The sequence below is a fragment of the Planomicrobium sp. CPCC 101110 genome (genome assembly GCF_007859395.1).
Lineage (GTDB): Bacteria > Bacillota > Bacilli > Bacillales_A > Planococcaceae > Planococcus.
This window is the reverse complement of record NZ_VOHD01000006.1, coordinates 572,755-630,425: the sequence shown is the minus strand read 5'-3', so window position 1 is coordinate 630,425 and position 57,671 is coordinate 572,755. Positions and strand designations below refer to the sequence as shown.

Genomic DNA, 57,671 nt, shown 5'->3' with positions numbered 1-57,671 from the left:
GTCGGTGAAGATGTGGAAAACATCTTGCTGAAATTGATCCAAGCAGCGGATTATGATGTGGAACGTGCGGAAAAAGGCATTATCTATATTGATGAAATCGATAAAGTTGCTCGCAAATCCGAGAACCCATCCATTACGCGCGATGTTTCTGGCGAAGGCGTACAGCAAGCCTTGCTGAAGATCTTGGAAGGGACCACTGCAAGCGTGCCGCCGCAAGGAGGACGCAAGCATCCTCACCAGGAATTTATCCAAATCGATACGACAAACGTTTTGTTCATCGTTGGCGGAGCTTTTGACGGCGTTGACCAAATCATCAAACGCCGTCTTGGCAACAAAGTGATCGGTTTTGGTTCAGATCCAAACAAAGAAGAGCTGGATGAAAAATCATTGCTAAGCCAGTTGATTCCTGAAGACTTGCTGAAATTCGGTTTGATTCCAGAATTTATCGGGCGTTTGCCGGTATTGGCGAGCCTTGAGCAATTGGATGAAAATGCGTTGGTTCAGATTTTGACTGAACCGAAAAATGCATTGATCAAACAATACCAAAAAATGATGGAATTGGATGATGTGGAACTGACGTTCGAAAACGATGCGCTTGTGGAAATTGCCAAATTGGCAATTGAACGCAAAACAGGTGCCCGTGGACTTCGTTCAATTATCGAAAACATCATGCTTGAGGTGATGTTCGACCTGCCTTCCCGTGAAGACATTGTCGAATGCGTCATCACAAAAGAAACCGTCACTGATAACGTGCAGCCGAGACTGATCTTAAATGATGGTTCGGAATACGTTGGCGGCAATAACGAAAAAACATCCGCTTAATGCACTGCCCGGCTAGGAGAAAGGGATTTCTCCTTTCTGCGGCATGAAATTCAAGCTTTCCAGACAGTGAATTGCTTGCTTTGCCGGTATAGTGGAGGCAAGAATTTTCTGCCCGTGCAAGCGGGGAAAAGGATGATACGGGCTGGCTTTGATCGTGCACATCCGCGCGTTCAAAAGTCAGCCTTTTTTTAAAGAAAAGTGTAGGCGCCTGTTCAGCTCCGACAAGCGCTGGAGGGCTTGGAAGTCATGGCGCTTTTTTCCATGGTAGCCAAGACCGAAGCGGCTCGAGGAGCTAGGCGCTAAAGACTGGACAGAAGAAAAGTGCAGGCGCCTATGTAAGACCCGAAAGGCATAAGACGGGCTGCAAAGAGGCTGTTGCCGCAGCAGCAGGACGGCTTATGACCCCGAGGGTCTAGGCGCCGAAACTGGACAATCGAAAAGCGTAAGCATTTGCTCAGCGACGATAATGGCTTATGCTGGTTCTTAACGTTATATGGAAGCAACTATGAAACTAATCCGGAGGTGGCCTTCAGCATGGCTAAGAGAAAAGTGACAAAACGTGTGCCGCTTCTGCCGCTGCGCGGACTTCTTGTGTTCCCTACAATGGTATTGCATATCGATGTAGGGCGCGAGCGTTCGGTAGCTGCATTGGAACATGCATTGCTTGAAGACAATATCGTTTTTTTTGGCAACACAAAAAGAAATGAGCATCGAAGAACCCGGCAAAGACGATTTGCAGAAAGTTGGAACGCTTGCTTACGTCAAGCAAATGCTCAAACTGCCGAACGGCACGATCCGGGTACTTGTAGAAGGCTTGGAGCGCGGCCAGTGGAAAAATTACGAGGAAGAAGAAAACTTTTCCCATGTTGAAGTGACTTCTTTCCCGGATGAAGACGAACGCGATGCAGAACAAGATGCGCTGATGCGCCTATTGCTTGAGCATTTTGAGAAATACTCGAAAGCGTCGAAAAAAGTGACAACTGAAACCTATAATACGGTAGCGGATATTGAAGAGCCGGGCCGCCTGGCAGATATGGTCGCTTCCCATTTGCCGCTGAAGCTGGCGGGCAAACAGGAGATTTTAGAAACATTTGATGTCAGCCAACGCCTGGAAATGCTCATTACCCGCTTGCACAATGAACAAGAAGTTATCGACTTGGAAAAACGCATCAATCAGCGTGTGAAAAAAGCGATGGAGCAGACGCAAAAAGAATTTTATTTGCGCGAGCAGATGAAAGCGATCCAAACGGAACTTGGCGACAAAGACGGCAAGTCAGGCGAAATCGTCGATCTGAAAAAACGGATCGAAGAAGCCGGCATGCCGGAATCAACCGAAAAAGCTGCTTTCAAAGAGCTGGACCGTTATGAAAAACTGCCTTCAGCTTCTGCGGAAAGCGGGATCATCCGTACGTATATCGAATGGCTTGTGACACTTCCGTGGTCGGAATCCACTGAAGACCGCTTGGATATCAAACATGCGGAAGAAGTGCTCAACCGCGACCATGATGGCTTGGAAAGCGTCAAAGAACGCGTCCTTGAATATTTGGCAGTCCAACAGATGACCCAATCGCTCAGAGGGCCGATCCTTTGTTTGGTTGGGCCTCCAGGCGTCGGGAAAACATCATTGGCGAAATCCATCGCGGAATCGCTCGACCGGAATTTTGTCCGGGTATCGCTTGGCGGCGTGCGGGATGAATCTGAGATCCGTGGGCACCGCCGGACCTATATCGGCGCTATGCCAGGCCGCATTATACAGGGCATGAAACGGGCAGGGACGATCAATCCGGTTTTCCTGCTTGATGAAATTGATAAAATGTCAAACGATTTCCGAGGGGACCCTTCCTCGGCGATGCTTGAAGTGCTCGATCCGGAACAGAATAATACATTCAGCGACCATTATATAGAAGAGCCTTATGATTTATCGAATGTGCTTTTCATTGCCACTGCGAACGATTTGAGCTCGATTCCCGGGCCGCTTCGCGACCGGATGGAAGTTATTACGATTGCTGGCTATACAGAGGCTGAAAAGCAAATGATCGCCAAAAATCATTTGGCGCCGAAGCAGCTGAAAGAACATGGCTTGACAGAAGAGCAGCTGCAGTTTGAAGATGACGCGCTGCTGACAGTTGTCCGCTACTACACAAGGGAAGCAGGTGTGCGCGGGCTGGAACGCCAGATTGCGTCGATTTGCCGAAAAGTAACAAAACAGATCGTATCTGGCGACAAAGAGCAAGTGGTTGTGACGGCGGATGCAGTGGAAGGATATTTGGGCAAACGCAAATTCCGCTACGGCATGGCGGAAACCGAAAACCAAGTCGGGGTAGCGACAGGCCTCGCTTACACAACGGTTGGAGGCGATACACTGCAAATCGAAGTATCGCTGTCATCGGGGTCAGGGAAATTGCAGCTGACCGGTAAACTTGGCGATGTCATGAAAGAGTCGGCGCAGACCGCATTGTCTTTCGTAAGAGCAAAAGCCGAATCGCTCGGAATTGATCCGAATTTCCATGAATCCCACGATATCCACATTCATGTTCCCGAAGGCGCTGTTCCTAAAGATGGCCCTTCAGCTGGCATTACGATTGCCACGGCCCTTGTATCGGCCTTGTCAAAACGGCCGATTCGCCGGGAAGTTGGCATGACGGGTGAAATCACTCTTCGTGGACGTGTGTTGCCGATCGGCGGAGTGAAAGAGAAGACGCTAAGCGCGCATCGCGCTGGCTTGACGACCATCATCCTGCCGATTGACAATGAACGGGATATTGAAGATATTCCGGAAACCGTCCGGGAAGAACTGACATTCAAACTTGTTTCTCAGGCGGACGAAGCATTAGAAATAGCACTTGAAGGAGAAACGAAATGATAGTCCATAATGTAGAACTTGTTATCAGCGCCGTTCGCCCGGATCAATATCCGGAAGACGGCTTGCCTGAATTTGCGCTGGCCGGCCGTTCCAATGTCGGAAAGTCGTCGTTCATCAATAAGATGATCGGCCGCAAAAGCATGGCGCGCATTTCCTCAAAGCCGGGGAAGACGCAGACCTTGAATTTCTATAAAATTGAAGAAAAATTGTTTTATGTCGACGTTCCCGGATACGGCTACGCAAAAGTGTCAAAGTCGGAACGGGAAGCATGGGGCAAGATGATCGAACGCTATATCACCGGCCGCGAGCAGCTGAAGGCGGTGATCCAGATTGTCGACTTGCGCCATCCGCCAAGCCGCGACGATATTAACATGTATGACTTCATGAAACATTATGGCATTCCATGCATCATCATCGCGACAAAAGCGGATAAAATCCCAAAAGGCAAATGGGACAAGCACAAGAAGATTGTCCGGGAAACATTGGACATGGAAAAGACCGATCCGTTGATCGTCTTCTCATCTGAAACAGGACTTGGAAAAGATGCCGCGTGGCAGGAAATCGAAAAAAGAATGTAAACGTGGAAAAAGCTGCAGGCCGACTCGATAAACACGAGAAGGCCTGCAGTTTTTTCTGTCTTCAAAAATAATAAAAAGCAGGGCGATAAAAAAAATTCCAATCGGATGAAACAAGGTGCATACAAGCGGCAAACAAGTCTAGAATAATAAAAGCCTCCCTTGCCTATAACAGTTATATAAGAGCGAAACCCTTTAGTTCTCTCACTATTTCGACTACGAGCAATATCCTTGTTGTTCCATAAATCCTTTGGTAAAATTACATTATAATAATTCTAAACAAGAGTATTTTCATTGCTTGTTCACATTTGAAAGGCTTATAAACCAACAAAAGTGGTATACTAATAGATATGAAATATGGAACGTGAAAGGTGTTTTGACCCATGCATACACTAGTAGTCGGGGTAAACTATCGCTCTGCACCCGTAGAGATTCGGGAAAAGCTTTCATTTATTGAAACCGAACTCCCGAATGCGATGCAAGCGCTAAAAGAACAAAAAAGCATACTGGAAAATGTCATCGTTTCGACGTGCAACCGCACGGAAATCTATGCGGTGGTCGACCAGCTTCACACTGGCCGTTATTATGTGAAGCAATTCTTGGCGAATTATTTTGATATTCCCCAGGAAGCATTTTCCCAGTATTTATTTGTGCACGAAAAAGATGAGGCGGTTGAGCATTTATTCCGTGTGACAGCCGGCATCGATTCGATGGTGCTTGGCGAGACCCAAATCCTTGGACAGGTGAGAAACAGTTTTCTTGCCGGCCAGGAAAACGGGACGACCGGTACAGTATTCAACCAACTCTTCAAGCAGGCGATCACGCTTGCCAAAAAAGCGCATTCGGAGACAGCGATCGGCGAAAATGCCGTATCGGTTTCGTATGCAGCGGTTGAACTTGGAAAGAAAATTTTCGGCACGCTGAAAAACAAGCATGTCGTTATTTTAGGCGCCGGCAAAATGGGCGAACTTGCGATCAAGAACTTGCAAGGAAGCGGAGCCGATCAAGTGACGGTCATCAACCGCACTTTTGAAAAAGCCGAAACGCTGGCCGATAAATTTGGTGGACAAGCCAAGTCGATGAAAGAATTGCAGTGCGCATTATTGGATGCGGACATTCTGATTTCTTCTACTGGCGCTACAGATTTTGTGATTGATTTCGAATTGATGCAGTATATCGAAAAAATCCGCAAAGGCAAGCCGTTGTTCATGGTGGACATCGCAGTGCCGCGCGATATCGACCCGCGCGTCGGCGATTTGGCAAATGTGTTTTTGTATGACATCGATGATATGCAGGGGATTGTTGAAGCGAACTTGGCAGAGCGTGAACGCGCAGCAAATGAAATTTCTTCAATGATCAATCAGGAAGCGGTCCAGTTCAATGACTGGCTGACTACATTAGGTGTGGTCCCTGTCATTTCCGCACTTCGCAAAAAAGCCTTGACCATCCAGGAAGAGACGATGGCAAGCATCGAAAACAAAATGCCGGATCTGACAGACCGCGAAAAGAAAATCTTGAACAAACACACAAAATCAATCATCAACCAGTTGCTGAAAGACCCGATCCTGCAAGCGAAGGAAATGGCCGGTGCGCCAAAATCCCGCGAGCAGCTGGAATTGTTCCAGCAAATCTTCGGTATTGAAGAGGAAGTCGAGGCAGAGTTTGAAAAACAAACAAAAGCTGTCCAGTTGAAGGCTGAAGCGGCTGCCGAAGAGAAAAAACAGTCTACACAAGAAACTCCCAGATATTCATTTTAAGCTTTCTAACAGAGGCGTTTTCGAATCTATATGTTAAAATGTAGAGACGGAACGCCTTTAACTATGGAAACGAAGGGGAATAGGATGGCTGACATAACAATGGCAAGGCTGCACGAAGCTATGGTTGTTCTATACGCAGTCAGCCTTGTTTTTTATTTTATCGATTATTTATATAAAGAGAAAAAGGCGAGCCGGATCGCCATGGTGCTGCTTGGCGTCGTTTGGATCATGCAGACGGTCTTCCTTGTGTTTTACATTATCGAAACGCAAAGGTTCCCGATTCTGACGCTGTTTGAAGGAATTTACTTTTATGCCTGGCTGTTGGTGACCTTGTCGATTGTCTTGCGCATTTTCTACAAATTTGATTTTGCGGTCTTTTTCATCAACATTATCGGTTTTATATTCATGACAATCCATACATTCGCACCTGTGCAGATCGAACGTTCGCCGATCGGAGAAACGCTGGTGTCGGAACTGCTGTTGATCCATATCACGTTCGCAATCCTGTCGTATGCAGCTTTGTCGTTGTCTTTCGTCTTTTCGGCGCTGCATATGATCCTCTATCGATTGCTGAAAAAGAAGAAATGGACAAAGCAGCTGAGCAATATGCCTTCGCTCGGGCAGACCGAACAAGGCATGACCATCTCCATCCTGGTCGGCATTTCGCTGTTGTTCGTTTCTCTCATCCTCGGCCTTCAATGGGCATATATCTCGCTGGCTGAATTCTCGCTGCTCGACTTTAAAATCATTGGTTCGTTCATCCTGCTGGTTGTCTATAGCTGGATATTGTTCCGCCATAGAGGCGGCGCGCTGAACGGGATGAATTACGCAAGGGTCCATATTTACGCATATTTATTGTTGCTGGTCAATTTCTTTCTAGGAAGCCGGCTATCTGATTTTCATTTTTGGTATTAGGGAAAGGTAGGATTTATTTTGAGAAAAATTATTGTAGGTTCAAGAAGAAGCAAATTGGCATTGACGCAAACCGGTCAATTTATCGACAAATTGAAGGCGGCCGGCGCTCCGTTTGAATTTGAGATCAAGGAAATCGTCACAAAAGGCGACCGCATAGTGGATGTGACTCTTTCAAAAGTCGGAGGAAAAGGGCTTTTCGTCAAAGAGATCGAACAAGCGCTATTCGACAACGAAATCGACTTTGCTGTCCACAGCATGAAAGATATGCCATCCGTTTTGCCGGAAGGCTTGGTTATCGGCTGTGTGCCGGAACGTGAAGATCCCCGCGATGCTTTCATTTCAAAAAACCATGTTAAATTTTTGGACCTTCCTGTAGGAGCGGTTGTCGGAACAAGCAGCTTGCGCCGCAGTTCTCAATTGCTTTTGCTGCGTCCTGACCTGGATATCCAATGGATCCGCGGAAATATCGACACCCGCTTGGAAAAGCTGAAGTCAGGCGATTACGATGCTATTATCTTGGCTGCAGCGGGTCTTAAGCGCATGGGCTGGAATGATGACATTGTGACGGAATTTTTGGAAGTGGACGAATGCCTGCCGGCGATCGGCCAAGGGGCGCTTGCCATTGAATGCCGCGAAGACGATGTGGAATTGCTTGCCGAACTGGCGAAAGTCAACGATGAAAACACATCGCTTGCCGTAACCGCTGAACGTAAATTTTTGCGCGATATGGACGGCAGCTGCCAGGTGCCGATTGCAGGCTATGCGACTGTAGCCGATGGCGACATATCATTTACTGGATTGATCTCTTCCCCTGATTCACTGGAAGTGTACAAAGAATCCATCGTTGGCCGTGACCCGATCGAAGCGGGCCGGGTTGTTGCGGAACGCATCAGCTCACAAGGCGGCTATGAATTGATCCAAAAAGTCAAAGCCGAGAACCATGTCTGACACGAAGTTGCCGCTGCGGGGGGAGACCGTTATTTTTACGGGCTCCAAGGAACCGGTGGAAGCAATGGAAAGGGTCGGTGAATTAGGCGGGGACGCGGTCTATTTGCCGTTGATAGAAACGGTGGTCCGCCAGTCGGAACTGCCGGATTTCGGCGCCTATGACTGGCTCATTTTCACAAGCCGCAACAGCGCGGAAGCGTTTTGTTTGCTCGATGTTCCAGTCAGGCGTAAAATTGCAGCCGTTGGGGAAAAGACAGCTGAAGTACTGAAAGAAAACGGCTATCGGGTCGACTTTGTCCCGAGTTCCTATAGTGCCGACCGGTTTGCGGAAGAGTTTCCGGAAGCGGCAGACAAAGGGCGATGCCTGTTTATCAAAGGATCGCTTGCCAAAAACACGATTGCTTCGATGCCGATGCCTGTTGATGAATGGGTTATTTACGAAACGGCTTTGAATATCGGCAATGCAAGAAAACTGGCAGCCATGAAAGGTGCCGCCGTCCTTTTTGCCAGTCCTTCTGCGGTCTCGGCATATCGGGAAGCGGGAGGCGACTGGCAGGGCATCAAAGTGGCCGCAATCGGGCATGTCACCCGGGACGCGATCCTTCAAAACGGAGGCCGCGTCGATTTTATTCCTGAAAAATATACAATACTAGATGCACTTAACGAAATTGTGAAGGGAAGTTGTCTTAATGAATGAATTGAATTTCAACCGCCACCGCCGTTTGCGTGGATCTGCGAATCTTCGCTCGATGGTCCGTGAAACGAGTTTGCACAAAGAGGATTTCATTTATCCGCTTTTTGTCGTAGAAGGCGAAAACGTGAAAGAAGAAATTTCTTCAATGCCAGGAGTTTTCCATTTTTCATTGGATCGCTTAGGGGAAGAATTGGATGAAGTCGTGTCGCTCGGCATTCCTTCGGTCATTTTCTTCGGCGTACCGAATGAAAAAGACGCAGTCGGAACGCAGGCCTACCACGATCACGGCATCACGCAAGAAGCGATCCGTTTTGCGAAAGCCCGCCACCCGGAGCTGGTTGTTATAGCGGACACTTGCCTTTGCCAATATACAGACCACGGCCACTGCGGCGTGATTGAGAACGGCGTGATCCTGAACGACGAATCGCTTGATCTTTTGGCCCGCACAGCAGTGTCCCAAGCAAAAGCGGGGGCGGATATCATCGCTCCATCAAACATGATGGACGGCTTTGTCGCAGCAATCCGCTTCGGCCTGGACCAGGCAGGATTTGAAAATGTGCCGATCATGTCATATGGCGTGAAATATGCATCCGCTTATTACGGCCCATTCCGCGAAGCAGCCCATTCAACTCCGCAGTTCGGCGACCGCAAAACTTACCAGATGGATCCGGCGAACCGCTTGGAAGCACTTCGTGAAGCAGCTTCCGATATCGAAGAAGGCGCTGACTTCATGATCGTCAAGCCGGCTCTTTCGTATTTGGACATCATCCGTGAAGTCCGAGACAACTACGATTTGCCGATTGTCGCTTACAACGTATCCGGCGAATACGCCATGGTCAAAGCGGCAGCGATCAACGGCTGGGTGGATGAGAAGAAAATGGTATTGGAAACGTTATTGAGCATGAAACGCGCAGGCGCCGACATCGTGATGACATACCACGCAAAAGATGCCGCACGCTGGTTGGAGGAGAAATAAATGGGCTACGAAAAATCGATTGCAGCATTCGCTGAAGCGAAAACATTGATGCCAGGCGGCGTGAACTCGCCGGTACGCGCATTCAAATCGGTCAATATGGACCCGATTTTCATGGCTTCCGGCAGCGGCGCCACCATTACCGACATTGACGGCAATACATATATCGATTATGTGTTGTCTTGGGGTCCGCTGATCCTTGGCCACTCGCACCCTGAAGTGGTCAAAGCGATCCAGGAAGTGGCTGTATCCGGAACTTCTTTCGGGGCGCCGACTTTGCTTGAAAACGAATTGGCGAAACTCGTGATGGAACGTGTGCCATCGATCGAAATGGTCCGAATGGTCTCTTCCGGCACGGAAGCGACCATGAGCGCGCTGCGTGTAGCCCGGGGCTTCACCGGCCGCAGCAAAATCCTGAAATTCGAAGGCTGCTACCATGGCCATGCGGACAGCTTGTTGATCAAAGCGGGATCGGGTGTTGCGACACTCGGCTTGCCGGATTCGCCGGGAGTTCCTGAGTCGGTGGCGAAAAACACCATAACGGTTCCCTATAATGACTTGGAAAGCGTGCGCTTGGCGTTCAAGGAATACGGGGAGGACCTGGCAGCTGTCATCGTTGAACCGGTTGCAGGCAATATGGGCGTTGTTCCGCCGCAGCCGGGCTTCCTGCAGGAGCTTCGCAACTTGACGGCTGAAAACGGCACAGTCTTGATCTTTGATGAAGTCATGACCGGATTCCGCGTCGGCTTCAACTGCGCCCAAGGCCATTTCGGCGTAACGCCGGATATGACGTGCCTTGGCAAAGTGATCGGCGGCGGGCTTCCGGTCGGTGCTTTCGGCGGCAGACGCGAAATCATGGAACACGTGGCACCGAGCGGTTCGATCTACCAGGCAGGCACTTTGTCCGGCAATCCGCTTGCCATGACGGCCGGCTTTGAAACCTTGTCCCGCCTGGATGAAAGTTCGTATGAAACATTCGTCGAGCGCGGCGATCAGCTGGAGAGAGGCTTCCGCGAGGCGGCTGAAAAATACAACATTCCGCACACCGTGAACCGCGCAGGCTCGATGATCGGCTTCTTCTTCACAAACGAAGAGGTCATCAATTTTGAAACCGCAAAAACATCCGATACGGCGCTGTTCGCCGATTACTACCGCTTGATGGCGGAAGAGGGCATTTTCTTGCCGCCTTCCCAGTTCGAGGGCATGTTCTTGTCGACAGCCCATACAGAAGAACACATCGCCAAAACCGTCGAAGCATTCCATACGGTCTTCGCGAAGTTGGCGCGATAATAGAAAGGATCAGCCGGAACGTCTATTGCAGACGTTCCGGTTTTTTCTTTGAATTCAAATTTCCTTGAAACTCCATTTTCAATTGCTGATTATGAATTCTTTTTCATGTAAAATAACAGTAGAAGATATTTCGTAAAACGAAAGTTGGAATCCTTTTGAATTCTTTTCTGAAAACCGCAGTGATTGCGTTTGCCTCTGGCTGGCTTTTTTATGAAGTGGGCATGTTTTTGCCGTGGCTCCTTGGACCGATGTTCATCCTATTGCTGTTAAATCAATTTACAGCCATGAAATTCCGCTGGCCAAAAATTTTACGGACGGCAGGACTGGTGCTTTTGGGTGTGCAGATCGGCTCTTCTTTTACAAGGGACGCTGTGGCCCTTATGTGGTTCGACTTGCCGTATATGGCGTTCATGACGCTGGCGATTGTCGGGCTTTCGCTAGGCCTTGGCTTATTGTTTCGGCGCATGGCCAATGAAAGCTTGGCGACCAGCCTCCTTGGCTCAATTCCCGGGGGGTTGTCCCAGATGGTCGTGATTGCCGAAGAAGTGGATTCCGCCAACGTCACTGTCGTAACCATGATGCAGATGGTCCGTGTTTTAATGGTTATTAGCATCGTTCCATTTCTTTCGATTTTTCTCGCCGGCAGGAACGCGAGCGAAATTGTTCCGGAAACTTTCGTTTTTGCCTGGCCGCCTTTCCTAGCGGCTATAGCAGTGGGGCTGCTGGTTTATTGGCTTATGAAAAAAATGCATTTTCCGGCTGCAGAAGTGCTGGCTCCAATTTTTACAATGGCACTTGTCCAATCCATTACCGCCCATCATATACTTGAAATGCCTGTTTGGCTTGTTGCGCTTGCCCAAGTATTTATTGGCGCCAATCTTGGTCTGCAAATGGAGCAGCTGAGGGAAAAGATGAATTTGCGTATCGGCATGGCCATACTTGTCAATAATGTGCTCCTGATCGGTTTTTCGGTCCTGATTGCGTATATGCTGGCCGCCTTTTTGCCCGGCTATCTTTTTTTGGATTTCTTCCTGAGCGCAGCGCCTGGCGGAATGGCGGAGATGGCCATTACGGCCCTCGCTTCCGGCGGGGATGTGGCACTTATTACAAGCTTCCATCTGTTCCGCTTGTTCTTCATCCTTCTCCTGGCGTCGCCTATTATCGCCTATGTGGTGAAAAAGCTTGACGCTAAAACAAATCATTGAGTACAATGGATGTAATTCTATACTGATGCGTTGAAGAGGATAGTAGGATGTGCGTGCATTTTAGAGAGAAGGCCGCCTGGTGAAAGGCTTTCATGGACAAGCATTTGAATGTCACCTCTGAGCAGTTTCCGTGAAATGCGAGTAGCGGGAACCGGATGTGAAATCCGTTATCGAACTTGAGAGCCAGACGCTTTTTGGGGTCTGTGTATAAAGGTGGTACCGCGAACAAACTCCTTCGTCCTTTAAAGACGACAGGAGTTTTTTTATTTGGTCAGATTAGGCAAGAAGGCCGCATCAGCCGGATAATAGCGTCGCAAACCATTATAAAGGAGGAATTTTCAATGACAGAACAAATGTCGACCAAGTACGATCCGCAAGCAATTGAAAAAGGCCGCTATGAATGGTGGCTCGAAGGCAAGTTTTTCGAAGCGCAGCCCGACAGCGGCAAAAAACCGTATACCATTGTGATTCCGCCGCCGAACGTAACCGGCAAGCTGCACTTAGGGCATGCATGGGATACGACGCTGCAGGATATCCTGACTCGCATGAAGCGCATGCAAGGATTTGACGCATTATGGCTGCCGGGCATGGACCATGCAGGGATTGCAACGCAAGCGAAAGTTGAGGGCAAGCTTCGCGAAGAAGGGAAATCCCGCTACGATTTAGGGCGCGAGGCGTTCCTCGAAGAATCATGGAAGTGGAAAGAAGAATACGCAAACTTTATCCGCCAGCAATGGTCTAAACTGGGGCTCGGGCTCGATTACTCACGCGAACGCTTCACGCTTGATGAAGGCTTGTCCGATGCGGTCCAGGAAGTTTTCGTAAGATTATACGAGAAAAAACTCATCTACCGCGGCAAATACATCATCAACTGGGACCCGGCGACAAAAACGGCGATTTCAGATATTGAAGTTATCTATAAGGACGTGCAAGGCGCATTCTACCATATGCGCTATCCGTTGACGGACGGCTCGGGCCACATCGAAGTCGCGACGACGCGCCCGGAGACGATGCTTGGAGATACAGCGGTTGCGGTTCATCCAAAAGACGAACGCTACCAGCACTTGATCGGCAAAACGGTAACGCTTCCGATTGTCGGCCGTGAAATGCAGATTGTCGCTGACGACTATGTGGATATGGAATTCGGCAGCGGCGCAGTGAAAATCACGCCGGCGCATGACCCGAACGACTTTGAAATCGGCAATCGCCACAACTTGGAGCGCGTACTCGTCATGCATGAAGACGGCACAATGAACGAAAACGCCGGCAAATACGAAGGGCTCGACCGCTTCGAATGCCGCAAAGAAATTGTGGAAGATCTTCAGGACATGGGAGTTCTGTTCAAAATCGAAGAGCATCTGCACTCGGTTGGCCATTCCGAGCGCAGCGGCGCAGTTGTCGAACCTTATCTTTCGACGCAATGGTTTGTTGATATGCAGCCTTTGGCAGCGGAATCGGTGAAACTGCAAAAGGGCGAAGACGGCGTGAACTTTGTGCCGGAGCGTTTTGAAAAAACATACCTTCACTGGATGGAAAACATCCGCGACTGGTGCATCTCGCGCCAACTGTGGTGGGGACATCAGATTCCGGCTTGGTACCACAACGAAACAGGCGAAATCTACGTAGGCCGCACAGCACCGGAACCTGCTGAAAACTGGACGCAGGATGAAGACGTTCTCGATACGTGGTTCTCATCAGCCCTATGGCCGTTCTCAACGCTTGGCTGGCCGGATGCAGACAACGAAGAGCTGCAGCGCTACTATCCGACAGACGCATTGGTGACAGGCTACGACATCATCAACTTCTGGGTCTCGCGCATGATTTTCCAGGCGCTTGAATTTACCGGAGAAAAACCGTTCAACGACGTATTGATCCACGGGCTTGTCCGCGACGCGGAAGGGCGCAAGATGTCGAAATCGCTCGGCAACGGCGTTGACCCGATGGATGTTATCGAACAGTATGGCGCGGATTCACTTCGCTACTTCCTGGCAACGGCTTCAAGCCCGGGACAGGACCTGCGCTTCTCGATGGAGAAAGTGGAGAGCGTTTGGAACTTTGCCAATAAAATCTGGAACGCTTCACGCTTTGCGTTGATGAACATGGAAGGCATGACATATGGAGAAATCGATCTTTCCGGCAAACGTTCGGTAGCCGATTCCTGGATCTTGACCCGCTTGAACGAAACAATCGAACAAGTGACGGGTCTCGCCGAACGCTATGAATTCGGCGAAGTTGGCCGCCTGCTTTACAACTTCATCTGGGATGACTTCTGCGATTGGTATATCGAGATGGCGAAGCTGCCATTGTACGGCGAAGATGAAGACGCAAAACGGATGACGCGTTCTGTTCTCGCGTATGTTCTTGACAACACGATGCGCCTGCTGCATCCGTTCATGCCGTTCATCACGGAAGAAATTTGGCAGAACTTGCCGCACCAAGGCGAATCGATCACGGTTGCCGCTTGGCCGACAGTGGACGAATCTCTTTCCGACCAAGACGAGTCGACGAACATGAAGCTGCTGGTGGACATTATCCGTTCAGTCCGCACAATCCGCGCGGAAGTGCAGTCGCCGATGAGCAAAAAAGTGCCGTTGACGATCTTGGCGAAAGACGCCAATACGCACGCTGTTCTTGAAGCGAACGCTGCCTATATCGAGCGCTTCTGCAACCCGGAAACATTGACGATTGCCCAAAACATCGAAGCACCGGAAAAATCGATGTCGGCCGTTGTCTCCGGAGCGGAATTGTTCATGCCGCTTGAAGGCTTGATCGACGTGGAAGCGGAGCTTGCACGTTTATCGAAAGAGCTGGAGAAATGGGCAAAAGAAGTGAAACTTGTTCAAGGCAAACTATCAAACGAACGCTTTGTTTCCAAAGCGCCGGAAGCGGTAGTGGCAGAAGAGCGCAAAAAAGAAGCCGATTACTTGGAGAAGCATTCCACAGTAGAAAAGCGCATGGAAGAATTAAAAGCACTTTGATACGGCAAACCGCTTTCCGATTATGGAAAGCGGTTTTTTTATGCATGGAAATAATGTCTTTATGAGTTTTCCTTTCGTACAAGAACTATTCAGGTTTTTACATGCATACGGAAGCTTTTTCTGGCACATACGAATTTTGTGCAGTAGTTTCCTGCATATTAATGGTTCAAAAGCATCTGCTTTGACAAAAGGCGGCCCGCTTGCTATAGTTTCCTTACGAACGTTCGGAAGGGTGAGAGGCATGACTCTTGAGCAGTTAAAAAAATCTGCGCAAAACCGGTTTGCTTCATACGGTTTTGACGGCACATCATTGGCCCATATTGCGGAAGATGTAGGCATCAAAAAACAATCCATCTACACCTACTTCAAAGGTAAAGATGAGCTTTTTCTGCAGGTGTTCAGCGACGCATCAGAGAATGAGTGGGATTCCACAAAGGAGTTTATCGAGCGCAGCAAATCTTTGCCGATTGCAGAGTTTTTGCAGGGCTTCCTCCTGCATCACAAAGAACGGTTTGAGCGGAATACCGATACTAAATTTTGGCTGCGGATATCCTTTTTTCCCCCTGCCCATCTGTACGATGAAGTAATGGAGAAAGTCTATACATACTTGGACGGCCTGGAGAAACTGCTTGAACCGATCATCAGAGGAGCGGTGCAAGAAGCGCAGCTCGACCCGAAAATTGATGCGGAACAGGCTACCGTCGCTTTTTTGGGCGTATTGGACAGTGTGTTCGTGGAGATGTTGTACGGAGGTCCTGAGCGTTTGGAAAAAAGGCTGGATGCTTCCTGGCATTTCTATTGGCGCGGAGTATCGGGAAAATAAAAGGCATTGCGGGGAAAATAAAATGAATTTACATTGGATGCTTGTAATTGTTGCGGGCCTCATTGAAATCCTTTGGGCGACAGGCTTGAAGCACGCTTCAAGCCTGATGGCGTGGCTGGGCATCGCCTTGCTTATCTATATATCGTTCGTGGTGCTGCTCAAAGCACTTGAAAAAGTGCCGGTGGCAACTGCTTATGCGGTATTTACCGGCATCGGGACAGCGGGTACGGTCATTGTGGAAACGGTGATTTTCGGAGAACCTTTCAGCTGGAGCAAACTGCTGTTTATCGGGATGCTGTTGGCGGGGGTCATCGGCTTGAAACTGGTGACTCCGGATCCTGGCGGGAAAGAAGAGGCGATTTAAATGGCTTGGGCATACTTGATATTAGCGGGCTGTTTTGAAGTGCTTGGAGTCATCGGAATGAACCGGGTCATCAAATACAAGACAGTGCAATCATACATCGTTTTAGTCGGCGGGTTTATCATCAGTTTCAGCTTGCTGTCACTGGCGATGAAAACCTTGCCGATGGGCGTTTCCTATGCGGTATGGACGGGCATCGGAACAGTGGGCGGAACGCTCATTGGCATGTTCGTGTACGGCGAATCGAAAGATTGGAAGCGTCTGCTGTTTATAGGCATGATCCTGGCCGGGGTGGTCGGGCTGAAACTGACCTCATAGCAAGAGGAATATAAAAGGCGCCCCTGAAGTGGTTCAGGAGCGCTTTTTTCATTCTGCTATTTTGACGATCGGCTTGATCGTCGATCCGTTTTTCGAATCCTCGAACGCTTCGTTGATTTGCCCGAAATCGTACACTTTTGTCAATTTATCAAAAGGGAACAGACCGCGCTTGTAATAGTTCACCAACTGCGGAATGAACACTTGCGGAATGGAGTCGCCTTCGATGACGCCCATTACCGTTTTGCCTTCAGCCATGATATCGTTGTGGACATCGAACGTGATTTCAGGCGTCACCCCGACAATGGCGCAAGAACCGAGCGGCCGGAGCGCGTGGATGGCTTGTTTGACAACGGGAGGGACGCCTGTTGTCTCCACCGCGTAATGCGTGCCGCCGCCAGTGATTTCCTTGATTTCTTTCACCACATCCACTTCTTTGCCGTTCAGTGTATGAGTGGCGCCGAGCTCTTTCGCCAGTTCAAGGCGATTTTCATGGATGTCGACGGCGATGATATTAAGACAGCCGGCAATTTTTGCCGCCATAACGGCGCTGAGGCCGACTGCGCCGCTGCCGTATACCGCAATCGAAGAACCGAATTCCGGCTTGAAGCGGTTCAGCACGGTACCGGCGCCTGTCTGAATGCCGCATCCGAGCGGCCCAAGCAGCGCCAAATCAACATCCTTGTCCACTTTTACAACATTCCGTTCATTTGCGACAGCGTACGTGCCGAATGAAGATTGGCCAAAAAATGTAGAAACCGCATGATCATGGTGATGAAGCCGGTTGGTGCCATCCTGCATCTGGCCGCCAAAGTTCAATTCGTTGAAGTTCAGGCAGACGGTGGGGTGGCCGGTCAAGCAATTCTCGCAATGCCCGCAGTAAGCAAATGACAATACAACATGGTCGCCTTCTGAAATCGAGGTCACCGCGGACCCGACCTTTTCGACAATTCCTGAACCTTCATGTCCGAGGACCACGGGAAATGGCGACAACCCCAAATCCCGGGCAACAGCATCCGTATGGCAAACGCCCGAAGCCACAATCTTCACCAGCACCTCATGCGCCTTAGGCTCCGCCAATTCCACTTCTTCCAACTTGAAATCCTCACCTAATGCGTGCGTAACAGCTGCTTGAATTTTCATTGGATCCCTCCTAATTTGGTTTTACTGTAATAAAGTACCCCGTTTCCAGCGGACTATGCACACGCTAAGAGCCGGCTCGCTTTTAACGGAACAGTAAAAACCGGCTAAAAATTTTTTCTTCATGAAGTTTCTCCGCTCCTATATGAACAAAGAGAGCCTTTGCATGAACAAATCGGATCCTTATAGGAACTTTCAAGCTTTCTAACGGCATTATCGCCACTTCTATACAAAAAAGCAGCCCGCCGAAGCAAACTGCCCATTCAATAATCCTTTTTCCGAAAAGGAGATTGGTTTTCGATTTCCTCCAAATGCCTCACCAGCAATTCCGCGATGTTCTCTTCGTGCGTCTTGTAAAACGACCGGGCGCCGACCGGATCTTCAATCTCATTGAACACATGCCGGCCATCCGGCAGCAATAAAAAATCGATGCCGATGTAATCGCTGTTCAAAGCACGCGCGATGCGCAGCACGTCTTTCTCCTGGGCTGCTGTCACCGCATGTCTTTGGATCGAGCCGCCAAGTGAATAGTTTGCCTTGAACGAATCCGTCGAACTGCGCTTCACAGCCCCAGCAATCCTATTGCCGATCACATAAACCCTCACATCGGCCATGTGGTCAACAATCGGCTGGAAAATCACTTCCGATTCAAAACGGGGCAGTTCTTCTGGCGACATTGCGATTTCCACTTCGGCGCCGCCATGGCCGTCAACGGTTTTCACGATACACGGAAATCCGGGAGCTTCACGAAAGGTCGGTATCACAGGAACGCCAAGCAGCAGGAACAATTGATATGTCTGCCATTTGTTATTGGCAATGCGGTTGACCTCAGCCCGGTTCACCAAGTGGATGCCTGCGTCCTCCAAAGAGCGCGCTGCATCCGGACGGCGGCAGCGGAACACCACTAGCGCGCCGGCAAGTTTTTCGGCAAGGGAGGCAATGCCTTCTGGCGACCAGTCGTCCCAAATCACAAGCTCAAATTCGCCGAACTTCTGCAATTCTTCGATCCAGCCGATGTTTCGCTTGGCATCCGCCGATCCATACAAGAGGATCATTTCAATTCCTCCAGAATATACGCTATCATCGCGTCGGCTACGTTCACTCCGGTGACGTTCATGATATTGCGGATATGCGCAGCGGCATTGACCTCGCAAACAAGCGGCTCTTCATCAGCACCGAACAGCAGATCGACTCCCGCAAAAACAGCGCCTACAGCATCCGCCGCTTTTAAAGCGAGCGTTTTCTGCTCTTCGGTCAAATCGACGGGGGAGGCCTTGCCGCCGTTTGTGATGTTTGCGCGGAAATCCGTTTCGGAATGGCGGTACATCGCAGCCACAATCTCGCCGCCGACGATGTTCACCCGGATATCACGGCCGCGGCTCGACTCGACAAATTCCTGAAAGACAAAATCGATGCCGCGCAGCTCTTCGACTTTCTCGTAAAAAGCCGCCTCGGTTTCGATCAAATACACTTTCATGCCAAACGAGCCATGCCCTTCCTTGATGATCATCGGAAAGCCGAGTTCTTCTGCAATACGTTCGAAATAGCCGGATTCTAGAATGGAGAAGTTAGGATATACTTTCGGCGCAACGATGGTTTTTGGCATCGGCAAGCCGAGGGCGGCCAGCCGGATATATTGGGTCGCCTTATTGTCGCAAAGGTCGATGATTGACGGGTCGTTATAAATCGGCACGCCGCGGCTTTTCAGGAAATAGCCGAGCAAAATATCCTTGTCGAGCAAAACGGCGAAATCAGGCAGCTCCGCTTCCGATGACAGATCCATTATCATTTCATAATTTTTCATCAGCCTGGCAGCCACACCCGCGCGCTCGGCTGCTTCAGCCACCAGCCGGGCCTGGTCCGCGAACTTATCGGAAACTAGGCTGCCGTTGTAAATAACCCAACATGTTGTCATTTCTACTCCACCTTCATGCTATAATTATGCTATAAAGTGTAACATGTTTTCTGCTGGAAAGAAGGTGCCTCATGATAAAAGGCTTCGACAACTATGTTGATAAATGGAAAATTATAACTAATTCAGAAATTATACCCGGAATGTCTGCCATAACATCCGCACTTGAAGAACTGGGCAACCCACACCGTTCCGGAAAATTCGTCCATATAGCCGGGACAAACGGCAAAGGGTCGACTGCCGTGCTTTTAGCCGGAATTTTGCGGGCGCACGGACTGGCCGTAAACAGTTTTTTCTCGCCTGCTATAAACGATGTCCATGACCAGATCCAGTTGGACGGTTCGCCGATATCCGAAAAGGAAATGGACCGAGCGATGGAAAAGCTCGCTAAAATCAAGACCCCGCTTACCGAATTTGAATTGCTGACGGCTGCGGCCTTTCTGGCTTTCGAAAAAACCCCCTCAGATATCACAATCATAGAAACCGGGATGGGGGGGCGCTATGACAGCACGAATGCCATCACGCCGGAAGTCTCGATCATTCCTTCCATCGCGCTCGACCATACCGCTTTTTTGGGTGGAACGATTGAAGACATTGCCTGGCATAAGGCGGGTATCATCAAAAAATGGCGGCCGGTTGTCATCGGGAACTTGCCGGAACGGGCGAAGAACCTAGTAATTGAAACGGCAAACGGTCTGCACGCTGAAGTGATTGAACCTCAAAAACCGGCAGAAGTGAAGCTGAAACTCAAAGGCAAGCATCAGCTCCACAACGCTGCACTGGCGGCAGAGGCCGCAAAGGAGCTCCTGGGACTTGCCTATGACGAAGCGAAAGCGGAAGCCGGCCTCGCTAATGCCGTTATCCCGAACCGATTTGAAGAAATCTATCCGGACGTGGTTTTTGACGGAGCGCACAATGCGGCAAGCATTAACGCGCTTGTGGAAACAATCAAAGACACATATCCAGATCAAAAAATCCATATTGTTTTAGGCGTACTGAAAGATAAAGACTATATAAAGATATTACGTCAACTTGAACAAGTGAGCGACCATTTCACGTTTCTCGACTTCAACAATGAACGGGCGCTGCCAGCGGAAACTTTATTTGAAGAAAGTAAAAGTAAAATAAAGACAATTCAAAATTTGTATGATATATTACCTGAAAGAGAAAAAAACGAAGTGACAATAGTCACGGGTTCGCTCTATTTATTGTCAAGCTTGCGCAATAAAGACATTCCTACATTTCAAAACTTTATTCCCCATTCCTGACGGGTCTTGACATGCCGAATGAGCGATTATTATAAGGGAGAAGATGCCATGCCTATAACCACCAAAAGAAAAATAGTTCTTTGGTCTCTATGGATGTTAATCGTTCCAGTTGGTTTGTTTTTGGTATATAAAGAATATCCGCCTGCAGAAATGGATTCCTGGAACTTATTCGCTTATTTATTATTTTTTATAGTTGCTTGCTTGATGCCGATGAACATCAATGGCTCGTCCGCTTATTTGGTCCAGTGGGCGACAGTGGCAGTTTTCTTGAAATATGGAATTATAGCGGAAATTCTTTTTTCGCAGTTGACCGTATTGATCGTTACATTAAGAAGCCGTACTGCCGAACCATTGTCGTTTCGAATTCCTTTCAACTCCCTCATGTTTTTTACTGCTTCTCTTTTAGCTGGGTTTGCTTTTTATGCAGTAGGCGGCCAAGTGGGATCGATGGAAATAGCCCATGTTGTGGCATATGGTCTTATCTTTCAGTTTGTTGCGTTCCTTGCTAACCAGCTGATTTTTTATTTTTATGACAAGTCAGCAGGAGCCGACCCCAAATTTTTCTCCGTTGATGTTATCTGGGATTTTTCCATCACTTTATTGGTGTTTCCTTATGCGTTGGCTATTTACATTTCGGAATCCTATATTGGGGTTCCAGCACTTCTGCTGCTGGGTATTCCGTTTTTCATTATGACAGCGATCATGAAAATGTATAACAGTTCAGAAAAAATTAATATTGACCTGAAAAAAGCAGGGGAAATCGGCCATCAACTAGCAGCCAGGCTTTCTACTGAAGAAGTGCTCGATCAATTTGTTCTGCAAGTGGCGGATTTGTTCAAAGCGGATTATGCCTATGTATTGGATTTTCGCGACAAACAATTGCAGATGCTCAGAATGTATGAGAACAGCCAGTTGATCAAGAATACTGTGCCACCGGTACATTATAACCAAGGGGTCGGCGGTGAAGTCGTCACAACGAATAAATCGGTTATTTACGACCGCAAGTCGGAATGGAAGGATATTGTCACGGGCCATCTGCCTATCGATACAGAAAGTATCATGGCCATGCCGATTGCCCGAAACAATAAAACAGAAGGGGTCTTGATTTTAGGATCTCGTCAAAAGTATGCGTTTACCACTCGCCAACTGCAAATATTGGACATTCTTAGCACTTATTTTGCTGTTTCATTAGAAAAAGCGAGCTACGTTGAGCGAGCGATTGCAATCAGCGAACGATGTGGGTTGACCAAGCTTTATAATTACCGCTATATGGATGCCCAGCTTGAAAAACAAATGGTGAAAGTTAATAATCACGAATTGACTAAATTATCGCTTGTCATGATGGATATTGACCGCTTTAAGGGCATCAACGACCAATATGGCCACCAAAGCGGAAATGACATCTTGATCCAGCTCGCGCGAATTATCGAAGAAGAAGTTGGTGAAGAAGGTACATGTGCCCGCTATGGCGGTGAAGAGTTTGTTGTTCTTTTGCCAAACTACGGAAAAGACCTGGCGCTATTATTTGCGGAAAATCTTCGGAAACGTATTGAAAGCTATCCCTTTGCAATTATCAGTGATCTTGACACAGAGCGAAAACAACAAACCATTCATATAACGTTAAGTATCGGCGTGTCGACAGCTCCAGACGATAGCGACGATGGTATGGCGTTAATACGAAATGCGGACAGGGCATTATATATCGGGGCAAAACAAGCGGGCCGCAACAAAGTGGCCGCATATGCAAAATGAGGCTGTAAGAAGGGGCAAATCCTTCTTACGGCCTTTTTTCCTATGGTTGTGAAAATTTATATCAAAAATATTAGTGAAAAGAACATATTTTCATAGAAATAAACGGTGCAGAATTGGAATGAAAGTGTAATAATAGGCTTAAGGTGAAATCTGGACTATTTATATGATTATAAGGAAATTTAAGGAATATAAAAGAGCGTAGAATGATGCGGGAGGACAGATATGAAGCGTGTTGATAATGAAAAAGGGCTTACACTTGTAGAAGTGCTTGCAGCATTGGTAATTCTTAGTATTCTTTTTGTTGGCATCATGACAATATTCCCACAAATGACTCTTTTCAACGCAAAGACGGAAACCAAGCTGGACACGATGAATTTGGCGAGACAGGAGATGGCAAAGATTGTGGCAGCGGACAAATGGAAAAAAATATTGGTGCCCAGTGCTGTGACTCCTGATACTGGAATGCCTGATTATTTATCTAAACAAAAAATCATAGATCAAATGGCGATAGATGGATATGCGGTTGATTCTGAAACCGCCGATTTTATCCGTTTCAAAAAAACCGACGGGTATTTATATGAAACAGATATTTACCTTAAATGTGAAGTTTATCTGAATCCTGTCAGTATCGGAGAAGAGCCGGCTCCAGGAATATGCGGGAAATTGGAGCCAACCAAATTGCATAAAGTCCATCTGAGGGTTTACAAAGAAAGTGGTGCTGCCTCTGGGGGTTATTCATTGAGCAGTGAAACTTATTCCTTCTTATCTTATCGGGCTTATGCAGATCCTGCAGAAAGTTCGGGTGGCTAATATGAGGTTGAACCAGAAAGGGGTAACGCTCGTTGAATTGCTTGCTGCTTTGGCGCTTGTTTCGACCATCGCTGTAATTGCTTGGACAGCGTTAACAATCGGATTCAAACATACTGCCGTTGAAACCGGAAAAACCCGGTTGCAGCAGGAAGCCAATTTTATTATTACAAAGCTGGCGAATGAGCACCGGAAAAACCATTCCTATTCTTTAATATTTGAAGGAAACCAATTGAAAATAGAAAAATGTTCCGCTGCTGGGGCATGCACCAGTGAAAATGTCGGAAGCCAATATGATTACACTGGTACAGTGATAAATGGGACAGCGGTTGACTCCCATGACAGTACGCCCATTGACCAAATCAACGGGCTTGAGCCAAAAAAAAGCAATACAACAGTTGTTTTGAAAATGGCCGACTTGAACAATGAAAAAAATACCGTAACCGTAAAAACTACACTCACAAGGATCATAACCAGTTCGAATTGAAGGGGGAATATGATGAAGCAATCCAACAATCAAAATGGATACGCGCTTCTGATTGTATTGTTGATGATTGTGTTGTTTCTTGGCCTTTCCGCCACATTCATGGCGGGTTCGTTGAATAATGCGACCCAAGAACAAACAGTGGATACAACAAACCAATCAGTCGCATCTGCTGAAATGGGAGTGAATTATTTTACTTCCGATTTCCAGCGGGAGCTTGAAATCATCAAAACGGACATTTCAGAAACAACACAATTAGCCATCAACGATTTGATTGCATGCATCAAGCCCCCGAAAGAGCCTCGCTGTGACAGCGATTTGAAAATCCAAGCGATCGAAGACAAGATAGACAGCGATATGCGGGCGTTATATATCCAAAAAATACACACCAAAATAAGCAACTTGAACACGCTGGCAGGAAATCAGATAGTTCCTTATTCCGATGGCCATGTATCCTATGCCATCAAGTCGGCTGCTGGGACTAAGCTGAATGAAGCGGGACAGAATGTGGATGATGCGAGCGTTTCAGATAAAAAAACAAGAACGGTAAGAGTAGATTTGGGAATAGCGGGAACCTCAAAGGCGGCTACCAAAAATTTGAATGTGTCCTTTAAAGTAGAAGTTCCTGAATCGTTTTTGGATGAAGAGGAACCTTTTATTGTGGAGACGAAAAAACCTTCTACGAAGGAAGATGTCAAATATGCTGATGTTTTCGATACAGCTCCGCCGGCTAAAATGTGCATGGATATGCTGGCTGAAGTAAAAGCCGGCACCGCGCTAACCCCCTTATACAAGTGCAAGCTTGCGGAGAACCAAAAACTGGATGCATTTGTCGCTTCTATCATAAGCTCAAATTTGAATCCTGCAGATTTCAAAGTGTATACCGACAGCTTTTCGAAAAATGTCTGTACAACCACCTGCAATTCACTGGATTTCAAAGGCATTAGTTTAGTGGTTGCACCTAGTGATACAGATGCATTCAATAATATGAACAACCTGGTCAATGCCAACTTGATGGTGAATGGCAAGCTGACAGTTGGAAGTAATTTGATCAACCTCGGAAAAAACGGCACAAAGCAAACAATCATTGTGAAAGAATTGAACGTTGATAACAATATCCAGAACATGTACTATACCAACTTTTTAGTGTTGGGCAAGGAAGTGCCGGAAGGCCAGCCGGAAGCAGTGTCTGAATTGAAGTGGGGGCAAAATTTCGAAGTGGACAACCACTCAAGGCTATGCATTGATATCGACCGGATTTTGCCGTCGGATTTAACACGATTGGCTAAAGAAGTGAAGTTCACCAACAGCGGTTCTCTCATTTACTTTACAAAAGATCCGAACAAGAAGTTCGTGCTGCTGTCTGCAAACGGAATCAATAGCACAGAGGATGCTGAACGGACGAAACTCTATGTCCATAAAATGTCGCCGCCAACAGAATCCTATACGACTTTCCTGGCTGCTTGCGGGGTGACCATTAGTAAGACCATTACAGAATCAACTGAAGTGGCCGTGCCGAGTGTGCTGAAACCAAGCTTCGAATTTGATGTTGAGTATTGAATACCTAAGATTTACAAAGTGATACAGGGGGTTAAGAATTGATTCGATTGTTAATTTTACTTATGATCACAGGCGCTGTTTTATTGCTTGCGGTCTTTCAATTTAAAACGATTTCAATGGTGAAAAAAATGGCTGCAGCAGGTGGCGCAATTGCCGCATCTTTTATTGGTGTGCTGATGCAATCGGGACTTCCTTGGTATTTGCCTGTTTTGGCGATTGTCGCGGTGTCCTTGGCGGCTTCGCTGGTATTCATGAAGATAGTGGAAAAAGAGGAAAGCGAAAATCTGCGGCTGGCCGAAGAGCGGAAAGCGAAGCGGCAAACCTCTATTCCTGCAGCTGCAACTGAAAGGGAAATGAAAGCTGAGGTCGAAGCTGAAGAAGCTCTATCCATAAAAGCGCCCGAGACGATCCAAGTTCGCAATGCCACCAAAGAACCGGAAGCCGCTAAGGAACGTGAAATCATCCAAGAGCCGGCTGCGGTAAAGGTGCGGGAAACCATACCGGTAAGAGAAGCCCCCAAAAAACCAGAACATGAGATAGAGTTTGAGACAGTTCCTGCTAAACCGGCCGAAATGCAGTTCATTCAGATTGTAGGAAAGGAGCGTTAACGTGGACAAAAAAAAATTCGGAAAAACCTTCATCGTCATTTTAACGTTCGCGCTACTTTTTTTTGGAGCTGCAAACGCCGGTGCATATGCGGTCAATACATTATTTTTTCCGGCTCAGGAGTTTGGGGAAAATACGTACATCGGAACGACGGACGTTTCCAATATGGCATTGGCGGACGCAAAATCGCTGTTTGCTGGACAAGTTGAAGCGTGGCGGGAGACTGCTGAACTGCAAGTGACTTATCAAGATGCAACAGCAAACTATCCGATCGATAATGCGGAAATTCTTTTGGACGAAACAATCAGCCAAGCGCAAAGCGGTATCCAAAATAATTTTGTCTACCACTTGCCGCCCGAGACGACGGTTGCATTTTTAGCCGAACAGTTTCCGGTTGCGGCCTTTACGGAGGCCGACATCGCGACGATAATAGCTAAGCTTGAACAAGGATTGGCCGCTGGACAGATACAGACCCATGTTACCATTAGCGACGATACGCTTCAATTGGAAAAGCAAGTTGTGGCGGATGTGTCTTTTCCAAACCAGTTGAAAAGCATTGGAAGCGCAGAAGTGGTTTCTGCGCTCCAAGCGGTTGAAATTCCGGCAGGCGCCCAATTCTCGTTTTTGGAATTTATCAACGGGTTGAACTTGAATGAAGTGACGGATGCGGAATTGACGGAAATCGCTTCGGCTATTTATACCACTGTTTTGAAAACAAACTTCTCCGTCGATGAACGCAGCATAGGAAACGCTGCTCCCGAGTTGGTGCCGGTTGGCCAGGAAGCGGCGGTCAACCGTGCACTCGGAATCGATTTTGTTTTTACAAACCCCAATGCCAGTTCGTTCAAGTTGACTGTTGCCATTGAAGGCGAGTCGCTCGTTGTTTCGTTGAGCGGCTATCCGCTTGTCTATACCTACGCAGTCCAAACTGGGAGCGAAGAAAAAGTGAAACCCCGGTTGATAAAGCAATATAGCGCATTTGTATCCACCGGCAAGGAAATTGAAGAAGAAGGGGCGGAAGGCGTGCGCGTCGAAGTGCTGCGCTCCGTTCTGGCTGACGGGCAGGAGCTTGAAATAGAGCCAATTTCCACCGATTTCTATCCACCGGTCCACCGGGTGGAAGTTTACCCGCTGGCTATAGCTGAATCTGCAGAAAGCCCAACAACTGCCACTGTTCCGCAGCCGGGAGAATTTGTCGATGCAAATGGCGACGGCGTCCATGATGCGGTAGCATCAGCTCCGGCAGTTCCTGTCCAGGGCGAGGCTGGCTTTATCGACGAAGATGGCGACGGCATCCACGACGGAAACGCCGATGAACAGCCTGCTGAATCTGCAACAGATGCTCCCGCTGGAGGCACAGCAATTGAAGAAGAAGCCGAAGAGCCAGTCTATGACAAAGCCGGAAATTTGATCAGTCCTTAACCGATTTTAAGGAGGAAAAACATTTGGCAAGAACGCGTAAAAGACTAGGGGACATTTTAATAGAATTGGGTTTGATTACAGAACAAGATCTCCGGGGGACACTTGAAGGCAAACAGACAGACCAGAAACTTGGGGATGCGCTGGTGCAGCGCGGACTGATAACAGAGATGCAATTGATCGAAACGCTGGAAGTCCAGCTTGGCATTCCGCACGTTTCGCTTTTCCGCTATCCCTTTGACGCAAACTTGTTTAACGTTGTACCAAAAGACTTCGCCAAGCGTAAATTGCTTGTGCCAATGAAAGCGGATGGCGATCGCCTATTTATCGCCATGGTTGACCCGACAGATTTCATCACGATAGACGATTTGCGGCTGACGACCGGATTCCAGATTGAACCGGCGATTGCATCCAAAGAAGATATATTGAAAACCATTGCGAAGTATTACGAAGAAGAATCGTACGACGATATGCTTGAGGAAATGCCGCAAACATCCGACCTGCAGGAGGATTTGAACGACCTGGATGCGCCGATTGTCCGGCTGGTCAACCAGATTTTATCGAATGCGGTTACGCTAAAAGCAAGTGATGTGCATTTCGATCCACATGAAAACAAAGTCCTTGTCCGGTATCGCATAGATGGAACACTGCGCACGGAACGAATTTTGCCAAAGACGATGCAGCAAATGATCACGGCGCGCATTAAGATTTTGGCGAATCTGGATATTACAGAAAACCGGGTGCCACAAGATGGCCGGATCAAGACAAGCGTCGACTTCCGGGCCATCGATCTGCGGGTGAGTTCACTGCCGACTGTTTTCGGTGAAAAAATCGTTATGCGGATTTTGGACTTGAGCAACAACTTGACGGATATTGCAAAACTCGGTTTTAATCCATCAAATATGGAACGCTTTCTGAAAGAAATCGATAAGCCAAACGGCATTGTCCTGATTTCCGGACCCACAGGGTCGGGGAAATCTTCCACGCTTTATGCGGCATTGAATAAATTGAACAGTGAAGAAGTCAACATCATTACAGTAGAAGACCCTGTGGAGTACCAGCTTGAAGGCATCAACCAAATTCAAGTAAACACCAATGTCGGACTGACTTTTGCAGCAGGATTGCGGTCGATTCTGCGACAAGACCCGGATATTGTCATGGTTGGGGAAATCCGCGATAAAGAAACTGCGGAAATTTCCATCCGAGCATCGTTAACCGGGCATTTGGTGCTGAGCACCATCCATACGAATGATTCCATCGCTTCGATCAACCGGTTGATCGACATGGGCGTTGAACCATTTTTGGTGACAGCGTCGCTGAATGCGGTTATCGCACAGCGTTTGATCCGGAAAGTTTGCCGGGATTGCAAGGAAATCCATGCAGCCACAATCCGAGAACAAGAAATCTTTGAAAAACGCGGATTGTCGATTGATATTGTATCGCGCGGCAAAGGCTGCCCACAGTGCAATATGAGCGGCTACCGGGGACGGATGGCCATTCATGAAGTGCTGGTAGTTGATGAAGCGATCAAAAGCGTCATCAACCGGGGAGGTACAGCAGCGGAAATCCGAGAAATCGCCATAAAAAACAAAACGATTTTCCTGCTCGACGATGGGTTATTAAAAGTGAAGGAGGGCATGACAACGACCGAAGAAGTTCTTCGCGTTGCCATGAGTGATTGACGATGCCAACAACTTATATAGATAGTGTATTAACAGCAGCCAGAGAACTGAATGTATCAGACATCCATATGACGACCGGCATTCCGCCGGTTTTCCGGATGAACGGCACGTTAAAGCAGTATGGCGACACAAAGCTGATGCCGGAAGATACGAAAGAAATTGCCCGCGTCCTTATGCCGGAATCCCTATGGGAAACGTTCCTGGAAAAAGGCGAGATGGATTATTCCTACTCGATTCCAGGCGTGGCGCGCTACCGCGTCAACTCGTTCCACCAACGCGGTTCAATCTCACACGCGTTCCGGACTATTCCGACGCGCATCCCGACTATCGAAGACTTGAATATGCCGGATACATTGAAGAAATTGGCGGCCACCCACCAAGGATTGATCCTGGTAACGGGGCCGACCGGTTCCGGTAAATCGACAACGCTCGCCGCGATGATCCGTTATATGAATGAAAACATGACCAAACATATCATTACACTGGAAGACCCGATCGAATATATGCATAAACACGGTATGTCGGTCATCGACCAGCGTGAAGTCGGTTTTGATACGAATTCGTTCGCGAATGGCTTGCGTGCAGCACTACGCCAAGATCCCGATGTTATCCTGGTCGGGGAGATGCGTGACTTGGAAACCATCACCACAGCAATCACCGCAGCTGAAACCGGCCACTTGGTCATGGGGACACTCCATACTTCAAGTGCCGCTTCTACTGTCGAGCGGATTATCGATGTATTCCCGCACGAGCAGCACGCCCAGATCCGGACGCAGCTCGGCGGCATTTTAAAGGCGGTCATTTCACAGCGCCTGCTTCCGACAGCGGACGGCAAAGGCCGCGTCGCCGCGACCGAAATCATGATCAGCAACCCGGCCATCTCCAACTTGATCCGTTCCGAAAAAGTCCATCAGATTCCGAACGTCATCTTGACCAACCGGGCAGCGGGTATGCACATGATGGAAACAACGGTACAGGAATTATTGAAAAAAGGGAAAATCACGCGTGAAGTTGCGCAACCTTTCCTAAAAGGAGAGGACTGATTTGGCCCGTTTCAAATACGAAGGGCGCGACCGGAAAAAAATCAGGTCGGGTATTACAGTTGCAGCTAACCGTCGCGAAGCGATCGAGAAGCTTCGTGATGAAGGGATACGCGTCATTAATATCCGGGAGATGCCCGTTACAGCTATGCAAAAGGATATCTCATTTGGTGCTCCAGTCAAACGCGACCAATTCATCATGTTCCTGCGCCAGTTTTCAACGCTGATGCGGGCAGGCGTAACCATTGTCGACGCGGTGAAGATTTTGTCGCAGCAAGTCGAATCGAAACCTTTGAGAAAGACGCTGACAGAAGTGGACGAGTCGCTCCGGAAAGGCAATTCGTTATCCGATTCGCTGGCGAAATACCCGAAAATTTTCGAACCGCTGACGATCAACTTGATCCGTGCGGGAGAGCTTTCCGGTAATATCGACGAATCACTGGACAGGCTCGCTACGCATTATGACAAAGCCTACCAGACAAGGCAGAAAGTCAAATCGGCGATGTCCTACCCGGTCGTTGTCGGCATTTTGGCGATTGGCGTAGTCGTTTTCCTCCTGTCGTCAATTGTGCCGATGTTCGTGGAGATGTTCGAAAGCTTTGGCGGCGAACTTCCTATTGTGACGCAACTGGTCGTTGCAGCAAGTGGCTTCGTGAAAGGTTACTGGTATCTTATGATTTTGGGTGTTCTCCTAATCTTAGGGACGGTTTTTGTGATGAAACGCTCCCAGAAAGGCCGTTATATTCTGGATACCATACTCCTTCGTATTCCGATATTCGGCAATATCTTAAAAAAGTCGGCCCTTGCCCGGCTGACACGGACATTGAGTTCACTATTTTCCAGCTCCGTTCCTATTCTCCAAGCATTGACGATGACTGAGAAAGTGGTTGGCAATGAAGTGATGTCAAGAGTCATTATGGCCGCGCGCGATTCACTGCAGAAAGGCGGATCCCTGACGGAACCGATGAAAAAACATTGGGCGTTTCCGCCGCTCATACCGCATATGATTTCCATCGGTGAACAGACCGGTTCGCTCGACCATATGCTTGCGAAAGTAGCAGAGTTTTACGAAAAAGAAGTGGAAGCGGAAACCGACCGGTTGAAGGCGTTAATCGAACCATTGATGATTGTGACTTTAGCTACCATTGTAGGGACTATAGTCCTTGCTATTATGATGCCGATGTTTGAAATGTTCCAAAATGTAGATAAATTGTAAGTGCAATTGTAGTTTTATATAGAAAATATTTCTAATATATGATGTAAAAATATCTTGTTTAATTCATGACTATTGTTATAATAAAGCTGTACTCACCGTAGTACTAAATTTACAAGAATATGGGGGCAGGGAGAATGAAAAAATTCATTCAGAAAAAGTTAAAAAATCAAAGAGGGATGACGTTAATTGAGCTTTTGGCAGTTATTGTTATCATCGCGATCATCGCGGCAATTGCAATTCCGGCGATAGGGAATATTATTCAAAATTCTAGAGAAGATGCGTTAGTATCTGATGCGCAAAATGTTTTAGCTGCAGCTAATGTTTACTTCGCAGAAAATGGAAGCGAAAGTACCTTTACACATGAAAATGCTAATTTAACTGATTATCTTGAATCCATTGGTGAAATTACTTCTTTTACAGTTACTAAAGCGTCACCAAATACCATCGACTTTACTGGTACAGCGGGTAACCTCACATTCCAAGGAGAAGATGAAACTGCAGCTATCTTGTCAGAAAATGGTAGAGATGCTCTTGCAGAAGTAGCACCAGCGGCTGGAGACGGTAATTAATAAATAAAACGTAATAATATTTAGGAGCTGAAAAAATGGCCTTATCGTTTTTATCGAGAAAAGCGCGAGTCGCGACCATAACCATAGAAGAAGACGCGATCCGCTATGTCGACCTGAAATCCCATTCACCTCTTCAATTGAGCGTTGCGGAAGAGCTTGCTTTGCCCGCAGGAGCTATTGAAGACGGGAAAATCGTCGATGCAGAAGCGCTTGGATCGGTGCTCGATAAGGCTGTCAATCAGTGGGGTCTCTCTAAGAAGTCAGTCCGATTCCTCGCCCCTGACGAATTCGTTATCATCCGCAAAGTACCATACCCCGAAGATGTCGCAGCCGATGAGTTGAAAGGCCACTTTTTCATTGAAATCGGCTCGACGCTTTATTTGCCCTTCGAAGATCCCGTCTTTGATGTGGTCCCGTACCATGCCGACACGGAAGAGCCGGAAGTCATCATCATCGCTTCCAAAGAATCGGTTGTCAACGATTATGAAAATACGTTGAACCGCGTGAAGCTAAGAGCGGTCGTCGCTGACATCACGCCGCTCGCATTATACCGTCTGGCACACCTGCAGCATGAGTTTACAGAAGACGAGCACATCATGCTCATCGACTTGCAGTCGAAAAAAATGACAGTCACGATTTTCCATGAGCATTTTCCGCTCTTCATGCGGCCGGTCGATTTGGAATCTTCTGTCCTGATTTCGGAAGATCCCGCAGCCGTAATGGAAATTATAGGAGAAGAAGCTGAAAAACTTGCCAATTTCTACCGCTATAATATGAATGGCGGCGATCTGGGAATCACCAAAATCGTCTGCAACGGGGAATATATAGAATGGGATGTGTTCCAAGCCCGGCTGCAGGAACGTTTTTCCTTGCCGGTCCATCCTGTCGTCCTTGAAGAAATTCTTTCCGATGGACTGGAAGCAGTTTCGGGCCGTTTCAACCGCGCCATTGGCCTTGCGCTGAAAGAGGTGTAATCGAATATGCTAGTAGATATTAACTTATTGCCGCAGAAAGAGCGGGATCGTCCCGCTTTTATCGTTGCGGCGATTTCCATTTTAGTGCTGGCCGTCATCATTTGGGCGGTTTTCGCGTTTTTGGCAAATGCCAATGAGAAAGAGGGGGCTGCGCTTGCAGCCCAATCCGCTGAAATAGCGGCAGAGCAAGGGGCCATCCGCCAGCAGCTTGAAGCTACTCAAGGCATGAATGAAGAACAGCAGCTGAAAGCGACGGTCGACTGGGCGGAAAGCTATCAATTTGATACGCTTCCGCTGCTTGGCGAACTGGTGTCAAAATTGCCGGAACGCGGGTTCTTCGACAGTTTCTCGTATACCGGCATGGACCAAGCCGCTTTGACGGTGCAATTCGACACAGCGCGTGAAGCCGCCTATTATTTGACGCAGTTGAAGGCATCCGAACTTTTAGCTTCCGCTAAACTCGATTCGGTCACCCAGCAAGAAGTGGCAGCCGAATCCGCTGAAGATGGAGCGGTGGATGAAGATGCTCTGGCGGAAAACCCGCGCTATCTTGCGACCTATACCCTGGTGTTCGTAGACGAACGCATTCCGGCGGAAACGGTTGAAGGCGAAGCGGTGGAAGGAGCTCCTGCTGCCACAGAAGCCCCGGCTCAAGCAACGCCGGCAGAACCAGCCGCTGGAGAGACAGTGCCGGCAGAGGAAACACCAGCAGCGCCTGCAACTGATCAGCCTGATACTGAAGTGAATGTGCAAGTAAACGAAGAAACCGAAACCGCTCCAACAGAAACGGAGGGGGATGGGCAATGAGCAGCATGACAAAACGGCAAAAAGAAATCGCCTTGATCGTACTAGCAGGTGTTTTCTTGCTTGTCCTTTCCGCTTATTCTTATTTTATGCAATATGTTCCGGCAAAAGAAGATAGGCTGCAAGCGGAGCAAACACTCAGTTCGGAACGTGAAGTCTTGATGGCGCTCGAGACGCAGTTGAAAGAAGTGCCGGAAGGTGAGAAGATTCCAACAAGTGAACTGCAGCAGAAAGTTTCGGTTGAACCCCTGTCGGAATTGATCGTCCTGCAAATTGAACAAGCGGAGCTGATCTCCGATTCGCTTGTGAAAGATATTGCGATTGCAGAAGCGCCGGTTGTACTCCCGGTTCCGGTCGAAGGGCTTGAAAACCTGCAGGCGGTCCAGACAACTGTCGCAATTGAAGCAACGGATTACAAAGGCATCACGACATTCATCAAAGAAATCGAAGCAATGGACCGCATCATGATTGTCGACTCGATCGATTTCTCTGCTAATGAAGAAGTTACCATTGCAGACCAAGAAAAAGAAAAACTGGAAGTTTCGTTAAGTTTCTCCGCTTACTTCCGTCCGGATTTGATCGCTTTGGCTGATACTTTGCCAAAAGTTGATGCTCCGGCACCAGCGCTCAAGAACAATCCGCTGCCGCAAAATAATGGCACGGAATACGCTGATACAGATGAAGCAATGACAGTCGAAGAACCTGAAGTGAATGTAGATGTCGAGGTGAATATCGAAGACGACGTTTCTGCAGCTGCAACACTAACGGCAAACCCGAATGTCGCCGGTGTCCAAACCGCTTCAACCTATAAAGTGGCAAAAGGCGACTCGCTCTTTTCCATTGCCATCAAGCATTACAATACGGAAGAAGGCGTGGAATGGATCCGGCAAGCCAACAACTTGGCTGATGAAAGCATCATGGCCGGCCAGACTTTGACTATCCCAAAACGTCCTTAAAGAGAGAAATCACTCCGATTTCTCTTTTTTCTATAAAAATCCTATTCTGCAAAAGAGGGTCGCTATGACAATTACGTACGCTGTTTTCTTTTTCATCTTCGGGCTCGTGTTCGGCTCGTTTTTCAATGTGGTCGGTTTGCGCGTGCCGAAAAAAGAATCGGTCGCTTATCCGCCGTCCCATTGCACAAACTGCAGCCGTCAGCTCACGGCGCTTGATCTGGTGCCGGTCCTGTCGTTCTTGTTCTTAAGGGGGAAATGCCGGACGTGCGGTTCAAAAATCCATTGGATCTACCCGCTGATGGAGTTTATCACCGGCGCGTTGTTCACTTTGTCGTTCCTGCATTTCGGCTTTACGCCGGAACTGGCCATTGCGCTTCTTTTTGTCTCGCTGCTTGTCATCATCACCGTCTCGGATATCGCCTATATGCTCATACCGGACCGGGTGCTCCTGCCGTTTGTGGCGATCCTGCTCGTCTTGCGCTTCGTCATTCCGCTCGATTCCTGGTGGGACAGCCTGCTCGGTGCCGTCGTCGGCTTTTCACTGCTGCTGTTGATCGCAGTCCTATCAAAAGGCGGGATGGGAGGCGGCGACGTCAAACTGTTTTTCGCCATCGGCCTTGTCGTCGGCACGATGGGGACTTTTATGACACTGTTTTTCGCCTCGCTGATTGGGGCGGTCGTCGGAATCATCCAGCTGCGCGTCACAAAGCAAGGGCGCAAGACACCGATTCCATTCGGGCCATCCATTGCAGTCGGTGCGCTGATTGTTTATTTTTACGGTTTTAATATATTAGATTGGTATATGGATTTTATGGGATGAAGCTTCGGCTTCATCTTTTTTTATTTCATATCAAAGATGAGAAAGGGAAAATGTTGGCGCTTTTTAGAGGAAGAGTGGAGGGCGGCGACTCCAGCGGAGAAAGAGGGCCAAGCGTGACCCTGGAGGGAGCGGTTTGTGCAAAAGCGCTTTTGCACAAACCGTTTGCGACGAAGCTAGCGCAGCGATGCAGGAGCACGGTGTTTCAGCCTGAGGAGGCTCGCGGTCCTCCCGCGGAAAGCGTCCGCCCGGAGCGATTCATCAACTTCACAAACAAATCTCTTAAAATATTTTTTTGAACCTGGCAACAGATCGGTTCTCGTAAATCCTGTTGCTCAAATATCATTTTTCACAAGCCGATAAGCGCCAAAAATTATTTTTCCGTTTTTCCGCACAATTTTCAGCCCGCCGATTAATGGGTATGATGCTAGAAAAGGAGGAATGAGTTATGAAGTTTATCGCCAACCAACCGATTGTCCTTGCATCGCAGTCTCCGCGCCGGCAGGAGCTGCTCGGCTCGCTCGGAATCGATTTCACCGTCGTCCCAAGCACCAAGGATGAGCCGGATCCGAAAGCCTTCCAGACGGCCATGGGCTATGTTCTTGAATGCGCCGCCCAAAAAGCACGCGAGGTGTCCAAGAAGCACAAAGATGCCGTAGTCATCGGCTCCGATACGATCGTTACGCTGAACGGAGAAGTTTTGTTGAAGCCGAAAAGCAAGGAAGAAGCAAAGGGTTTCCTGCGCAAATTATCCGGCGGCACCCATGACGTTATTACCGCGATAACCGTTCTACATGGCGGCAGCGAATTGTCGTTCCATGAACTGACGCAAGTGACGTTTTACGATTTGGCGGATGAGTGGATCGACGCTTACACCGATACGGAGGACCCGTACGACAAAGCAGGCGCTTACGGCATCCAGACGGCATCCGCCTTGTTCGTGAAAAAGATTGACGGCGATTACAACACGGTCGTCGGGCTGCCGCTGGCTAGCCTCGCGCAGAAGCTCTCGCAGGCCGGCTATATCTCTCTTGAAAAGAGCCGGATCGGATGCTGACGGAACAGTCGCTGATGATCCGGGATGTCCATGCCGCCGACCGGCCGCGCGAACGGCTGCTCAATCAGGGCGCGAGCAGTTTGTCGAACCAGGAACTGATCGCCATTTTGCTGCGGACCGGCACGAAAGAGGAATCGGTTCTTTTTTTGGCGAACCGGGTGCTGACGACTTTTGAGCACATCCAGCAGTTGAAAGACGCAACAATCGAAGAAATGACTTCCATCAAAGGCATCGGCCAGGCGAAAGCGGTGCAGCTTCTTGCTGCAGTGGAGCTTGGCCGCCGTCTTTCCTCGAAACAGACAGACATGAAATACACGATCCGCTCCCCAAAAGATGCCGCCTCCTACTTGATGGCGGATATGACTTCCTTGAAGCAAGAACATTTTGTCGTGCTGTTTTTGAACATTAAAAACCAAGTGGTGCACCGGCAGACGATTTTCGTCGGAAGCTTGAACGCTTCCATCGTCCATCCGCGTGAAATTTTCCGGGAAGCTGTCCGCCGCGCCTCCGCTTCGATCGTCTGCGCGCACAACCACCCTTCTGGGAACCCAGCCCCATCCCCGGAAGACATCGACGTCACGAAGCGTCTAATGGAAGCTGGCAGCATCATAGGGATTGAACTTTTGGACCATATCATCATAGGTGACCATCAGTTCACATCTTTGAAAGAAAAGGGATATATGTAGTACTGTCTATTTCTCTTCTTATCGTCTATAATGAGAAGTATTGTGTAAACTCTATGGCTTAATAGGCATATAAAGAAGGGAAGTATTTACGTGTTTGGAATTGGATCAAAAGATGTTGGAATTGACTTAGGAACTGCGAATACACTTGTTTTTGTCAAAAATAAAGGGATTGTCCTCCGGGAACCGTCTGTTGTCGCTAAAAATACGAACACCGGCGAGATCGTGGCAGTCGGAAACGACGCCCGCAACATGATCGGCCGGACACCGGGATCGATCGTTGCCATCCGACCCATGAAAGACGGCGTTATCGCCGATTACGATACTACCACTGCAATGATTCAATATTATTTGAAAGAAGCGATGAAAGCGTCGGGCGGCACTTGGAAAAAGCCGAGCGTTATGGTATGTGTACCATACGGAATTACGTCCGTTGAGCAGCGCGCCATCATCGACGCTTCCCGCCAAGCGGGTGCCCGTGAAGCATTCACGATCGAAGAGCCGTTCGCTGCGGCGATCGGCGCGAATTTGCCGGTATGGGAACCTATGGGCAGCATGGTCGTCGATATTGGTGGCGGAACAACGGAAGTTGCCGTTATTTCACTGGGAGGAATCGTGACAAGCGAATCCATCAGAGTGGCAGGCGATGCAATGGATGTCGCGATTACGCAATACATCCGTAAAGTGTATAATTTGACGATCGGCGAACGCACAGCTGAAGCGATCAAAATTGAAATCGGTTCGGCAAGCGTCGTAACGGATGCCGAGAAAAACTTGAAAATGGACATCCGTGGCCGTGATTTATTGACGGGCTTGCCGAAAACGATTGAAATTTCATCTGAAGAAATTGCTGAAGCATTGAAAGAAGCGGTCGCTGCCATTGTGGACGGTGTTAAGAAGACGCTTGAAACGACTCCGCCGGAATTATCGGCTGATGTCATGGAACGCGGAATCGTCCTTACAGGCGGCGGCGCTTTATTGAAAAACTTGGACAAAGTAATCTCGGCTGAAACGATGATGCCGGTCATCATTGCGGATGAACCTTTAGACTGTGTTGCAATCGGTACGGGCAAAGCACTAGACAACATTGATCAAATTCGTCGCCTGCAATCTACTAAATAGGGAGGATTGCCGTAATGCCACAGCTTTTTTCAAACAAGCGGCTTATTTTGCTGCTGTTAGGCGTCATCCTTCTCGTTGCATTGATTTCGTATTCACTCCGGGACCGCGGCAATGTGTCGCCTCCGGAGCAAGTCATAAAAGATGCAGTGGGAGTCGGGCAATCGATCTTTTCAGGTCCAGCCCATTTTGTTACCGGAATTTTTGATAATGTCGATTCCCTTCTGAACACCTATCAGGAAAATCAGCATTTGAAAGCGCGTTTGGAAGAGTTTGCAAGCGTCCAGGCCGAAGTGAAGGACTTGCGTTCGGAAAATGCCGAGCTCAAGGAAATCGTCGGCAAAGAAGAAGATCTCCGCACCTACAATCCGATCCACGCGACAGTCATCGCCCGGAATCCGGATCAGTGGGAAGAAAAAGTCATCTTGAACAAAGGCTCGTCGACCGGGGTCAAAGAAAACATGGCGGTCATGACGGCTTCCGGATTGATCGGCAAAGTCATCTTGACGACGCCGTTCACTTCGACAGTGGAATTGATTTCAACACAAAATCCCAATTACCGGGTTTCAGCCATGGTCCTTGGCGGCAAAAAAGATGTTTTCGGACTGATTGAAGGCTATGACGCGGAACGCCGCGAGCTGCTCTTAAAGCGGGTGGACGCGGAAATCGACTTGAAAAAAGGCCAGCAGGTCGTCTCGAGCGGGCTTGGCGGAATTTTTCCGAAAGGCATCTTGATCGGGGAAATCACGGAAGTGACAATCGATGAATTCGGATTGACAAAGCTTGCCTATATCAAGCCGGCTGCTGATTTTTCACTGTTGAACCATGTGATCATCGCAGACCGGGTGGCTCCTGAAGTTGATGGGGAAGACAATGGCGTGATTGAAGATGCGACGGGAACAGAGGAGGAGGGCTCATGATCCGATTCTGGATTCCGTTGATCGGTCTCGCCTTGTTTTTCATGGAACCGATTTTCGGCCTGTTTTCACCGCTCCAGCTTGATGGGGGCTTTTATTATATCGTGCCCCGCTTCCTTATCATGTTTTTGATATTTATTGCCGTTTATTATGATTTAAAGCACGCCATTTATTACGGATTATTTTTCGGGCTCTTGTATGATGTGTTTTTCATTGATATTATTGGCTTATATTCTTTTTTATATCCTGCCATCTGCTTGGCTGCGGGGTATATCGTGAAATCGATACAGCGCCATTTGGTGGTGACTACGGTTTTGACCCTAGTGCTGACGGCATTATTCGAATTTATCTTATATCAGTTTTTCAAATTTATCTCACTCGTCTCCATGCCGATGGATGTGTTTTTAAGTACCCGGCTTTTGCCGACCATGATCGCGAATTCGCTGTTCCTGTTTCTGCTCGGCTGGGTATTTAAATTAGTTATCGATGCCCGCTTGATCGAGCGGGAAAAAAACCCAAGGTTATCTTAATGAAAGCGCAGGTGTACCATTTTTGAAGAATCTTGTTTATATTAAAGGGACGAAACAAGGGCTCGTGCTGCAGCTTGATGACCAGTGTGCTTACACCGATCTCTTGGCAGAGCTTGCGGCAAAGGTGTCGGACCCTGCGCTGGATGGCAGTGCTGAAGTGCAAGTGAATCTCGGATTCCGCTTTTGCACGGAAGCACAGCAAAAAGAAATCGTCGCCACCATCCAAACTAATACCCATTTGCGGGTTTCGAAAATGCGGAGTGACGTGATCACCGTTGAAGAAAGCAACCGCCGCATTCAGGAACGCCAATCCGAAACGTATGTCGGAATTGTCCGCTCGGGCCAGATTGTAAAAGCCGAAGGCGACCTTGTCGTCGTTGGCGATGTCAACCCGAACGGCAAAGTTGTTGCAGGCGGCAATATCTATGTGCTCGGCCGTTTGAAAGGCCAGGCCCATGCCGGAGCCAACGGCAATCGCGAAGCGGTAATTGCGGCTTCCTGGCTGGAAGCCACCCATCTTATGATCCACGACGCCCTGGAGATAATGACCGACGAACTGACAGTGTTGTCGGAACAGCCGGAAATGGAATGCGCTTATTTGCATAATAACGGCCATATCATCATTGACCGTTTGCAGGAATTACGGTATATTCGGCCGGAAATTTCAACGTTTAAAGGAGGAAGCTAATGTGGGAGAAGCAATAGTTGTAACATCAGGAAAGGGAGGCGTCGGTAAAACGACGACGACCGCTAATCTCGGTACTGCATTGGCTCTTCAAGGGAAAAAAGTGTGCTTGATCGATACGGATATTGGGCTGCGGAATTTGGACGTGATTCTAGGCCTCGAAAACCGGATCATCTACGATCTGGTAGATGTCATAGAAGGCCGCTGCAAGGTCCATCAGGCGCTTGTCAAAGACAAGCGTTTCGAGGATATGCTGTATTTATTGCCGGCTGCGCAGACGACTGACAAAAACGCCGTCAATCCGGATCAGATGAGGGAATTGGTGATGGGCTTGAAAGAGCAGTATGATTTCGTCATCATCGATTGCCCTGCCGGCATTGAACAAGGCTATAAAAACGCTATTGCGGGAGCAGACCGGGCAATCGTCGTTACGACTCCGGAAATTTCAGCCGTCCGCGACGCCGACCGCATCATCGGGCTTCTTGAACTGGAAGAAAACATCGACCCGCCGAAACTGATCATCAACCGCATCCGCCCCCATTTGATGAAAGCGGGCGAAGCGCTTGACGTCAATGAGATTACGACCCATTTGTCAATCGACCTTCTCGGGATCATTGCTGATGACGAAAGTGTCATCTCAAGTTCGAACCGGGGGGAACCGATTGTCATGGATCCGACAAATCGCGCGGCGCTAGGCTACCGCAACATTGCCCGCCGATTGCTCGGCGAATCGGTGCCGCTCATGACAATGGACAAGCAAAACCAAGGCGTCTTCTCGAAAATCAAAGCGATTTTCACAAAATAAGTCAGCCAGATGAGCCTCCGTGGAAATGCGGAGGCTTTTTTAATTTTTCATTTAGAAAAAAATAATGGCGGCCGGATAGAAAGCGGGAAATGTTTAGGTCGGTTGGAAGGTCGGTGTGTGCGTGAAAGATTGGCATAAAGAAATCGGGGTCGCTTTTTTCGGGAATTTCCTTTTGATCGGCATCTATATTGTCTGCACATATGATAATTGGTACGATCCGACAAATCTGTTTTCGGAGATCATGTTCTTCGGCGCTTTTTTCGGTTTTCCGATTTTCATATTCATGTTCGACTTTTATGCCATGGTACTGCTTTCCAAAAAGCTGAAGATCAGGAAGAAAAAACTTTTCTTTTTGAAGCTGCTTGCCTATAACATGATCGGTTTTGCCGTCTTTCATTCACTGCTGGCAATCCATGGCACGATCGGAAACCGTTTTATGGAGAATAATGTGGAAAAGTATGTGTTTGATGGCGATATAGACACGTATGCCAAAGGGAAAATAGATGAGTTGGAAAAAGATCTGGGTATTGATCTGCAGTATATGGGCAGTGCCTTCAGCACAGGCTTCCAAACCGGCCTCAATCAAACCGGCGGCAGCCATTCGGTAGAAGATCCGATTGAATTGGAGATCAGCTATAAAGTTGATGATCCGGCCTGCAATTTCGAATTTTGCAGAGGGACGCAGATTTATCACATAAGATACAAGCCTGAAACCTTTGAAGCGGCAGACTCCGATATTCCGCTAAGGGAAAGGTATGTATTGGCCGGGGTTGCGGGCGAATACCAAGAAGAAGGAGAGGGGAATTATTTCTACAAAGTCATTGTGTCCGAAGATACCGGGTATAGCACCGGGACCGGGCGCACTTTCGATTACAGGATAACTGTCGACGAACTGTCGGCAAGCGGCTATTGGGATAAAGAAGCAACCAATTTCCGCATTCTTGTCGGTGACGAGTTTCCCGGCAAGGAGATAAAGGGTGTTGTCTGCTTTTTGGACGGCAGCCATCTTCAGCATTTGAACGGGAAAAGCGCGGCAGTCCACTCCGAAGGCTCGAAACTGATTATCCGGATAGAGGGGCACCCGCAATTCACTTTCTACAAAAAGGGATCCTGAAAAGTGATTCACAGTGTTTTCCGGAGATTTCCTGAAGAGTCCGAAGCAATGCTGAAAGCAACAGTTGACGCCGTCTTCTCAGCGTGGTATTATTTTAATGTTATGTTTGTAGCGCACCTGTGCTACAACCGCTCGAACCGGGTCATAAGCATTCGCATGAATTGCGAGTCACCTGGATAGGCGAGTCTTAGTCTAAGAGGAGGTGCAAGGATATGTACGCAATTATTGAAACTGGTGGTAAACAAATCAAAGTTGAAGCGGGCCAAGAAATCTTCATCGAGAAATTGAATGTTGAAGCAGGCGACGTAGTAACTTTTGACAAAGTTCTATTGGTAGGTGGAGACGAATCACGCGTAGGTGTTCCTTTTGTTGAAGGAGCTACTGTAACGGCAACTGTTGCTAAAAACGGCCGCGCGAAAAAGATTACTGTTTTCAAATACAAAGCGAAAAAGAACTACCGCAAAAAACAAGGTCATCGTCAGCCATACACAAAATTGACTGTTGATGCAATCAACCTGTAAGAGATGATACGAGTCACCGTTACCGAATCGTCAAACCGCATTTCCTCTTTTGAAATGTCGGGCCACGCCGACTATGCCGAACATGGCCAGGACCTCGTATGTGCTGGAGCGTCTGCTGTCTCATTTGGAGCGGTAAACGCTATTATGGAGCTGACGAAAGTCGAGCCGGAAATCGAGCAGGCGGACAGCGGCTTTCTGAAAGTTGCTTTCCCGGAAGGCATGGATGAAAAAACAGACGAACAAGTTCAATTGCTTGTGCGCGCGATGATTGTTTCATTGAAAACGATTGAGCAAGATTATGGGAAATATATAAAAATAACCTTCACAGCTTAGGAGGTGGAACAGAATGTTAAGATTAGATCTTCAGTTTTTTGCATCCAAAAAAGGTGTAGGTTCAACGAGAAACGGACGTGACTCAGAATCTAAACGCCTTGGCGCAAAACGTGCAGACGGCCAGCTCGTTTCTGGTGGTTCGATTTTATACCGTCAACGCGGTACTAAAATTTATCCAGGTGAAAACGTTGGACGCGGTGGAGACGATACACTTTTTGCTAAAGTTGACGGAATCGTACGTTTCGAACGTTACGGACGCGACAAGAAAAAAGTTAGCGTATACCCAGTAGCACAAGAAGCTTAATAAACGATGAAGGGGCTGCTTTTGGCAGCCCTTTTTATTTTTTCTATCAGGAATTTTCGGAGCGGAATTGGTATACTGAAAAGAGAAGCTGGTAGAGGACGTGACGTATGGAAGATACGCTGACAATGGCACAATCGCTTCGGCATGCGCGCCATGATTTTTTGAACGAATTGCAACTGATAAAGATGAATTTGGATTTGGGCCGGATCGAACAGGCGCAGAAAATAATTCGTTCGCATGCTGAAGCGGCTGTGCATGCGAGCCGGTTGGCGGCGCTCAAATTGCCAAAAACGGAAGAATGGCTGCTTGTTTCCAAATGGCGTTTTCCCGAATTCCGGTTCCGGATAGAGTGCGAGGCGAAAAAAGCGCCCCACTCGCTGGATCTGGAGTTTACGGAAACATTGGAAGCGATTGTACAGGCGATAAAAAAGCGCATGGATCCATGGGAAGAATATGATTGCCGGATAGGAATCACTGCGGCAGCGTCCATGTTCACGATCGCTGTGGATGCGGCAGGAAATTGGGCGGATGCCGAGGCTCCGCCGTTTCAGGGGCTGCAGGTACGAAAAGAGTGCGCGGAAGGCAGAACGGTTTTTACTGTCAGCGCACAGATGGAGGGATAATATGTTTGTCGATCACGTAAAAGTTTATGTTAAAGGTGGAGACGGCGGAGATGGAATGGTTGCATTCCGCCGAGAAAAATATGTGCCGAACGGCGGCCCAGCCGGCGGCGACGGCGGTAAAGGCGGAGACATCGTCTTTATCGTGGAAGAAGGATTGCGGACGCTGATGGATTTCCGCTATAAGCGGATATTCAAGGCAGACCGTGGAACGCACGGCATGAGCAAAAACCAGCACGGCGCAAAAGCGCAGGACACGCTGATCAAAGTTCCGCCTGGCACGGTTGTAAAAGACGCGGATACAGGCGAAACAATTGCCGATTTGGTTGAACATGGCCAAACAGCTGTTATCGCGCGCGGCGGACGCGGCGGACGCGGAAATTCGCGTTTTGCTACACCGGCCAATCCGGCTCCGGAATTGTCCGAAAAAGGGGAACCGGGATTTGAACGCAATGTCATCCTGGAACTCAAAGTCTTGGCGGATGCCGGCCTTGTCGGATTCCCGAGCGTCGGCAAATCGACGCTCCTATCGGTTGTATCGGCTGCAAAACCGAAAATTGCCGAATACCACTTTACGACGATTGTTCCAAACCTGGGCATGGTCGAAACAGAAGACCAGCGCAGCTTTGTCATGGCTGACCTTCCGGGATTGATCGAAGGCGCGCATGAAGGCGTCGGGCTTGGCCACCAGTTCTTGCGCCATATCGAACGGACGCGCGTAATCGTCCATGTGATCGATATGTCGGGTATGGAAGGCCGCGACCCTTACGAAGATTATTTGACCATCAACGAAGAGTTGCAGCAATATAACATGCGTTTGACAGAGCGCCCGCAATTGATCGTGGCGAACAAAATGGATATGCCGGATGCAGAGGAGAATCTTGAAGAATTCCGCAAGAAATTGCCGGAAGACGCCCGTATTTTCCCGATTTCTGCACTGTCCCGCAAAGGCTTGAACAACTTGTTGTTCGCGATTGCGGATTTGCTGGAAGTCACACCGGAGTTCCCGTTGATCGACGAAGCGGACGAAGAATCGGAAAACGCGGTTCTTTACAAGCACGAAGCGGAAAGCGACGGCTATACGATCACGCGCGATTCGGATGGTTCGTTCGTCTTGAGCGGCTATGCGATCGAACGCCTCTTCAAGATGACCGACTTCTCGCGGGAAGATTCAATCCGGAGGTTTGCCCGCCAAATGCGCGGCATGGGAATTGATGATGCATTGCGGGAGCGTGGCGCCGAGAACGGCGATACGGTACGCTTGCTTGAATTCGAATTTGAATTTATGGACTGATCAGGCGTTCTGCCCGGTCAATGAAGTTTTACTTGATCTGGAGGTTGCGTGAATGAAGGATATCTCGGAACAACGGTATTATTTAGTGCGCGAAGACGTTTTGACGGAAGCGATGCAAAAGACGCTTGAAGTGAAAAAGCTGCTGCAGCGCGACCGCATGTCAATTTTGGATGCGGTCACCCAAGCCGGCCTTTCGCGCAGCGCTTTCTATAAATATCGGGATGCGGTGTTCCCATTCCATTCCATTGTAAAAGAACGGATATTGACCGTTTTTCTTCAATTGGAAGACCGGGCTGGGACACTTGCGACCCTCCTTCAGTCAGTTGCGGAAGCGCATTGCAATATTTTGACGATCCATCAGACGATCCCAATCCAAGGGCGCGCAAATGTGACGCTTTCTCTGGACGTGACGGCGATGGAAATAGACTTGGAGACGTTTTTGCAGCAACTGAAAAAGCTCGATTTTGTCGAATCGGCGGACGTTGTTTCAAGCGGTTCCTATTAATAAAAAGGCGGGATTGTATGGCAGAAAATTCAAGGCAACACCAGATTTCTTTCTTGGGACCAGAAGCGTCTTTTACGCATATGGCCGCTTTAAAAGTTTTTCCGGACGGCTCCTTGCTTCCTTTTACTACAATTCCTGAATGCATTGAAGCAGTGGCGGAAGGCCGTGTAGATTACGCGGTCGTCCCACTGGAAAATGCGTTGGAAGGTTCAGTGCCGCTGACAATCGATTATTTGTTCCACGAAGTGCAGCTGTTCGTGACGGCAGAAGTGCTGTCTCCGATCGAGCAGCATTTATTGGTGCATCCTGAAAACCGCTACGCGGATTCTTTTGAAGCGATTTATTCGCATCCGCATGCATTGGCGCAATGCCACAAGTTTTTGTTCTATACATATAAGACCACGCCGCTCGAGCAGTTCAGCTCGACATCGGCTGCGGCGAAAATGGTCAGTGAATTGCCGGAGCGCCCGATTGCGGCCATCGGCAACGAATTCTCGGCGGAAAAATACGGGCTCGATATTCTGCACCGGGACATCCATGATTTCCACTTCAACCATACGCGATTTTTCGTATTGTCGAGGGAAAACCACAAACTGGATGCGCGAGGGCATGATGAGCAGATCAAGACGACGCTGATGATTTCCTTGCCGGAAGACGACCGCTCAGGTGTGCTCCATCAAGTGCTGTCGGTTTTCTCGTGGCGCAAGCTGAACTTGAGCAAAATCGAGTCCCGCCCGCTGAAAACCGGTCTTGGCAACTACTTTTTCATCGTCGACGTACTGGAAGACGAGAACGCGGCAATGATGAAAGGCGCGTTCGAAGAACTCGCCGCAATCGGCTGCAGCGTAAAATCGCTCGGTTCGTATTATACGTACAAATAAAAACAAGCCCCTCGCGCTTCATGCCTGAGGGGCTTTTATATAGGCCTATTCCGTTTCTTCCAATAGAAATCCGTGCTCCCGCATCGAATCGAGTGCCCGGTCAAGTGCCTGGGCGTCTGGAGCGGTGATGGTATGGAGGTGGTAGCCGCCGGTCAGTTCGAGCAGATAGCTGGCGCCAGTGTCGCGGACGCGCTGCATAAAGCGCTCCACATCCTGCCGGCTGGACACATGGATGCCGGCCGTCAGTTCTCCGTAGACAGGATGCTCGACGGTCACATCTTTGACCGTAACGCCGGCGTCCACCAAAACCTGCAATTCGCGTTCAGCAGCTTCTTTCGTGTGCAGGCATGCAATGCTCCGGCTGATTTCTTCGGTGGAGCGGCCGCTCAAGTAAAGGTAGCCCTGGCTGGTCGCAATGATCGGTTCGCCTTTCGCTTTGAGCAGCGTCATGTCACTGACGATCACTTGGCGCGAGACGTTGGCAAATGCGGCAAGTTCACCTCCGGTCACTGGGTCATGCGATGTTTTAATTTTCTGTAACAAGGCCTGGCGGCGGTCTTCGCCGTATAATTTTTTCATGGAAAACCCTCGCTTAATCATCTGTTTGTTTTTATTTTACCATGAGGCTTTTGCTAACGGGTTTATTTCGTCTAATGCGAACAAATATGCTATAATCAATAGGTTGAATTGAAGGGGAGACTAAAATGTACGATTACATAAAAGGCACTGTCACACGTGTGACACCGGAATACTTGGTCGTCGAACAGCAAGGGATCGGCTGGCAGGTTTTTGCGCCGAATCCGTATTCGTTCGGTTCAGAAGAACTGCAAGTGTTCTTGCACCATCATGTGCGCGAAGACGCGCATCTGTTGTTCGGATTTCCGACGCTCGAGCAGCGGGAACTGTTCCGCAAGCTTATTTCGGTATCCGGCATCGGGCCGAAAGGGGCTTTGGCGATTTTAGCAAGCGGCCAGCCGCAGCATGTCATTGAAGCGATTGAACGGGAAGATGAGTCGTTTCTGGTGAAATTCCCTGGGGTCGGCAAAAAGACGGCGCGCCAGATGATTTTGGACTTGAAAGGCAAACTTGCCGATTTTTTCGGGGAGCCATTGGAGTCGGCGGAACCGCAAGGCTTGTTCTCGAATGACGATACGGAACTCGAAGAAGCGATGCTGGCGCTTGGGGCGCTCGGGTATTCCGAGCGTGAAATCGCCAAAGTGAAACCGAAACTGAAGGATTTGGATCTGGATACGGAAGGCTATATGAAAAAAGCGCTGCAGCTGCTGCTGAAACTAAACTGATGAAAGGAGGCGGACAGCATGGAAGAACGGGTTATCGGAGGCGAAATTTCCGAATTTGATGAACGCTTCGAGCAATCGCTGCGCCCACAATTTCTGTCCCAGTATATCGGGCAGCATAAAGTAAAACACAATTTGGAGATCTTCATCGAAGCGGCGAAAATGCGCGAGGAAAGCCTTGACCACGTATTGCTCTATGGGCCTCCCGGACTTGGTAAAACGACGCTTGCGGCGGTCATTGCCAATGAAATGGGCGTCAATGTCAAAATGACGAGCGGACCGGCGATCGAACGCCCTGGCGACTTGGCGGCAATCGTTTCTTCGCTTGAACCGGGGGACGTGTTGTTTATCGACGAAATCCACCGCCTGAACCGCTCGATCGAAGAAGTGCTGTATCCAGCCATGGAAGATTTCTGTTTGGATATTGTCGTGGGCAAAGGGCCGACCGCGCGATCTGTCCGCCTTGATTTGCCGCCATTCACGCTGATTGGCGCAACAACGCGGGCCGGGGCATTATCGGCACCGCTGCGCGACCGGTTCGGCGTCATGGCGCGCCTTGAGTATTATGACACGGAAGCGTTGACCGATATCGTAATCCGGAGCTCCCAGTTGTTCGAAGCGGATATCGACCCGAACGCGGCAGTGGAAATTGCGCGGCGTTCCCGTGGGACCCCGCGGATTGCCAACCGTTTGCTGAAGCGGGTCCGGGATTACGCACAAGTCCGCGGCACAGGCTCAATCACGCTGGATATGGCCAGCCAGGCGCTCGAAATGCTCCAAGTGGATCCGCTCGGCCTTGACCATGTCGACCATAAATTGTTGACCGGCATGATCCAAAGGTTCCGCGGCGGCCCGGTCGGCCTTGACACGATCGCTGCCAGCATCGGGGAAGAATCGACGACGATCGAAGATGTCTACGAACCGTACCTCCTGCAGATCGGCTTTATCCAGCGTACCCCGAGAGGCCGCGTCGTAACCGCAATCGCCTATGAGCACTTCAATTTGGAAGTGCCTGAGTGATATATGATTTTACTAATAAATTAATGAGTTTAAGAAGGGTTGAGGAAATCGCTACAGGCGGACGCTTTCCGCGGGGCATGGCTTGAGCCTCCTCCTGCGCTTTGCGCAGTCCGGGATCTCCAGCTCGCGCTGGTCCCGCTAAAAAACCGATGCTCCTGCATCGCTGCGCTGCTTCGTCGCAAACAAGTTGGTCGAATTCCATTCACACAACTTGCTCGCCGCCCTCCGCTCTTTCTTCTATAATTCTTCACTCCAGATATGGAGCAAATCAGCGAAGAAGACCGTACTGCTCCTGCAGCGCTCTGCGCTTCGTCGCAAAGCACCGGCCGAATGCCGTTCGGCCAGTGCTTGCCTGCGGGATAGCGGACAGCCGAGACCTGGCAGGAAGCGAAGCGACCGAGGAGGCTTGGCGCCCGCCCGCGGCAAGCGCAGCTGGCTTGCGCAATATCATTGATGTAATTGGACTTAACAACAAACAATTTAGAAATAAAGCCTAAAACAAAGGAAGAGTTAGAATGAACGTAAACGATTTTGATTTTGATTTACCGGAAGAGCTGATCGCACAAACGCCGCTTCTTGACCGGACATCGAGCCGCCTTCTTGTGATGGACAAGGAAACTGGCGCGGTTGCGCATCGTTATTTCCGGGATATTTTGGGCCATCTGCATGCCGGGGATGTGCTCGTATTGAACGATACGCGCGTCTTGCCGGCACGGCTGATGGGCGTAAAAGAAGATACAGGGGCGAATATCGAATTGCTCCTTTTAAAGCAGATTGAAGACGATGTGTGGGAGACGCTTGTCAAGCCCGCGAAAAAAGTGAAAGTGGGGACGGTCGTGTCATTCGGCGAAGGTTTGCTGCGTGCAGAATGCACAGCCATTCTGGACCACGGCGGCCGCCACTTTAGAATGATTTACGATGGCATTTTCTACGAGATATTGGATGCTCTTGGCGAAATGCCGCTGCCTCCTTACATCCGAGAAAAATTGGATGACCAGGACCGCTATCAGACCGTCTTTGCCAAAGAGCGGGGAAGTGCGGCAGCTCCCACAGCGGGCCTGCATTTCACGGAAGAACTGCTTGCTGAAATCCGCGCAAAAGGCGTCCAAATCGCTTTTATCACTTTGCATGTCGGCCTTGGGACATTCCGTCCGGTGAGCGTGGATTCGATTGAAGACCATGCCATGCACGCGGAATTCTACCGGATCACCCAGGAAACGGCGGATGTGATCAATGCAGCGAAACGGCGCGGCGGACGGATCATTTCAGTCGGCACGACATCGACACGGACGCTTGAATCCGTGGCGAACAAGTTTGGCGGGAAACTGAAGGAAGACAGCGGCTGGACCGATATCTTCATCTTCCCGGGCTATGAATTCAAAGCAGTCGACGGCTTGATCACCAATTTCCATTTGCCGAAATCGACGCTTGTCATGCTCGTCAGCGCATTATCGAACCGGGACAACATTTTAAATGCCTACAACGAAGCGATCAGCGAACAATACCGCTTTTTCAGTTTTGGAGATGCGATGTTTATCGAACCACAGAAAAAGGAGACTTCCCATGACACCAGCAGTAACGTATGAACATATTAAAACATGCAAACAGACAGGCGCGCGGCTCGGCATCGTCCATACTCCGCACGGCTCTTTTGAAACACCAGCTTTCATGCCGGTCGGAACGCAAGCGACCGTGAAAACCATGTCGCCGGAAGAATTGAAAGCGATGAACGCCGGCATCATTTTGAGCAACACTTACCATTTATGGCTGCGACCCGGAAACGATGTGATCAAGGAAGCGGGCGGCTTGCACAAATTCATGAACTGGGACCGTCCGATTTTGACGGATTCCGGTGGCTTCCAAGTATTCTCGCTGAGCGAATTCCGCAACATCAAAGAAGAAGGCGTCCATTTCCGCAATCATATGAACGGCGACAAACTGTTCTTGAGCCCGGAAAAAGCGATGCAGATCCAAAACGACTTGGGTTCGGATATCATGATGGCGTTTGACGAATGCCCGCCGTACCCGGCATCCCATGACTACATGAAATCTTCAGTGGAGCGCACGTCCCGCTGGGCAGAACGCTGCTTAGAGGCGCATGCCCGCCCGAACGACCAAGCATTGTTTGGCATCATCCAAGGAGGGGAATACGAAGACCTGCGCCAGCAAAGCGCGCGTGATCTGGTGTCGCTCGATTTTCCTGGATACGCAATCGGCGGCTTATCGGTCGGTGAACCGAAAGATGTCATGAACCGCGCCTTGGAATTCACGACGCCGCTATTGCCTTTTGACAAACCCCGTTATTTGATGGGCGTCGGGTCTCCGGACTCGCTGATCGACGGAGCAATCCGCGGCGTCGACATGTTCGACTGTGTCTTGCCGACCCGCATTGCGCGCAATGGCACGCTGATGACGAGCACGGGACGCTTGAATATCAAAAATGCCGCGTTCAAGCGCGACTTCGGACCGATCGACGAAAAATGTGATTGCTACACATGCACAAACTATACGCGTGCGTATGTCCACCACTTGATCCGTGCGGATGAAACGTTCGGAATTCGACTTACTAGTTATCATAACCTGCAATTTCTGTTAAACTTAATGGAGCAGGTGCGTCAAGCGATCCGCGAAGACCGCCTGGGAGATTTCCGCGAAGAATTTTTTGAAGCGTACGGGTTCAATCTGCCGAACGCGAAAAACTTCTAAGTATGAAAGAAATAGAGATAGCGAAAGGGGGAAAATGAACAAATGGATACAATAGTAGCGTTATCGCCTTTACTATTAATGTTCGTGTTAATGTGGTTTTTCATCATCCGTCCTGCCCAAAAACGCCAGAAACAAACAGCGCAAATGCAGTCTGGGATCAAACGTGGAGATCAGATCGTCACGATCGGCGGCCTTCACGGCCAGGTCGATGCAGTGGATGACACGACTGTTTACATCAAAGTTGCTGACGGCACTCGCCTTCAATTCGAACGCCAGGCAATTGCCCGCGTTGTAGAATCTGCAAAAACAGGTCTTTAAGAAAAAGTTCGCCTTCTTTCGGGAAGGTGATTTTTTTTGGAAAATTATAGGGACAGTATTCACCAATTTCCCTCTTTCGTCTACAATAGAGAAAGAATCGCCGAGAGGAGAAACACCATGTTGAAATATACAGATCAGTTTGATACCGTTTTGCCGGCTTTGGAAAGCAAAGTCGAGGAATTCCATTATTTTGGGTATGATACTTTTACTGCCGAAGATTTATGGCAATATTGCCTGAAGAAAAAATGGCGAAAAAAAGACATCGGCGAAATGCGCCTCCACGAAATGATCAACGGCATTATGGAAATGACCGCTTCTGACTTTGTTGCGTACCACCAAATAGAAGGGTTCAAAGGCGATAATTGGTTTTCAGGCGGGAAAAGCGAAGACCTTGAACAGCTATTGCGGCCAGCTTCGAAAAAATAAGAAGAATTTGACACTGCGCGGCAGCTGTCTCATAATGATAGTGCTGTGTTTTACAGACTGAGGGGGAAAGATTACATATGAAAGCAAGAGGTCGCATCATCGCCTTTTTTATCCTGGTCGTATTGCTGTTTGGACTGATTGGCACCACTGGAATGCCAATTGCAAAAGACATTAAATTGGGATTGGACCTTCAAGGCGGCTTTGAAGTGCTTTACGAAGTCGAAGCGCTTGAAGAAGGACAGGAAATCACGCAAGACGTATTGGCGGATACAACGGACGCATTGATGAACCGCATCAACGTGCTGGGAGTCAGCGAACCGGTCATCCAAATCGAAGGCGACAACCGCATCCGCGTTCAGCTTGCCGGTGTTGAAGATCAGGAATCCGCCCGGGAGCTGTTGTCGACAGAAGCGAATTTAACGTTCCGCGATGCCAATGACACCATCATGCTTGCCGGAAACGATTTGAAACAAGGCGGGGCACAGGCCACTTTCGGCCAGGACGGCCAGCCGATTGTCACGCTTGAATTGAACGATCCCGGCAAGTTTGCTGAAGTTACCGAGCAGATTGCCGCGATGCCGTCGCCAGATAACGTGCTTGTCATCTGGCTCGATTTTGAGGAAGGCGTCGATTCCTATCAGGAAGAGCGCTTGAAGCCGGATCCGAAGTTTGTTTCGGATCCGCAGGTATCGCAGCGCATCAATTCGCCATCGGTAGAGATTTCCGGTGCTTTCACACAGGATGAAACGCAGAACTTGGCGGGTATCTTGAACGCTGGAGCCTTGCCTGTCAGCTTGGAGGAAATCTACTCGACATCAGTCGGGGCGCAGTTCGGTGAACAAGCTTTGAATGAAACGGTGTTTGCTGCCGCGGTCGGTATCGGCCTGGTGCTGCTGTTCATGCTTGTCTACTACCGTTTGCCTGGCTTGATAGCAGCTGTCACTTTGTCAGTCTATGTCTATTTGATCCTTCTCGTATTCGAATGGATCGGCGGCGTGTTGACGCTGCCGGGAATCGCGGCGATCGTCCTCGGTGTCGGTATGGCGGTCGACGCCAATATCATCACGTACGAACGCATCCGGGAAGAAATGCGCGTCGGAAAATCGACGAAAGAATCTTTCCGTGCCGGGGCGGCTTCTTCGTTCTCTGCCATCCTTGATGCCAACGTCACCACAATGATTGCAGCCATCGTCTTGTTCATTTTCGGGACAAGCTCGGTAAAAGGGTTTGCGACGCTATTAATCATTTCAATCTTGGCCAGCTTTATCACCGCTGTCTGGGGTTCCCGGGTTTTGCTTGGGCTACTGGTCAACAGCGGTGTGCTTGACGGCAAATACGGCTTGTTCGGCTTGCGGAAATCGCTTGTCCACAAACCGGAAGAAAACCTGGAAATGCTGGATTTATCCACTCGTTTTGACCGTTTTGATTTTGCGGGGAACCGCAATAAATTCTTTGCGGCTTCAAGTGCACTGATCTTAGCGGGGATGATCGTTTTGGGGGTTTTCCAATTGAATCTTGGAATCGACTTCTCAAGCGGTACGCGTGTCGAAATCACTTCCGATTCGGCACTGACGCAAGAGCAAGTGGAAACGTTCTTGGAGGAAAATGGATTCCCTTCAGAAAACGTGGTCATTTCAGGAGATGCCTCGGATATCGGGGTTGCCCGCTATACGGAGGAATTCAGCCAGGAGCAGGTGAACGAACTGAAGACTTTGGCTTCTGAGGAGTTCAACGGCGCAAACATTTCAACGGTATCCGACACTGTGGGAAGAGAGCTTGCGAAAAATGCGATGCTGGCTTTGGCTTATGCGGCAATCGGCATTATCATCTACGTGGCCTTGCGCTTCGAATGGCGGATGGGCGTTGCATCAATCGTCGCATTGCTGCATGATGCATTCTTTATCGTAGCGGCATTCAGCTTGCTGCGCCTTGAAGTCGACATCACGTTTATCGCGGCTGTCCTGACGATTGTCGGTTATTCCATCAACGATACCATCGTCACATTCGACCGGATCCGTGAAAACTTGAAGCGCATGAAAAAAGTCGACTCGGAAGAGCAGCTTTCGCTTGTGGTCAACAAGTCGCTTCGCCAAACACTCGGCCGTTCGGTCAACACAGTCATGACCGTAGTGTTGGTTGTTGTCGCGCTCCTGATTTTCGGCGCCACTTCGATCACCAACTTTGCGCTCGCTTTATTGATCGGATTGATCGCAGGAACCTATTCTTCGATCTTCATCGCGGCCCAGCTATGGCTCGTATTGAAGAAACGCGAATTGAAGAAAAAAGGCCCGATCGACATCGAGAAAAAAGAACAGCAATCCAAGTGGGGTTCTGACGAGCCGGTCGTATAAAGAGAAACTTTGCTGGACATGGTTGGTCCATTCGGATTTTTAGGGCAGTCGGCCTTCGTACCTGTCAAAATGGGATAAGTTTATAGGGGAAATGGAACAGGGTATAGAGTAATGACCTTGTTCCATTTTTTTATTTTTGAAAGGAGGAATCTCCATGAAAATCCAATGGCTTATTCTGATCGGACTTGTATTTGCTGTTATTATCGCGCTGTTTGCTGTTGTGAACGTCGATCCGGTGCCGGTCAACTATATTTTCGGGTCTGCCGAGTGGCCGCTTATTCTAGTGATTCTGGCTTCCGCGCTCCTTGGCTTTTTGCTGAGCGGTGTGTTCGCGCTAGTCCGGACCTATTCCCTGCAGCGGAAAGTCAAAGCGCTCCAAAAAGAAATCGCTGTCAAAGAATCGCTGATCGCCACGCAGCAGAACGAAATCGCCGAGTACCAAAAGGCGGACGTTGTGCCCGAAGCGATGGTCGTCACCAATGAAACTGAACGCTTGTAAATTAAAACCTTTCGGACTATGGCCGAAAGGTTTTTGTCTGCGCATTTTTTCTGTATAATGGACGGGTAAGGAAGTGAAGAGCCATGATAGAATCGAAAAAACGATGGCGGCTGACAACACCGGACAACGGGTTGGTACAAGCCATTCAACAAGAATTATCCATTTCATCCGTATTGGCTAAAATATTAGTGACACGCGGCATCACCACTGCCGAAGAAGCGCGCAGCTTCATGAACATGGACGAAAGCGGAGTACATAATCCGTATTTGATGAAAGATATGGACATTGCGGTGGAGCGTATTCGCCGGGCCATCGAAGAAAACGAGAAAATAGTCGTCTACGGCGATTATGACGCTGATGGAGTTTCAAGCACAACGGTCATGCTTACGGTTTTGCAGGATTTGGGGGCAGACGTCTCATTCATGATTCCCAACCGTTTCAAGCATGGCTACGGGCCGAATAAAGAGCTTTTCAAAAAAGCATCCGAGGAAGGCGCCAAACTCCTTGTAACTGTCGACAATGGAATCTCGGGAATCGACGAAGTGGATTACGCAAACAGCCTGGGGCTCGATGTTATTATCAGCGACCACCACGATATCGGCGAAACGATGCCGAATGCTTTGGCGATCATCCATCCACGCCATCCTGAAGGCAATTACCCGTTCGGGGAATTGGCCGGAGTGGGCGTCGCTTTTAAAATGGCGCACGCTTTATATGAAGATCTGCCCGACCATTTGCTTGAAATGGTGGCAATCGGCACGATTGCGGATTTGGTGCCGCTCCACGATGAAAACCGCTTTCTGGTGAAAGAGGGATTGGCGGCGCTGCGGACTTCTCCGAGGGTTGCGATTGATGCACTTTGTGAAGTGTCGGGTGTCCAAAAGCGGGACATTACAGAAGAGACGATCGGTTTTATGTTCGGGCCTCGGATCAACGCCATAGGCCGGCTGCAAGACGCCGATCCTGCAGTCCGGCTGTTCATGACGGAAGAGGCAGCCGAAGCGCGCGATTTGGCCAGCAGCCTGGATCTTCTGAACAAAGAACGCCAAGCGATCGTCAAGCAAATTTCCGACGAAGCGACCGCGCAAGTCGACCAACAGCACCCTGAAGGGCCGCCGCGGGTCATCGTTGTAGCCCAGGAAGGCTGGAACCCCGGCGTTGTCGGGATTGTGGCTTCCAAACTGACAGAAAAATATTACCGGCCGTCGATTGTCTTGTGCCTGAATCCGGAAACCGGAAAAGCAAAAGGTTCGGCGCGCAGCATCGAAGGTTTCCATTTGTACAACGAACTGGCGGCAAACCGCGACATCCTGCCTCATTTCGGGGGGCATCCGATGGCGGCCGGCATGACGCTTGAAGCGGCGCATGTCGACGAGTTGCGCGAGAGGCTCAACAAACAAGCCGAAACTAGCCTTACAGAAGAAGACTTGCTTCCTGTTGTGGAAATCGACATTCCAGTCCGTTTGGATGAAATCGACATTGAGACCATCGAATCGATGCGCTATCTAGCGCCGTTTGGCATGGGCTTTTCCAAGCCGAAATTCTTCCTGGACGCCGTGAAGGTTTCATCGATACGGAAAATCGGAGCCGCCCAAAACCACTTGAAAATGGAGCTGGTCCAAAACGCGGCGACGCTTGATGCGGTCGGTTTCGGCATCGGTTCTGTCGGGGATGAACTGACGCCCGATGTCCAGATCGATGTGATCGGCGATCTGCAGATCAACGAATGGAACGGCCGCAAAAAGCCGCAGCTGCTGATTGAAGATGTCCGTACAGACCAATGGCAGCTGTTCGATATCCGCGGCATCCGGCAAGTCTCTCGCTGGTCAAAGCTCATTCCGGAAAAGGACCAAGTGTTTTTGGCATTCAAGCCGGAGACGGCGGCTGTTTTCAAATCGTTCATCAATGAACCCATCTACAGCAGCGAAACGATCGGAGCGCTGGATTCGCCAAAGCACCATCTTGTGCTGCTGGATCTGCCTGATAGTGAGGAGCAGCTTGCCCAGGTTTTGTCCGAATTAAGGCCAAAGCGGATCTACGCCCATTTTTATGCGAAAGACTCCCAATACTTCGAGCAGATTCCAACACGGGAGCAGTTTGCGTGGCTGTTTTCATTTATCAAAAAGCGCGGCTCATTCGATTTCAAAAAGCACTGCGACG

The 57,671-nt window shown here is 49.1% G+C and carries 57 protein-coding genes, 1 pseudogene and 2 other annotated features (2 of these 60 only partly in view); of the genes and pseudogenes, 54 read left to right on the top strand and 4 right to left on the bottom strand.

Annotated elements, in window-relative coordinates; genetic code table 11:
* The 14 genes and pseudogenes from clpX to FQV30_RS10960 all read left to right on the top strand — a co-directional run.
* Positions 1-822 carry the 3' portion of an ATP-dependent protease ATP-binding subunit ClpX gene (gene clpX, locus FQV30_RS11025; protein WP_146500202.1) on the top strand. The gene continues 450 nt to the left of window position 1, outside the view, so 822 of the gene's 1,272 nt are visible here — the last part of the coding sequence; its start codon lies beyond the left edge, outside the window; it ends in the stop codon at positions 820-822.
* Between the two features lie 534 nt (positions 823-1,356).
* Positions 1,357-3,685 (top strand): annotated as a pseudogene (lon, locus tag FQV30_RS11020) (endopeptidase La).
* On the top strand, positions 3,682-4,263 hold the full coding sequence (gene yihA, locus FQV30_RS11015; RefSeq protein WP_146500201.1) for a ribosome biogenesis GTP-binding protein YihA/YsxC: 582 nt from the start codon (positions 3,682-3,684) through the stop codon (positions 4,261-4,263). Before lon ends, yihA begins: the two are co-directional and overlap by 4 nt.
* A gap of 380 nt (positions 4,264-4,643) precedes the next feature.
* Positions 4,644-6,017: a glutamyl-tRNA reductase gene (hemA, locus tag FQV30_RS11010; RefSeq protein ID WP_146500200.1), complete on the top strand. Its 1,374-nt coding sequence runs from the start codon at positions 4,644-4,646 to the stop codon at positions 6,015-6,017.
* A gap of 84 nt (positions 6,018-6,101) precedes the next feature.
* Entirely contained in the window at positions 6,102-6,932 is an 831-nt protein-coding gene (locus FQV30_RS11005; RefSeq protein ID WP_146500199.1) for a cytochrome C assembly family protein, read from the top strand.
* An 18-nt stretch (positions 6,933-6,950) separates the two neighbouring features.
* Positions 6,951-7,880 (top strand): hydroxymethylbilane synthase, encoded by a 930-nt coding sequence (hemC, locus tag FQV30_RS11000; protein ID WP_146500198.1) that lies wholly within the window; start codon positions 6,951-6,953, stop codon positions 7,878-7,880.
* Positions 7,873-8,577: a uroporphyrinogen-III synthase gene (locus FQV30_RS10995; protein ID WP_146500197.1), complete on the top strand. Its 705-nt coding sequence runs from the start codon at positions 7,873-7,875 to the stop codon at positions 8,575-8,577. Before hemC ends, FQV30_RS10995 begins: the two co-directional genes overlap by 8 nt.
* A complete protein-coding gene (gene hemB / locus FQV30_RS10990; RefSeq protein ID WP_146500196.1) occupies positions 8,570-9,550 on the top strand; it encodes a porphobilinogen synthase in 981 nt (326 codons plus the stop codon). The genes FQV30_RS10995 and hemB overlap by 8 nt, the downstream gene beginning before the upstream one ends.
* Positions 9,551-10,837: a glutamate-1-semialdehyde 2,1-aminomutase gene (hemL, locus tag FQV30_RS10985; protein ID WP_146500195.1), complete on the top strand. Its 1,287-nt coding sequence runs from the start codon at positions 9,551-9,553 to the stop codon at positions 10,835-10,837.
* A gap of 155 nt (positions 10,838-10,992) precedes the next feature.
* Positions 10,993-12,042: an AbrB family transcriptional regulator gene (locus FQV30_RS10980; protein ID WP_146500194.1), complete on the top strand. Its 1,050-nt coding sequence runs from the start codon at positions 10,993-10,995 to the stop codon at positions 12,040-12,042.
* Between the two features lie 21 nt (positions 12,043-12,063).
* Positions 12,064-12,288: a binding site (T-box leader), on the top strand.
* 95 nt (positions 12,289-12,383) lie between these two features.
* Positions 12,384-15,020 carry a valine--tRNA ligase gene (locus tag FQV30_RS10975; protein ID WP_146500193.1) on the top strand — a complete coding sequence of 879 codons (2,637 nt, stop codon included), beginning with the start codon at positions 12,384-12,386 and terminating at the stop codon, positions 15,018-15,020.
* Positions 15,021-15,261: 241 nt separating this feature from the next.
* Positions 15,262-15,843, top strand: coding sequence for a TetR/AcrR family transcriptional regulator (locus FQV30_RS10970; protein WP_146500192.1), 582 nt, complete (start codon positions 15,262-15,264; stop codon positions 15,841-15,843).
* 22 nt (positions 15,844-15,865) lie between these two features.
* The gene (locus FQV30_RS10965) at positions 15,866-16,207 is read left to right on the top strand and encodes a DMT family transporter (RefSeq protein WP_146500191.1); all 342 of its coding nucleotides are present in this window, start codon (positions 15,866-15,868) and stop codon (positions 16,205-16,207) included.
* Positions 16,208-16,522, top strand: a complete 315-nt coding sequence (locus FQV30_RS10960; protein ID WP_146500190.1) for a DMT family transporter — start codon at positions 16,208-16,210, stop codon at positions 16,520-16,522.
* A 48-nt stretch (positions 16,523-16,570) separates the two neighbouring features.
* Here the strand turns inward: FQV30_RS10960 and FQV30_RS10955 are convergent, their stop codons facing one another.
* From FQV30_RS10955 to FQV30_RS10945, 3 genes are all read right to left on the bottom strand, one after another.
* A complete protein-coding gene (locus tag FQV30_RS10955; RefSeq protein WP_146500189.1) occupies positions 16,571-17,662 on the bottom strand; it encodes an NAD(P)-dependent alcohol dehydrogenase in 1,092 nt (363 codons plus the stop codon).
* 260 nt (positions 17,663-17,922) lie between these two features.
* On the bottom strand, positions 17,923-18,714 hold the full coding sequence (locus FQV30_RS10950) for an ATP-grasp domain-containing protein (protein WP_146500188.1): 792 nt from the start codon (positions 18,712-18,714) through the stop codon (positions 17,923-17,925).
* Positions 18,711-19,574 (bottom strand): ATP-grasp domain-containing protein, encoded by an 864-nt coding sequence (locus FQV30_RS10945; RefSeq protein ID WP_146500187.1) that lies wholly within the window; start codon positions 19,572-19,574, stop codon positions 18,711-18,713. Before FQV30_RS10945 ends, FQV30_RS10950 begins: the two co-directional genes overlap by 4 nt.
* Positions 19,575-19,645: 71 nt before the next feature.
* Between FQV30_RS10945 and FQV30_RS10940 the strand changes: the two genes are divergently transcribed.
* From FQV30_RS10940 to pheA, 31 genes are all read left to right on the top strand, one after another.
* Entirely contained in the window at positions 19,646-20,839 is a 1,194-nt protein-coding gene (locus tag FQV30_RS10940) for a bifunctional folylpolyglutamate synthase/dihydrofolate synthase (RefSeq protein WP_146500186.1), read from the top strand.
* A gap of 48 nt (positions 20,840-20,887) precedes the next feature.
* Positions 20,888-22,591 carry a sensor domain-containing diguanylate cyclase gene (locus tag FQV30_RS10935; protein ID WP_186725623.1) on the top strand — a complete coding sequence of 568 codons (1,704 nt, stop codon included), beginning with the start codon at positions 20,888-20,890 and terminating at the stop codon, positions 22,589-22,591.
* 222 nt (positions 22,592-22,813) lie between these two features.
* On the top strand, positions 22,814-23,401 hold the full coding sequence (locus FQV30_RS10930) for a type IV pilus modification PilV family protein (RefSeq protein ID WP_146500184.1): 588 nt from the start codon (positions 22,814-22,816) through the stop codon (positions 23,399-23,401).
* A 1-nt stretch (position 23,402) separates the two neighbouring features.
* Positions 23,403-23,885, top strand: a complete 483-nt coding sequence (locus tag FQV30_RS10925; protein ID WP_186725622.1) for a prepilin-type N-terminal cleavage/methylation domain-containing protein — start codon at positions 23,403-23,405, stop codon at positions 23,883-23,885.
* Positions 23,886-23,897: 12 nt separating this feature from the next.
* A complete protein-coding gene (locus FQV30_RS10920) occupies positions 23,898-25,442 on the top strand; it encodes a hypothetical protein (protein WP_146500182.1) in 1,545 nt (514 codons plus the stop codon).
* Positions 25,443-25,480: 38 nt separating this feature from the next.
* Positions 25,481-26,050 (top strand): hypothetical protein, encoded by a 570-nt coding sequence (locus FQV30_RS10915; protein ID WP_146500181.1) that lies wholly within the window; start codon positions 25,481-25,483, stop codon positions 26,048-26,050.
* 1 nt (position 26,051) lies between these two features.
* Positions 26,052-27,470, top strand: coding sequence for a VanW family protein (locus FQV30_RS10910; RefSeq protein ID WP_146500180.1), 1,419 nt, complete (start codon positions 26,052-26,054; stop codon positions 27,468-27,470).
* Positions 27,471-27,493: 23 nt separating this feature from the next.
* On the top strand, positions 27,494-29,149 hold the full coding sequence (locus tag FQV30_RS10905) for a GspE/PulE family protein (RefSeq protein ID WP_146500179.1): 1,656 nt from the start codon (positions 27,494-27,496) through the stop codon (positions 29,147-29,149).
* Positions 29,150-29,151: 2 nt separating this feature from the next.
* On the top strand, positions 29,152-30,192 hold the full coding sequence (locus FQV30_RS10900) for a type IV pilus twitching motility protein PilT (protein ID WP_146500178.1): 1,041 nt from the start codon (positions 29,152-29,154) through the stop codon (positions 30,190-30,192).
* A gap of 1 nt (position 30,193) precedes the next feature.
* Positions 30,194-31,405, top strand: coding sequence for a type II secretion system F family protein (locus FQV30_RS10895; protein WP_146500177.1), 1,212 nt, complete (start codon positions 30,194-30,196; stop codon positions 31,403-31,405).
* A gap of 134 nt (positions 31,406-31,539) precedes the next feature.
* On the top strand, positions 31,540-31,974 hold the full coding sequence (locus FQV30_RS10890; RefSeq protein ID WP_146500176.1) for a prepilin-type N-terminal cleavage/methylation domain-containing protein: 435 nt from the start codon (positions 31,540-31,542) through the stop codon (positions 31,972-31,974).
* A 35-nt stretch (positions 31,975-32,009) separates the two neighbouring features.
* Positions 32,010-32,948, top strand: coding sequence for a type IV pilus biogenesis protein PilM (pilM, locus tag FQV30_RS10885; protein WP_146500175.1), 939 nt, complete (start codon positions 32,010-32,012; stop codon positions 32,946-32,948).
* Between the two features lie 6 nt (positions 32,949-32,954).
* Positions 32,955-33,755: a PilN domain-containing protein gene (locus FQV30_RS10880; protein ID WP_146500174.1), complete on the top strand. Its 801-nt coding sequence runs from the start codon at positions 32,955-32,957 to the stop codon at positions 33,753-33,755.
* A complete protein-coding gene (locus FQV30_RS10875) occupies positions 33,752-34,708 on the top strand; it encodes a LysM peptidoglycan-binding domain-containing protein (RefSeq protein ID WP_146500173.1) in 957 nt (318 codons plus the stop codon). The genes FQV30_RS10880 and FQV30_RS10875 overlap by 4 nt, the downstream gene beginning before the upstream one ends.
* A 64-nt stretch (positions 34,709-34,772) precedes the next feature.
* Positions 34,773-35,528 carry a prepilin peptidase gene (locus FQV30_RS10870; protein WP_146500172.1) on the top strand — a complete coding sequence of 252 codons (756 nt, stop codon included), beginning with the start codon at positions 34,773-34,775 and terminating at the stop codon, positions 35,526-35,528.
* A gap of 445 nt (positions 35,529-35,973) precedes the next feature.
* Positions 35,974-36,582, top strand: a complete 609-nt coding sequence (locus tag FQV30_RS10865) for a Maf family protein (RefSeq protein WP_146500171.1) — start codon at positions 35,974-35,976, stop codon at positions 36,580-36,582.
* Complete coding sequence (radC, locus tag FQV30_RS10860; RefSeq protein ID WP_146500170.1) at positions 36,576-37,268, top strand: RadC family protein; 693 nt, start codon at positions 36,576-36,578, stop codon at positions 37,266-37,268. The genes FQV30_RS10865 and radC overlap by 7 nt, the downstream gene beginning before the upstream one ends.
* 90 nt (positions 37,269-37,358) lie before the next feature.
* A complete protein-coding gene (locus FQV30_RS10855) occupies positions 37,359-38,387 on the top strand; it encodes a rod shape-determining protein (protein ID WP_146500169.1) in 1,029 nt (342 codons plus the stop codon).
* A 14-nt stretch (positions 38,388-38,401) separates the two neighbouring features.
* Entirely contained in the window at positions 38,402-39,304 is a 903-nt protein-coding gene (gene mreC / locus FQV30_RS10850; protein ID WP_146500168.1) for a rod shape-determining protein MreC, read from the top strand.
* Complete coding sequence (gene mreD, locus FQV30_RS10845; protein WP_146500167.1) at positions 39,301-39,831, top strand: rod shape-determining protein MreD; 531 nt, start codon at positions 39,301-39,303, stop codon at positions 39,829-39,831. Before mreC ends, mreD begins: the two co-directional genes overlap by 4 nt.
* 22 nt (positions 39,832-39,853) lie before the next feature.
* On the top strand, positions 39,854-40,519 hold the full coding sequence (minC, locus tag FQV30_RS10840) for a septum site-determining protein MinC (RefSeq protein WP_146500166.1): 666 nt from the start codon (positions 39,854-39,856) through the stop codon (positions 40,517-40,519).
* 1 nt (position 40,520) lies between these two features.
* Positions 40,521-41,321, top strand: coding sequence for a septum site-determining protein MinD (gene minD / locus FQV30_RS10835; protein WP_146500165.1), 801 nt, complete (start codon positions 40,521-40,523; stop codon positions 41,319-41,321).
* Positions 41,322-41,442: 121 nt separating this feature from the next.
* Positions 41,443-42,435 (top strand): hypothetical protein, encoded by a 993-nt coding sequence (locus FQV30_RS10830; RefSeq protein WP_186725621.1) that lies wholly within the window; start codon positions 41,443-41,445, stop codon positions 42,433-42,435.
* A gap of 48 nt (positions 42,436-42,483) precedes the next feature.
* Entirely contained in the window at positions 42,484-42,615 is a 132-nt protein-coding gene (locus tag FQV30_RS18215; RefSeq protein WP_255473411.1) for a hypothetical protein, read from the top strand.
* Positions 42,552-42,633, top strand: a sequence feature (ribosomal protein L21 leader region). Its footprint overlaps the gene before it by 64 nt.
* A 14-nt stretch (positions 42,634-42,647) precedes the next feature.
* Positions 42,648-42,956, top strand: a complete 309-nt coding sequence (gene rplU, locus FQV30_RS10825; RefSeq protein ID WP_146500163.1) for a 50S ribosomal protein L21 — start codon at positions 42,648-42,650, stop codon at positions 42,954-42,956.
* A gap of 3 nt (positions 42,957-42,959) precedes the next feature.
* Positions 42,960-43,289: a ribosomal-processing cysteine protease Prp gene (locus FQV30_RS10820; protein ID WP_146500162.1), complete on the top strand. Its 330-nt coding sequence runs from the start codon at positions 42,960-42,962 to the stop codon at positions 43,287-43,289.
* A gap of 13 nt (positions 43,290-43,302) precedes the next feature.
* Positions 43,303-43,593, top strand: coding sequence for a 50S ribosomal protein L27 (rpmA, locus tag FQV30_RS10815; RefSeq protein WP_036806229.1), 291 nt, complete (start codon positions 43,303-43,305; stop codon positions 43,591-43,593).
* A 107-nt stretch (positions 43,594-43,700) separates the two neighbouring features.
* Positions 43,701-44,216, top strand: coding sequence for a Spo0B domain-containing protein (locus tag FQV30_RS10810; RefSeq protein WP_146500161.1), 516 nt, complete (start codon positions 43,701-43,703; stop codon positions 44,214-44,216).
* Between the two features lies 1 nt (position 44,217).
* Positions 44,218-45,507, top strand: a complete 1,290-nt coding sequence (gene obgE / locus FQV30_RS10805; protein WP_146500160.1) for a GTPase ObgE — start codon at positions 44,218-44,220, stop codon at positions 45,505-45,507.
* Between the two features lie 52 nt (positions 45,508-45,559).
* Complete coding sequence (locus tag FQV30_RS10800) at positions 45,560-46,012, top strand: ACT domain-containing protein (RefSeq protein ID WP_146500159.1); 453 nt, start codon at positions 45,560-45,562, stop codon at positions 46,010-46,012.
* Positions 46,013-46,029: 17 nt separating this feature from the next.
* Entirely contained in the window at positions 46,030-46,893 is an 864-nt protein-coding gene (gene pheA / locus FQV30_RS10795) for a prephenate dehydratase (RefSeq protein WP_146500158.1), read from the top strand.
* Between the two features lie 45 nt (positions 46,894-46,938).
* Here the strand turns inward: pheA and FQV30_RS10790 are convergent, their stop codons facing one another.
* A complete protein-coding gene (locus tag FQV30_RS10790; RefSeq protein WP_146500157.1) occupies positions 46,939-47,472 on the bottom strand; it encodes a transcription repressor NadR in 534 nt (177 codons plus the stop codon).
* Between the two features lie 125 nt (positions 47,473-47,597).
* On the opposite strand from FQV30_RS10790, the gene ruvA reads away from it, so the two are divergent.
* The 9 genes from ruvA to recJ all read left to right on the top strand — a co-directional run.
* A complete protein-coding gene (ruvA, locus tag FQV30_RS10785; RefSeq protein WP_146500156.1) occupies positions 47,598-48,194 on the top strand; it encodes a Holliday junction branch migration protein RuvA in 597 nt (198 codons plus the stop codon).
* Positions 48,195-48,212: 18 nt separating this feature from the next.
* Positions 48,213-49,211: a Holliday junction branch migration DNA helicase RuvB gene (ruvB, locus tag FQV30_RS10780; RefSeq protein ID WP_146500155.1), complete on the top strand. Its 999-nt coding sequence runs from the start codon at positions 48,213-48,215 to the stop codon at positions 49,209-49,211.
* A gap of 515 nt (positions 49,212-49,726) precedes the next feature.
* Positions 49,727-50,797, top strand: coding sequence for a tRNA preQ1(34) S-adenosylmethionine ribosyltransferase-isomerase QueA (queA, locus tag FQV30_RS10775; RefSeq protein WP_146500154.1), 1,071 nt, complete (start codon positions 49,727-49,729; stop codon positions 50,795-50,797).
* Positions 50,775-51,917 carry a tRNA guanosine(34) transglycosylase Tgt gene (gene tgt, locus FQV30_RS10770; protein ID WP_146500153.1) on the top strand — a complete coding sequence of 381 codons (1,143 nt, stop codon included), beginning with the start codon at positions 50,775-50,777 and terminating at the stop codon, positions 51,915-51,917. The genes queA and tgt overlap by 23 nt, the downstream gene beginning before the upstream one ends.
* 42 nt (positions 51,918-51,959) lie before the next feature.
* Positions 51,960-52,235, top strand: coding sequence for a preprotein translocase subunit YajC (gene yajC, locus FQV30_RS10765; protein ID WP_146500152.1), 276 nt, complete (start codon positions 51,960-51,962; stop codon positions 52,233-52,235).
* A 117-nt stretch (positions 52,236-52,352) separates the two neighbouring features.
* Positions 52,353-52,661: a post-transcriptional regulator gene (locus FQV30_RS10760; RefSeq protein WP_146500151.1), complete on the top strand. Its 309-nt coding sequence runs from the start codon at positions 52,353-52,355 to the stop codon at positions 52,659-52,661.
* 77 nt (positions 52,662-52,738) lie between these two features.
* Positions 52,739-55,012 (top strand): protein translocase subunit SecDF, encoded by a 2,274-nt coding sequence (secDF, locus tag FQV30_RS10755; protein WP_146500150.1) that lies wholly within the window; start codon positions 52,739-52,741, stop codon positions 55,010-55,012.
* A gap of 154 nt (positions 55,013-55,166) precedes the next feature.
* Positions 55,167-55,511, top strand: a complete 345-nt coding sequence (locus FQV30_RS10750) for a LapA family protein (RefSeq protein WP_146500149.1) — start codon at positions 55,167-55,169, stop codon at positions 55,509-55,511.
* Between the two features lie 83 nt (positions 55,512-55,594).
* A protein-coding gene (gene recJ, locus FQV30_RS10745) for a single-stranded-DNA-specific exonuclease RecJ (protein ID WP_146500148.1) crosses the window boundary here: on the top strand, positions 55,595-57,671 show its 5' portion. Its footprint extends 266 nt past the window's final position; the window shows 2,077 of its 2,343 coding nt (coding positions 1-2,077); the start codon lies at positions 55,595-55,597; its stop codon lies off the right edge, out of view.

Bases quoted from the DNA above. Each gene is read 5' to 3' on its own strand.
- yihA (WP_146500201.1), top strand. From the start codon at position 3,682: ATGATAGTCCATAATGTAGAACTTGTTATCAGCGCCGTTCGCCCGGAT.
- hemA (WP_146500200.1), top strand. From the start codon at position 4,644: ATGCATACACTAGTAGTCGGGGTAAACTATCGCTCTGCACCCGTAGAG.
- FQV30_RS11005 (WP_146500199.1), top strand. From the start codon at position 6,102: ATGGCTGACATAACAATGGCAAGGCTGCACGAAGCTATGGTTGTTCTA.
- FQV30_RS10995 (WP_146500197.1), top strand. From the start codon at position 7,873: ATGTCTGACACGAAGTTGCCGCTGCGGGGGGAGACCGTTATTTTTACG.
- hemB (WP_146500196.1), top strand. From the start codon at position 8,570: ATGAATGAATTGAATTTCAACCGCCACCGCCGTTTGCGTGGATCTGCG.
- hemL (WP_146500195.1), top strand. From the start codon at position 9,551: ATGGGCTACGAAAAATCGATTGCAGCATTCGCTGAAGCGAAAACATTG.
- FQV30_RS10975 (WP_146500193.1), top strand. From the start codon at position 12,384: ATGACAGAACAAATGTCGACCAAGTACGATCCGCAAGCAATTGAAAAA.
- FQV30_RS10970 (WP_146500192.1), top strand. From the start codon at position 15,262: ATGACTCTTGAGCAGTTAAAAAAATCTGCGCAAAACCGGTTTGCTTCA.
- FQV30_RS10965 (WP_146500191.1), top strand. From the start codon at position 15,866: ATGAATTTACATTGGATGCTTGTAATTGTTGCGGGCCTCATTGAAATC.
- FQV30_RS10960 (WP_146500190.1), top strand. From the start codon at position 16,208: ATGGCTTGGGCATACTTGATATTAGCGGGCTGTTTTGAAGTGCTTGGA.
- FQV30_RS10955 (WP_146500189.1), bottom strand. From the start codon at position 17,662: ATGAAAATTCAAGCAGCTGTTACGCACGCATTAGGTGAGGATTTCAAG.
- FQV30_RS10950 (WP_146500188.1), bottom strand. From the start codon at position 18,714: ATGATCCTCTTGTATGGATCGGCGGATGCCAAGCGAAACATCGGCTGG.
- FQV30_RS10945 (WP_146500187.1), bottom strand. From the start codon at position 19,574: ATGACAACATGTTGGGTTATTTACAACGGCAGCCTAGTTTCCGATAAG.
- FQV30_RS10940 (WP_146500186.1), top strand. From the start codon at position 19,646: ATGATAAAAGGCTTCGACAACTATGTTGATAAATGGAAAATTATAACT.
- FQV30_RS10935 (WP_186725623.1), top strand. From the start codon at position 20,888: ATGCCTATAACCACCAAAAGAAAAATAGTTCTTTGGTCTCTATGGATG.
- FQV30_RS10930 (WP_146500184.1), top strand. From the start codon at position 22,814: ATGAAGCGTGTTGATAATGAAAAAGGGCTTACACTTGTAGAAGTGCTT.
- FQV30_RS10925 (WP_186725622.1), top strand. From the start codon at position 23,403: ATGAGGTTGAACCAGAAAGGGGTAACGCTCGTTGAATTGCTTGCTGCT.
- FQV30_RS10920 (WP_146500182.1), top strand. From the start codon at position 23,898: ATGAAGCAATCCAACAATCAAAATGGATACGCGCTTCTGATTGTATTG.
- FQV30_RS10900 (WP_146500178.1), top strand. From the start codon at position 29,152: ATGCCAACAACTTATATAGATAGTGTATTAACAGCAGCCAGAGAACTG.
- FQV30_RS10890 (WP_146500176.1), top strand. From the start codon at position 31,540: ATGAAAAAATTCATTCAGAAAAAGTTAAAAAATCAAAGAGGGATGACG.
- pilM (WP_146500175.1), top strand. From the start codon at position 32,010: ATGGCCTTATCGTTTTTATCGAGAAAAGCGCGAGTCGCGACCATAACC.
- FQV30_RS10880 (WP_146500174.1), top strand. From the start codon at position 32,955: ATGCTAGTAGATATTAACTTATTGCCGCAGAAAGAGCGGGATCGTCCC.
- FQV30_RS10875 (WP_146500173.1), top strand. From the start codon at position 33,752: ATGAGCAGCATGACAAAACGGCAAAAAGAAATCGCCTTGATCGTACTA.
- FQV30_RS10870 (WP_146500172.1), top strand. From the start codon at position 34,773: ATGACAATTACGTACGCTGTTTTCTTTTTCATCTTCGGGCTCGTGTTC.
- FQV30_RS10865 (WP_146500171.1), top strand. From the start codon at position 35,974: ATGAAGTTTATCGCCAACCAACCGATTGTCCTTGCATCGCAGTCTCCG.
- radC (WP_146500170.1), top strand. From the start codon at position 36,576: ATGCTGACGGAACAGTCGCTGATGATCCGGGATGTCCATGCCGCCGAC.
- mreC (WP_146500168.1), top strand. From the start codon at position 38,402: ATGCCACAGCTTTTTTCAAACAAGCGGCTTATTTTGCTGCTGTTAGGC.
- mreD (WP_146500167.1), top strand. From the start codon at position 39,301: ATGATCCGATTCTGGATTCCGTTGATCGGTCTCGCCTTGTTTTTCATG.
- FQV30_RS18215 (WP_255473411.1), top strand. From the start codon at position 42,484: ATGCTGAAAGCAACAGTTGACGCCGTCTTCTCAGCGTGGTATTATTTT.
- rplU (WP_146500163.1), top strand. From the start codon at position 42,648: ATGTACGCAATTATTGAAACTGGTGGTAAACAAATCAAAGTTGAAGCG.
- FQV30_RS10820 (WP_146500162.1), top strand. From the start codon at position 42,960: ATGATACGAGTCACCGTTACCGAATCGTCAAACCGCATTTCCTCTTTT.
- rpmA (WP_036806229.1), top strand. From the start codon at position 43,303: ATGTTAAGATTAGATCTTCAGTTTTTTGCATCCAAAAAAGGTGTAGGT.
- FQV30_RS10810 (WP_146500161.1), top strand. From the start codon at position 43,701: ATGGAAGATACGCTGACAATGGCACAATCGCTTCGGCATGCGCGCCAT.
- obgE (WP_146500160.1), top strand. From the start codon at position 44,218: ATGTTTGTCGATCACGTAAAAGTTTATGTTAAAGGTGGAGACGGCGGA.
- FQV30_RS10800 (WP_146500159.1), top strand. From the start codon at position 45,560: ATGAAGGATATCTCGGAACAACGGTATTATTTAGTGCGCGAAGACGTT.
- pheA (WP_146500158.1), top strand. From the start codon at position 46,030: ATGGCAGAAAATTCAAGGCAACACCAGATTTCTTTCTTGGGACCAGAA.
- FQV30_RS10790 (WP_146500157.1), bottom strand. From the start codon at position 47,472: ATGAAAAAATTATACGGCGAAGACCGCCGCCAGGCCTTGTTACAGAAA.
- ruvA (WP_146500156.1), top strand. From the start codon at position 47,598: ATGTACGATTACATAAAAGGCACTGTCACACGTGTGACACCGGAATAC.
- ruvB (WP_146500155.1), top strand. From the start codon at position 48,213: ATGGAAGAACGGGTTATCGGAGGCGAAATTTCCGAATTTGATGAACGC.
- queA (WP_146500154.1), top strand. From the start codon at position 49,727: ATGAACGTAAACGATTTTGATTTTGATTTACCGGAAGAGCTGATCGCA.
- tgt (WP_146500153.1), top strand. From the start codon at position 50,775: ATGACACCAGCAGTAACGTATGAACATATTAAAACATGCAAACAGACA.
- yajC (WP_146500152.1), top strand. From the start codon at position 51,960: ATGGATACAATAGTAGCGTTATCGCCTTTACTATTAATGTTCGTGTTA.
- FQV30_RS10760 (WP_146500151.1), top strand. From the start codon at position 52,353: ATGTTGAAATATACAGATCAGTTTGATACCGTTTTGCCGGCTTTGGAA.
- secDF (WP_146500150.1), top strand. From the start codon at position 52,739: ATGAAAGCAAGAGGTCGCATCATCGCCTTTTTTATCCTGGTCGTATTG.
- FQV30_RS10750 (WP_146500149.1), top strand. From the start codon at position 55,167: ATGAAAATCCAATGGCTTATTCTGATCGGACTTGTATTTGCTGTTATT.